31 protein-coding genes are annotated in these 43,275 nt (G+C 43.6%); 6 read left to right on the forward strand and 25 right to left on the reverse strand.

All coding sequences use genetic code 11. The features are described 5' to 3' along the window. Nucleotides 1-40: 40 nt before the first annotated feature. Both DBT_RS10940 and DBT_RS10945 read left to right on the forward strand, forming a co-directional pair. Complete coding sequence (locus tag DBT_RS10940) at nt 41-1,606, forward strand: ATP-binding protein (protein ID WP_067620534.1); 1,566 nt, start codon at nt 41-43, stop codon at nt 1,604-1,606. 77 nt (nt 1,607-1,683) lie between these two features. Further along, entirely contained in the window at nt 1,684-2,418 is a 735-nt protein-coding gene (locus DBT_RS10945) for a response regulator transcription factor (RefSeq protein WP_067620537.1), read from the forward strand. Here the strand turns inward: DBT_RS10945 and DBT_RS10950 are convergent. The 11 genes from DBT_RS10950 to DBT_RS11000 all read right to left on the reverse strand — a co-directional run bounded on the left by DBT_RS10950 (nt 2,375) and on the right by DBT_RS11000 (nt 13,452). Next, nucleotides 2,375-3,190 carry a 4Fe-4S binding protein gene (locus tag DBT_RS10950; protein WP_067620622.1) on the reverse strand — a complete coding sequence of 272 codons (816 nt, stop codon included), beginning with the start codon at nt 3,188-3,190 and terminating at the stop codon, nt 2,375-2,377. The two genes, DBT_RS10945 and DBT_RS10950, sit on opposite strands and share 44 nt — an antisense overlap. A gap of 72 nt (nt 3,191-3,262) precedes the next feature. Beyond that, nucleotides 3,263-3,817 (reverse strand): 4Fe-4S dicluster domain-containing protein, encoded by a 555-nt coding sequence (locus tag DBT_RS10955; RefSeq protein WP_067620540.1) that lies wholly within the window; start codon nt 3,815-3,817, stop codon nt 3,263-3,265. Then, nucleotides 3,814-4,143 (reverse strand): chaperone NapD, encoded by a 330-nt coding sequence (locus tag DBT_RS10960; protein ID WP_067620542.1) that lies wholly within the window; start codon nt 4,141-4,143, stop codon nt 3,814-3,816. The genes DBT_RS10955 and DBT_RS10960 overlap by 4 nt, the downstream gene beginning before the upstream one ends. 115 nt (nt 4,144-4,258) lie before the next feature. Further along, nucleotides 4,259-6,658 (reverse strand): molybdopterin oxidoreductase family protein, encoded by a 2,400-nt coding sequence (locus tag DBT_RS10965; RefSeq protein ID WP_067620545.1) that lies wholly within the window; start codon nt 6,656-6,658, stop codon nt 4,259-4,261. A gap of 25 nt (nt 6,659-6,683) precedes the next feature. Beyond that, complete coding sequence (locus DBT_RS10970) at nt 6,684-7,064, reverse strand: hypothetical protein (protein WP_067620548.1); 381 nt, start codon at nt 7,062-7,064, stop codon at nt 6,684-6,686. Between the two features lie 72 nt (nt 7,065-7,136). Continuing rightward, nucleotides 7,137-8,411 carry an alginate export family protein gene (locus tag DBT_RS10975; RefSeq protein ID WP_067620551.1) on the reverse strand — a complete coding sequence of 425 codons (1,275 nt, stop codon included), beginning with the start codon at nt 8,409-8,411 and terminating at the stop codon, nt 7,137-7,139. 31 nt (nt 8,412-8,442) lie between these two features. After that, a complete protein-coding gene (locus DBT_RS10980) occupies nt 8,443-9,075 on the reverse strand; it encodes a hypothetical protein (protein WP_067620554.1) in 633 nt (210 codons plus the stop codon). Between the two features lie 101 nt (nt 9,076-9,176). Continuing rightward, a complete protein-coding gene (locus DBT_RS10985; RefSeq protein WP_067620557.1) occupies nt 9,177-10,802 on the reverse strand; it encodes a multiheme c-type cytochrome in 1,626 nt (541 codons plus the stop codon). A gap of 106 nt (nt 10,803-10,908) precedes the next feature. Continuing rightward, complete coding sequence (gene nrfD, locus DBT_RS10990) at nt 10,909-12,078, reverse strand: NrfD/PsrC family molybdoenzyme membrane anchor subunit (RefSeq protein WP_067620560.1); 1,170 nt, start codon at nt 12,076-12,078, stop codon at nt 10,909-10,911. Beyond that, complete coding sequence (locus DBT_RS10995) at nt 12,078-12,911, reverse strand: 4Fe-4S dicluster domain-containing protein (RefSeq protein WP_244155356.1); 834 nt, start codon at nt 12,909-12,911, stop codon at nt 12,078-12,080. Before DBT_RS10995 ends, nrfD begins: the two co-directional genes overlap by 1 nt. Further along, nucleotides 12,901-13,452 (reverse strand): cytochrome c3 family protein, encoded by a 552-nt coding sequence (locus DBT_RS11000; protein ID WP_067620563.1) that lies wholly within the window; start codon nt 13,450-13,452, stop codon nt 12,901-12,903. Before DBT_RS11000 ends, DBT_RS10995 begins: the two co-directional genes overlap by 11 nt. A 238-nt stretch (nt 13,453-13,690) precedes the next feature. Between DBT_RS11000 and rplU the strand changes: the two genes are divergently transcribed. From rplU to obgE, 3 genes are all read left to right on the forward strand, one after another. Further along, nucleotides 13,691-14,002 carry a 50S ribosomal protein L21 gene (gene rplU / locus DBT_RS11005; protein WP_067620565.1) on the forward strand — a complete coding sequence of 104 codons (312 nt, stop codon included), beginning with the start codon at nt 13,691-13,693 and terminating at the stop codon, nt 14,000-14,002. A 15-nt stretch (nt 14,003-14,017) separates the two neighbouring features. Then, entirely contained in the window at nt 14,018-14,272 is a 255-nt protein-coding gene (gene rpmA, locus DBT_RS11010; protein WP_067620568.1) for a 50S ribosomal protein L27, read from the forward strand. A gap of 354 nt (nt 14,273-14,626) precedes the next feature. Next, nucleotides 14,627-15,658, forward strand: a complete 1,032-nt coding sequence (obgE, locus tag DBT_RS11015) for a GTPase ObgE (protein ID WP_067620571.1) — start codon at nt 14,627-14,629, stop codon at nt 15,656-15,658. Here the strand turns inward: obgE and DBT_RS11020 are convergent. The 3 genes from DBT_RS11020 to DBT_RS11030 form a co-directional block, all read right to left on the reverse strand. Continuing rightward, complete coding sequence (locus DBT_RS11020; protein WP_161939969.1) at nt 15,611-17,110, reverse strand: S8 family peptidase; 1,500 nt, start codon at nt 17,108-17,110, stop codon at nt 15,611-15,613. The genes obgE and DBT_RS11020 overlap by 48 nt on opposite strands. Nucleotides 17,111-17,202: 92 nt before the next feature. Continuing rightward, nucleotides 17,203-19,383 carry a hypothetical protein gene (locus tag DBT_RS11025; protein WP_141674288.1) on the reverse strand — a complete coding sequence of 727 codons (2,181 nt, stop codon included), beginning with the start codon at nt 19,381-19,383 and terminating at the stop codon, nt 17,203-17,205. 1,949 nt (nt 19,384-21,332) lie between these two features. Next, nucleotides 21,333-22,241: a hypothetical protein gene (locus DBT_RS11030; RefSeq protein WP_067620580.1), complete on the reverse strand. Its 909-nt coding sequence runs from the start codon at nt 22,239-22,241 to the stop codon at nt 21,333-21,335. A gap of 258 nt (nt 22,242-22,499) precedes the next feature. On the opposite strand from DBT_RS11030, the gene DBT_RS11040 reads away from it, so the two are divergent. Continuing rightward, complete coding sequence (locus DBT_RS11040; protein WP_083186784.1) at nt 22,500-23,309, forward strand: ABC transporter permease; 810 nt, start codon at nt 22,500-22,502, stop codon at nt 23,307-23,309. On the opposite strand, the gene DBT_RS11045 is transcribed toward DBT_RS11040, so the two are convergent. The 11 genes from DBT_RS11045 to DBT_RS11100 all read right to left on the reverse strand — a co-directional run bounded on the left by DBT_RS11045 (nt 23,306) and on the right by DBT_RS11100 (nt 42,903). Further along, nucleotides 23,306-23,590 carry a hypothetical protein gene (locus DBT_RS11045; protein WP_141674289.1) on the reverse strand — a complete coding sequence of 95 codons (285 nt, stop codon included), beginning with the start codon at nt 23,588-23,590 and terminating at the stop codon, nt 23,306-23,308. The genes DBT_RS11040 and DBT_RS11045 overlap by 4 nt on opposite strands. A gap of 1,051 nt (nt 23,591-24,641) precedes the next feature. Next, complete coding sequence (locus DBT_RS11840) at nt 24,642-28,337, reverse strand: methyltransferase domain-containing protein (protein WP_083186785.1); 3,696 nt, start codon at nt 28,335-28,337, stop codon at nt 24,642-24,644. A 130-nt stretch (nt 28,338-28,467) separates the two neighbouring features. Beyond that, complete coding sequence (locus DBT_RS11060) at nt 28,468-29,439, reverse strand: class I SAM-dependent methyltransferase (RefSeq protein WP_067620596.1); 972 nt, start codon at nt 29,437-29,439, stop codon at nt 28,468-28,470. 6 nt (nt 29,440-29,445) lie between these two features. Continuing rightward, the gene (locus tag DBT_RS11065; protein WP_067620598.1) at nt 29,446-30,402 is read right to left on the reverse strand and encodes a lysophospholipid acyltransferase family protein; all 957 of its coding nucleotides are present in this window, start codon (nt 30,400-30,402) and stop codon (nt 29,446-29,448) included. Continuing rightward, a complete protein-coding gene (locus tag DBT_RS11070) occupies nt 30,390-31,580 on the reverse strand; it encodes an ABC transporter ATP-binding protein (protein WP_067620601.1) in 1,191 nt (396 codons plus the stop codon). Before DBT_RS11070 ends, DBT_RS11065 begins: the two co-directional genes overlap by 13 nt. A 143-nt stretch (nt 31,581-31,723) precedes the next feature. Further along, entirely contained in the window at nt 31,724-33,454 is a 1,731-nt protein-coding gene (locus DBT_RS11075) for a S8 family peptidase (protein WP_067620604.1), read from the reverse strand. Continuing rightward, complete coding sequence (locus DBT_RS11080) at nt 33,451-33,873, reverse strand: hypothetical protein (RefSeq protein ID WP_067620607.1); 423 nt, start codon at nt 33,871-33,873, stop codon at nt 33,451-33,453. The genes DBT_RS11075 and DBT_RS11080 overlap by 4 nt, the downstream gene beginning before the upstream one ends. 255 nt (nt 33,874-34,128) lie before the next feature. Further along, nucleotides 34,129-35,148 carry a multicopper oxidase domain-containing protein gene (locus DBT_RS11085; RefSeq protein ID WP_067620610.1) on the reverse strand — a complete coding sequence of 340 codons (1,020 nt, stop codon included), beginning with the start codon at nt 35,146-35,148 and terminating at the stop codon, nt 34,129-34,131. A gap of 15 nt (nt 35,149-35,163) precedes the next feature. Beyond that, nucleotides 35,164-36,441, reverse strand: coding sequence for a multicopper oxidase domain-containing protein (locus DBT_RS11090; RefSeq protein ID WP_067620613.1), 1,278 nt, complete (start codon nt 36,439-36,441; stop codon nt 35,164-35,166). Nucleotides 36,442-36,465: 24 nt separating this feature from the next. After that, nucleotides 36,466-37,677, reverse strand: coding sequence for a multicopper oxidase domain-containing protein (locus tag DBT_RS11095; RefSeq protein WP_067620616.1), 1,212 nt, complete (start codon nt 37,675-37,677; stop codon nt 36,466-36,468). Between the two features lie 60 nt (nt 37,678-37,737). After that, the gene (locus DBT_RS11100) at nt 37,738-42,903 is read right to left on the reverse strand and encodes a right-handed parallel beta-helix repeat-containing protein (RefSeq protein WP_067620619.1); all 5,166 of its coding nucleotides are present in this window, start codon (nt 42,901-42,903) and stop codon (nt 37,738-37,740) included. Nucleotides 42,904-43,275: the final 372 nt, after the last annotated feature.

Genomic DNA, 43,275 nt, shown 5'->3' on the forward strand with positions numbered 1-43,275 from the left:
GGCATAATCAGGATACTGAATACGCATTTTAAGGGGCATCATGGGCAGAAAAATCAACATTAGGATCAAAATCCTAGTTGGGTTGGTAGCGATCCTAATGAGCTTTTGGGTCTCATTCCTTAGCTGGACCTATCTTCAAGACAAAAGGCTATCCATTAGGGAACTCGACCACCAGGCCCTTGGCATCTACCATTATATCGTATTATCCAGGCGCTGGATTGCCAAACAGGCTGGGATCTTCATAAAGGAGGGGGAAGACTCCTATGCTCTTTTAACCCCAACTGAATTTACTAGAGAGCTTGCAGACTATTCCCAACGGATCCTCCCCTTCTCAATAGATATTTCAATCGCGGAAACAGACAATCCCGAATTTCAACCTGGTGAATTTGAAAAAAAGGCCATGCAGGCATTTAGCTCAGGCGCTGTATCCCATACTTGGACGATTTATGAGAAAAAAAATGGGGAAAAAGAATTTTGGTTTGTGGCCCCACTTTACTTCACAAACGAATGCAATTCCTGCCATGTTAAAAGTAATGAAATAATCAAAAAGGCAGTTTTTGGTTGTATTAGTATAAAACTGCCAGCAGAAAAGATTTTGAGCAGTATTAAACAGCGCTTTTTGACCAACCTTTTCTTATTCCTGACCACACTCTTTCTTGCAGTAGTTTTTTTGTGGGCCATGTTGACGAAATTGGTCCTCACTCCTCTGGACAAGCTCAGCCAGATTGCCCAAAAGGTGCGCGAAGGAGATCTCAAGGCCCGTGTTAAAATCGGGGTTAGTCCTGAGTGGGAATCAGTTGCTGAAAGCTTTAATGACATGATTACTGCCATAGAAGAGCAAAATGTCCGTTTGGAAAAGGCAGTTGAAGACGCAGTTTCACGGCTAAAGATCACCAATGAGGAACTTAAAAAGGCCAATGCCTATAAGTCTGCATTTTTCTCGAACATTACTCATGACCTAAAAACCCCTATCACCGCCATTAAAGGGGCGTCCGAGATCCTTGCCAAAAAGCTCCAAGGTAATCCCCAATTGTTGAGTTATGTGGACATCATTGCTAGAAATGTTCAAAAACTCTCAAAAATGGTACAGGACCTTCTAATATGTGCCAAACTAGAAAGCGGTCGCTCTGACCTACATTTTGAAGAAAATAATATTTGCGAAGTTATTGAAGACAGCATCCTTATGCTAATGCCAATTGCATGGGATAAGGAGGTAAAAATACACTATTCTGTCCCAGAAAAGCCCGTGCTTGTGAAATCTGACAGGGCCATGATTGATCAACTCTTTACCAACCTCATTTCAAATGCAATTAAATTTTCTCCAAAAGGAGAGACTGTTGACGTCACATTAGAAGTGATGGAAAATAAATGTAAGATTTTTGTTGAGGATGCCGGACCTGGAATTCCTGAAGACGATTGGGAAAAGGTGTTTCAAAAATTTTATCGAGCAAAAGGGGCTACATCTCAGGAAGGAATGGGCCTTGGCTTGGCTATATCAAAATTCATTGTAGATGCCCACAAAGGGGAAATCAGAGTTTCTAGGTCCAAGAGGGGGGGAACTCTAGTGACTGTAACACTTCCAATAAAAAGCTCGGAACACTTTTAAAAGTTTTGAGTTTTGAGTTTTGAGTTGAGGGTAAGTACCTTAGAGTAAGACATTGAACTCAATAATGGGAGAAAAAAATGACTAATTGGCCTTCGGGGGCAAAGATCTTAGTAGTTGAAGATGACAAGGACATACTCACAGTTTTAAAAGACCAGCTTGAACTCGATGGTTTTGATGTAAAGACCGCTTTGAACGGAAAAGCAGCATTAGAGGTCTTTATTCAATATAATCCTGACCTTATACTCCTGGATCTCAATCTACCTGATATAGACGGCCTAAGGGTTTGCCAAAAAATTCGCACACATACGCAGGAAACTGCTGTAATCATGCTTACAGCAAGAGATAGATTATGTGACAAGGTACGGGGATTTGAGACAGGTTGCGACGATTATATTGTTAAGCCTTTTGAATATCTAGAATTACAGGCAAGAATAAAGGCAGTTCTTAGACGAAAATCTAGCACTGTGGCCAAGCGTGACGTAATGGATTTTGGAACAATAAAAATTTTTCCTCAAAGAAGGGAAGTCAAAGTACAAGGAAGCCCCATTAAACTCACAAAAAAAGAATACGATCTCCTGGAACTCTTTGCAGCACACCCCAATAAGGTACTGAAACGCGAATTTATCATATCAGAACTCTGGCCTAACAAAGAACTATATTCTTGGAGCAGGGCACTAGATGTCCATATTCTTAGACTTAGGCACAAGATTGAACCGGATCCTGAATGCCCTCGTTATATCATTACACATCCTGGAGTTGGCTATAGATTTAGGACTGACGAAAGCCAGGAAGAAGGCCTTTCGTCCACCTGAAGCCTAGAACTTTAGTTGGACATGCATCTACGCATTCTCCGCAATTCCAGCAGTAGGGAAGTGTTGTTTCGCCATCCGCAGGGGAAAGCCCTATGGGGCAGGCCCTTTTACAGAGTCCACATTTTTTACAATTTTCTCGGTTCTGATGAACCAATAACCTTCTTCTTGAACCTATTAAGGCAAGAAGCCCACCAAGAGGACACATATATCTACAAAAAAAACGCCTGGTTACGAAAAAGTGAAGTAGTAGCACTATTATGACTAATACCCCTTCAATGGCAAGTGTGTGGAGAAAGACCGCCATCATGATCTCTCGTCCAACAAGTCCTGGCGGAGACAAAAAGACAAAAAACGGGGCTCCTGCAATAAGTGCAAGCAAAATGTCTCCAATTAGTGCAAACCACAAAAGCCATTTTGGAAAAACCAGATGATCCTTAAAGAACCTAGTCTTACTAAATGGCCTTTTTATGACATCTAAGGTCTCTGATAAAAAACTTATGGGACATATCCAGCTACAAAATACCCTCCCCAACAAAGAGGCTAAAACGACAGGAAGTAACATTCCAACTACAAGAGGTGCATAAATGGATTTTGACAAAAGAATGCTTTCAAGACCTTCGAGGGGAGATACAACCCACAGATCTCCTATTCCTAGGGACTGATACCAACCTTGAATGAAATTGAAATTAAGATAGTAATTCAAAAAAGGATTGATAAGTATCAGCAGAAAGGCAAAAAAAAGGCTTATCCTCCGTAGTGTTCGCCATCTCATCAGTCTGATCCTCACTAAATCCTCATTTCCAATTACTAACTACTCACACCATATGTTCTAGGTTCTCAATCATTATAGATTTGGATAACAGTTTATGGCCTTCTTGGTCCCTTCAGTAGCACCCAGGCCTTTGTCAGTCATGGGACATGCATGAACGCACATACCACAGCCTGTGCAGTGCTCAGGAACTACCACAGGCCGAAGTTCATCGAGCCTTATGGCCTTATCTTTGAAAGGGCAAACATTGTAACAGGTGCGGCAAAGGGTCTCTCCTCTCCAGGTAATGCAAAGATAACGGTCCACTACTGCTACCCCCATCCTCACAGCTTCCTGCTTGATAGGTCTTAGTGTGCCAGTTGGACATACCTTTACACACTTCATACATAGGTAACATGGTACCCTGTCCACCTTGACAAAAGGCGTTCCTGCCCAAACTCCTGAACGAGCATCCATGGCAAAAATGGTCTTATACGGGCAGACCTCAATACACCTTCCACACCTTATACACTTGGTCGCGAATATCTCTTCAGAGACAGCTCCAGGAGGCCTCAAAAGATTAATTGTAACAGGACTCTTCCAAAGTCTTAAAAAGGATCTTCTCCCAAATGAAAGGCTTTCCCTATTCATTCCTCAATTTCATCCTCGACGTTGAGATAGACGAGATCAACTGAAATTACCCCATCAATTTTTTTTATCTCTTCTACCAGTCCTTCCATTTCATTACTGGTCTTTGTGTCCAAGGTAATAACTATGTTTTCCTCGTGCTGTACTTCCTTGCCATTATCGTCTGCTGGTACATAGACATCACACTGGGAGATGCCACTTAGCTGTTCCATAACTGTATTTCCATTGCCTGGAACAACTGTTACAACAAATCCACCAATAGGCATCTTTTCCTCCACTTCAAAACTCAAAACTTCTAAAATGCTCTCTTCCTCCAACTCAACACTCAAAACTTAAAACTCAACACTTCTATAAAGGTCTTTCTTCCTTCAACTCAACACTCAAAACTCAACACTCAAAACTTCAAAAGGAAGGGGGGACCTAAGCCCCCTCCCCCATCCGTTTTTAAACGGAATTCACTAGGAACGGCTTTAGAGGTTTAGGGCCAGAGACGCGCTTTATGCGCGCTGAACAGATCTTAAATTCAGGCTCTTTAGAGCCTGGATCAAAGGCATCTTTAGTGACACGATTTATCATCCTGTCCTCATGCTGATCATGCCAGTAGACAAACACCATTCCCTTCATCGGGCCTTCCACAACCTTGGCAGGAAGGAGATTCTTTCCCCTACGTGACTCCACAAGCACCATGTCCCCTGGCTTTATTCCAAGTCGAGAGGCATCTTCTGGATTTATCTCAACAAAGGAATAGGGATTTGCGCTCATGAGTTCAGGTATCCTTCCTGTCATACTGGAAGTATGCCAATGGTCAATAATGCGTCCTGTGGAGAGATAAAACGGATATTGGGAGTCAGGTGCCTCTGCAGGGCCTTTGTAAGGCCTTATCCACACCCAAAGCTTTCTGTCCTTATGGGCAGGCCCGTAGAATTGATATGGCTTATCATCCTTTGCGTGCTCATCTGCAAGGGGATCAAGACCTCGAACGAACTTCTTTACAGTGCCGCCCTTAAGAGCATATTCCTTGGTTGGAGCAGGCCACTGAACGCCATCTGGCATTTGCATAAGCACCTCATAAGTAGCTCCTCTAAAGTCGTTGTCTCGTCCCTTTGTCAATTTTTGAGTGTACTCATCCCAAATGGCCTTGGGCAGTTCAAAACCTTCTTCCTTTCCTATAAATGGTTCGACGCACTTCTTAATGACAGGATCATTTAACTCTTTTGAGAGCCTCAAGGCCCACTCTCTTACGATCCACACTTCTGGCTTTGCCTCCCCAGGTGGATCCAGTGCCTTGAGGGTAAGCTGGCTACGCCTTTCTGTACAGCCATAGACTCCTGTCTTTTCAAAATGGAATGCAGTCGGCAGCACAAGATTCGCCACTTCTGTAGTGCGGGTGGGGAATATATCGGTTACGACGATGAAACAGTCCTCTCTCTTCAGCCCTTTTATATATTTGTCTGCATTTGGTAGACTCTGGACAGGACTGGTACAATTTATCCAAATGGTCTTAATCTTTCCATCGTTTATTGCCTGGAACATTGCCATTGTATGATAGCCAGGCTTGGCAGGTATCCTCCCCCTTGGTACTCCCCAGAGGTCTTCTACCTCATGACGGAGCTTATCTATCTCAACTGGCCTATGGGCTGGAAGGATATGACAAAGCCCACCAGCTTCACGTACTCCACCACATGCGTTTGGTTGCCCTGTAAGGGATAGACTATCCGCACCTGGTTTACAGAGCTGTCCTGTGAGGATATGGAGATTATGAATGAGATTGTTGGCCCAAACGCCTCTTATTCGCTGATTGATCCCCATAGTCCAAAGGCTCATAGTCGCAGGAGATGTGGCAAAGATGCGGGCAACCTCTCTTATCAAATCTGGAGTAACATTACCTCCACAAATCTTTGCGGCCTTTTCTGGGCTGTAGGCCTGAAGATGCTTCTTATAGACCTCAAACCCCACTTCCTTCTTTGCTTTTCCAACTCTAAAGGTGGCATAATTAGACAGGAAATCCTTATCATATAGTCCTTCTTCAATAATCACATAGGCCATGGAGTTTAAGAGTGCGAGGTCAGTTCCTGGCTCAAATTGTATGTGAATATCTGCAATACGGGAGGTTGGAGAAATCCTTGGGTCTGCATTGATTACCTTTACCTTATCAGGGTTATCGAGCTTTCGCCTCATAATTCTACGGAATAGGACTGGATGGGCCTCTGCAGTGTTACTGCCAATTATGAAAAAGCAATGGCACTTCTCTATATCCGAATAGCTACCTATTGGCTCATCAGCGCCAAACGATGTGATGTAACCACCCACAGCACTGGCCATGCAAAGCCTTGGATTTCCCTCGACATTATTGGTCTTGAGTCCAGCACGCATGACTTTTTGGAAGAGATAGGTCTCTTCGGTGAGGGCTTGACCAGATCCGTAGTATGCAACAGAATTATTACCGTATTTTTTGACAGAATTTGCAAAGGCCTTTGCAGCAATATCAAGTGCCTCATCCCAGGAAATTTCCTTAAAGGGCTGATCCTTCCTTGCCCTGTAGAGTGGTTTTGTTAGCCTGTCGGGATGGCGAATTAATTTATAAAAGAGCATCCCTTTCATACAGAGATAGCCAAAATTTGTACGTGAATCCTTTACTCCTCTAAGGGCCACAGGCCTTCCGTTTTTCAGCCCGAGATCGACCCTACAACCAACACCACAGAGCCTGCAAGAACCACGAACCCATTTATCCACATCAAAGGCATGGCTTATGCCTTCATTTTTAAAACCAAGGTTGACACCGCAAAAGGAGGCAGCAGTTAAGGCGGCCGTCCTCTTTATGAATTGCCTTCTTGTAAGAGCCATTTAGAACACCTCCTTCCTTTATGCCCTACTTTTTGCCCTTAAATTCATGAGCACTATGGCACGACCAACAGGGCTTGTCCTTTGGACAACGATCCATGACCTCCATGTGACAAATACTGCACTGCGCCACATCTGGGACTACCTTCAGGTCATCATAGCCACCATGACACTGAAAACATCTCACCTGCCCAACGCCGTGAGCGGAGTTATACCACTCCTCATAAATCTCAGGGGTAACGTCTTTGTGACACTCATAACATGGCTGCCTTTTTTCAGACTGGCTGAGTGCAGAATGGCCATTAGGATTTGCGTTTTCTGATGCTGGAGAATTGCCATATTGGGCACATGCACCTATGGAAAAAAAAGAGACTATGCCTATAATAGTCATTTTCACTGTTTTCTTCATACCTTACCTCCACCCTAATTCGATTCGGGCCTCTCCCTCCAAAGGAGAGAAAGACCCGAGTTTCTTGGAGCCTTAGAAACTCACCATGAGTCTTGTCCAAAACACATCTTCGTCGTAACCACCTGCAAGCCCTGGAGCTCTACTTGCTGAACTATTCAATTCATTGTAGTGGGCGTACTTGATTAGACCTTTAACATTCTTATAGAGTGTCTTGACGACAAGAACATCAAACTCGTCTCCATAGGCATCATCGAAGCCACCTACGTTATCATCAGTGCTGTCAAAATAATGATAGACGAGCTTACACTTTGCCCCCATGTACTTGATGGTGACGTCTGCATAGTAGTCGAGAAGGCCATTTACCAGAGAACCGCCATTGGTCCCGATAAACACATCTGCCCATCCATTGAACTTATGAGCAGTTGAAAAGAGGGTATCAAATGGCCTGTCATCAGCGCTATTGGAATCGTCCTGCCCTTCGATGTAGCTAACACCAGCTCCCACAGAGAACATTTTGTTCAGATCCACCCCAAGATAGCCATTGAACATCTGGGCAGAGACATCGATGTCATTATCCTGCCAATCTGTCTGGTAGGCGTAATCAATGGCATACTTAACCATCATTACTTTACCAACTGCGCGAAGCCCATAGGTTGCTAGGTCTCGGGTATCATTTTCAGAATTCAGCAAGTAGCAAAAGGCAGACAACTTATGTCCTTTGATGCCAGTATAGGTTGCATGGAACATCCAAAACCCGTCTAGGTCGTTCTGGGTCAAAAGAATAGTGTTTTGGCGATTGGCATACCCTGCAAATAGAATGACATCCTGAATTGATTCATTTGTAATGGTAACTCCATCAAAGGACTGGGCATTCTGACGCCATCCAATGTTTCCGATGAGCCTGTGATCATCTAGAATTATCTCCTGACGTCCCAGTTTGATGTGTGTCTGAGGAATAAAAGCAAAATCGAGGTACGCCTGATGAACCCGGCTCCCCTCAGGATCAGCTATAACGTCTCTACTCTTCTGCGCTCCACCTTTTAAGTCATTAAAATCCTCTTCTATATTTGTAAGATTCTGCAGCTGAATAAAGGCACTGGTCCCCATAAATTGACCAGTCCTGTAGTTAAGCCTGGTCCTCACATTTAAGCCACTAGCAGGAGAATTGCCTGCTGGATCTTTCAAGTCAGAATACTCATAACTCACCCTTACGGAAGCTGAAAATTTACCGCCTTGAATGGCCTTATAAAAATCATCGATCTCAGTTTGGGCCATGACTTGCTTAGAAGACACCACAAAAAAGGCAAACAAGGCCAAAATCCCCAAAAAAATTGTACTACGTTTCATAATCCTAACCCCTCCTTCTCTTTGTTTTTTGTTATTGTTTTACAAACATCTCCAAAATAGGACTGGAATAAATGAGGTAATAACCAGAGTCAGGTTCATCACTAGAGACACCATCCCCTTTTCCTTTATCTCTCTCACTCCTCAAAAAGGATGTAGTCTGGACTTTAATAGTGGCTATGACCGATCCATTCCCATTTTGGGTTATGTAGTCTTTGTAATTGTTCTCATCTAAGAGCTCTCCATCCGCTGAAAAAAACCAATACAGAGTCTGTCCATGGGCAGTAGTGGTAGGGAACCCGTATCCAAGGGTGAATGATCCGACCAAGTCCTTGATAGCCTTCCGAGACCATACCTTATGGTATTCAGAGATTAAGATCACTAGATTGCTATCTTTTTCTGCGACAATCTGAAGATCTCCATCCTTAAACCTGAAGGTGCCTTCGGCTGTTGGGGGCAAGCTCTGTTCTTCCGCCTTTCTCAACTGTTCTTCACTAAGGGGATAACAAAGCCTGTAGCCTGCTCTTCCAAGATCCAGCTTCTGAATATCCTTTATGAGGCTGTCAGGAATCCTGCTCTCTCCTGCCCAAACAATCGATACTGAGACCAAAATTAGGCACACTGACAACGCTAGGCTTCTTATTCTAGCTTTTCCAGAATCAGTCATTATTTTGAACTCCTGTCCTATAACCTAAATTGGCCAGACCCAAGTAGGTCTGGCCACCTTTTTGTCATACCTTTTAGCACATTACTTCACTAATTAGATTTTTATTGACCATAGCGGAGCTTCTGCTCTTCCTTTATGAGCTTAAGCACCTCTGCACTTCCGCCAGTCCTGGTCCAGATGTGCTCGGGTTTGCTCAAGATCTCCTTAATCATCTTCTTATACTTTTCGCCCTTGCCAGCCTTTTCAGCCCTCTCCTGTACCAATGGGAGGAACTCTGTGTAGAAATGGCGGGCAATCTCGTACATTCCATGCCAGTGCACATAGTCTGGGCCATGCATTGCAGCTGCCATACGGGTACGACGTCCTTCATGATGCCAGATCTCAAACCAGTACCAGCCTATTGGATTCTGGAACTCTGTACCCTTCCAGATCCCGTCTTTCTTGAGTTCTTTTACGAGTTTGAGCCCAGGCTTGATGAACTTGTCATTATAGGTATAGACAAGAGAGTCAAACTGCTGATAGAACTGCTCTACCTGGCTCATGGCATGACAGGACTTACAGACCTCTTGCATGTTCTTGCGGCGTTCTTTCCAACTAATTACCTTCTGGATGCGCTTCTCAACTATTTGCTTGACGAGTTTGTCACCCTTTCTCACATAGACCTTCTGTTTGGCCTTCTGACCAGGCTGAGGAGGTATTTCACCTGGGACGTCGGTTGCTGTACCATCGACAAATATCACTCTGTTGAGCTTCACAGAGAGAGGTGCTCTAAGATTCCATGAAATTCTGTCGCCAACATTGTGGGTGTTCTGGGCAATGGAGCCATTTGCCTTTACATATTGGCCCATATGGCAGGTGGAACATGTTGGAGCGAAGTAATAATCTTTTCCGAGCACCCACTTTCCAGTCTTTAGAATGTCCATGCCATTCATGCCAGGACCACGAATAGCACTGAAGTATGCAATACCATGCTTAGACTCTTCATAGACCTCTTTTTGTGGGTGATCAGGCCCAAGGTGGCACTTACCGCATGCATAGGGCTGGCGCGCGACACTGGCCCTAAATGAATGTTTGGAGTGACATGCGTTACATGTCCCCTTTGTACCGTCAGGATTAATTCTTCCTATGCCACTGTTTGGCCATGTCATCCAGTCAATAAGGGGCGCACCTGTATCATTTTTAAGTGGAGCCCCAACTCTGTCATAAAGCTTCTTTTTCTTTACTTGGCCGTTCTTGTCCCTTACAAGCTTGACAACAGAACCATGGCACTGCCAGCAGCCATTTACCGCATCTGCCTTTGTGGTGGGAATACTGCCAATAACCTCACCAAGGACATTGTCAAGAGAGGCCATAATCTCACCAGCTGTACTATGATGAGAGTTCATCATTTCTTTCAATTCCCTCTCATGACACATGCCACAGTCTCTTGGTGTCATTAGGGTCCTGATATATGCTCCCTCATGCATAAACCCCCATTCGTCACCCTTTTCAGTTGCATGACAGGTGTAGCATCCAATAGGACCTTCCTTTGCTGCAGCATGTGGGGAATTTTCCCACTGAAACACCAACGACTTGTTTTCCTTCAGGTGACACATCACGCATTTCTTGTTAAGCTCTTGCACCTTAGGATTCTTTACATCTTTCGAAAACTCTGTAGTGGCCATGGCCGGCGCTACAGATAGGCAAAAAAAGGCCAATAAACTCAGAAAAAAACCCCTTTTTTTCATACTTCTCCTCCTATCTCTTTTTTGGTCTGGAATTCATTAAAAGATTGACCAGTTATTTTTAATCATCCTTCACCTCATGCCTCTTCCCTCCCTTCCTGTTTTTCTATTAAGAGGCCTCGGCCTCTGGCTTTGCCGGATGCCAAAGTGGAAAGATTTTTGAGAGTATGAAGAGTACCACCAGTGGAAGCGCGAGAATTATTAGACCTGCTAGGAGCCCCTCCTTCCCCAAAAACTCCAGATCAAAGGAGGCATATCCACGACCACTTTTGGAAATTAACTGGCCACCAATTACAACGTTCCAACGCATCAATATCACCTGGAATAGGATCATGACTGAAACAAGTGAGGCAAAAAACTTGAGTGTGGGCGTGCTCACATTGGTAAGGGAAAGCCATGCCAACAACACGAATGGTATCACTGAAAAGACTCCCATTTGAAGCGTCCAGAAAGTAGTATAAAGAGGACCATTAAGGAGCCCTTCTACTATGTGCCAGTGCTCTACCCGTAAATATGCATGGACCCCTACATCCAAGAGCTCCATGGTCAAGTCGAGAATAAAGAAGCCCCAAAGGAACTTTACCAATGTTTTAATACAGTTAGCATCAGGCTCTTCTCCCTTAAACTTCATAATCAAGATATAGAGTAGGGTGATCCCTGCAATTCCGGATACACTAGCTGAAAGGAGGAACACCACTGGCATAAGTGGAGTGAACCACCAGTGCACGGCCTTTACTCCACCAAAGATGAAACCAACATATCCATGGAGCGTACATGCCCATGGAATACCTATGGCTGCCAGGAATTTGATAACCTTTTTGTCTGCTTCACGAGATTGTGGAGTCACCTGAGTGACCCCAAAGGTAAGCAACCAGTATAGTTTTTTGAGAACCCCCTGAGTCCTATGATACATATCTACCAGGGTTTCTCTATAGACAAGCAAGATCTCCATGATAAGTAGCAGCCCGTATGAGCCATAGATGTAACCGAATCCTGCCATTGCCGACGTAGGACTCGGCGTGATCAACATCTTAAATGCCCTCTCTGGATGCCCAAGGTGGTTCAAAAGGGGCAGGGTACAACAGGTCCAGAAAGCAAAGGCAAAGACCAATGAGAAGCGCGATACAGGCTTAAGGGCCTTTATGTTAAATACGTGATATAGGGATGATACTATGAATGCCCCTGCAATAATCCCAGTTATATAGGGGTAAAGGACAATCATAAAGCTCCAGTGCACATGGTGCTCGTTTGGCAGTATAAATCCTGTTAATTCAGTCATCACATCACCTCCTGGCGGGCGCCAAGATAGTAAAGATTGGGGTTGGTACCCATGTCTTTCTTTAAGACCGTGAGTATGTTTGGACTGTGTAAAATCTTATAGACCTCGGAGTTCTTATCATTCAGATCCCCAAACCTCCTTGCCTTTGTAGGACAGGCGTTAACACAGGCGGGCAAAAGTCCTCGTCTGACCCTATGGTAACACCAGGTGCATTTGTCAGAGGTGTGGCGCTCTGGATGGATGTAACGAACTCCGTATGGACATGCTTGAACGCAATAGGCACATCCTACACACTGCTCATAATCTATGAGGACAAATCCGTCTGGAGTCTGGAACGTAGCCCCAACCGGACATACCTGAACGCATGGGGGATCTTTACACATATTACACAGTTTGGGCACAAAGAATGCGTCTCTAATAGGCTTTTTTATGTCAGTCCTAGGCTGAAATCCATTGATGCCCCCATCAGGGGAATCCACGAAGACCTCCCCGTCTTCAGCAATTATGTATCTTTCGATCCAGGTTCGAGCAAAAGGATCTGGCACATTGTATTCATTCTTGTCAGCAACACAGCAGGAACCACAACCAATACACCGGTTTATATCCACTATGAAGGCAAAGCGCCTCTTGAACATGTCATATTCTTGTTCTCGTATCCCTGGAATCTGCTCAGGCGGCAACATGCCTGCTCCTGAGTCAATTACCATTAAAATCGTACCTGCTATTGCACCTCCAAGTACCTTCTTTATGAAAGAACGCCTATCCTTGTTTATAAGGTTCTTGGCCTCTTCCATACTGATCTCTTTTGGAACTTTAGGGGTTTTACTGGACATTTTCACCCTCCTTGAGCATTGGGAACATCTTATTGGCCATATTGATATACTCGAGGGGTGCGTGTACGAGATGACACTGATTGCACAGATGATCTGGCTCAACTTTCTGCTTTTTGAGATGATCTGGGTAGTAGACCGTTTTAATAACCTTGGGATCCCCTGGCCTGGACCTCACCGCCCTATCGTGACATCTCAAACACAACCTGTTGATCTCACTGCCCTTGTGCACCTTAAGGTAGCCTATGACCTTTCCATCTTTTACATGGTCAGCCAAGGGGCCATGACAAAATTCACAGGAAACCGCACTGTGTTTACCCTTTGCATGGTATTCGAAATCCCACTCATGGCACTGCTTGCAGGAGGCATCAGTCTCATGCACCAATGGCCTGCTAATCTCTTCATCGATGTATGCTGCCCTATAATGGCCATAGCGCCCAAAGGTCCCAGGGGTAAAAACTATCTTTGCTATCACGACAATGGCGATCACCCCCAGCAGCACAAGGCCCATTCTCTTTAAATGAGTTTTTGATCCTGTTTGCACCTATGACCTCCTCTCTAAAAAGGCATTACTCCCCGACCGCGCCTTGAAAGGCCATGCAAATCGACTCATGGTCGTTATATCTCAAAACCAAGTAAAGTTGTTGTTAAAGATGTAACAAACCTGTTAAAAAAGGAGCAAGCCAAGATCCTTGACAATCCTTGTCTAACTAGGTATGCTTGCGAGTCCCGCTGTAATAGTCGGGGGTAGTACGCGTTTATTCAATGACGGAGGAAGGACAATGTACGCTGTAATAGAAACAGGTGGAAAACAGTATAAGGTTACCCCGGGTGAGGTATTGAATATTGAAAAGCTGGATGCAGAGGTAGGAAGCGAAGTCTTCTTTGAAAAGGTCTTAGTAGTGGAAAAAGACAACGATATCAAAATAGGTGCCCCGGTAGTAGAAGGCGCCAAGGTGTCTGCAGAGGTCATCGAGCATGGAAAAGGGAATAAGGTGATCGTCTTCAAAAAGAAGCGTCGCAAAGGCTACAAGGTAAAACGTGGGCACAGACAGCATTACACTACTGTAGCCATTAAGGCAATAGAAGCCTAAGCAAAGGAGGTCACAATGGCACATAAGAAAGCTGGTGGAAGCAGTAAAAACGGAAGAGACAGTATTGGTCAGAGGCGAGGCGTCAAGCGCTTCGGAGGACAATTCGTCCGCGCTGGAAATATCTTGGTAAGACAACTCGGCACCAAATTTCATCCTGGTAAAAACGTGGGCATGGGCAAAGACTATACCCTTTTTGCCAAGATCGACGGAGTTGTAAAATTTGAAACAAGGAGAAACAGGCAGCTCGTAAGCGTCTATCCTGCAGCATAAAAATCCCACCTAAGTCCTTAACGGCAAAGGGTGATTAGTTGCAGAGTTTACGTAAAAAGATATCTTTGACTTAAACAAAAGGCCCTCAAACATTTTGAGGGTCTTGTTTTCTTGATAATATTCACATGAAACAAAACCTCAGTTTTTCTCCAGACGTCGCTTGGCCTGCCTACACACTGTCCCATACCCTGTAAGTCATTAGTGCATCCATGCTGCGCATCTTTATGCCGGAATCTCAAGTTTTTTGAGGGAAAAACTATGAATGGGACAAACTGGGAATGCTCCCTTGGCAAAGGCTAGAGTTAGGTTTTATATTTTTCAAGGGAATTAAAGAAAAAACACTACAAAAAGACAATGAAATTTTTAGACGAAGCCAAAATATTTGTCAAAGCTGGGGACGGCGGACCTGGATGCGTCAGTTTCAGAAGGGAACGCTATGTTCCCAGAGGTGGGCCAGATGGCGGTGATGGTGGCAAGGGAGGAGATGTAGTATTCGTAGTCGACCCATCCTTAAACACTCTTTCTGAATTCAGGCGGAAAAAGCGTTTTATTGCCCAACGCGGTGAGGCTGGCAGAGGAAAGAGCCAGCATGGAAGGGCGGGAAAAGACCTTGTAGTCAGAGTCCCACCTGGCACCATTGTAAAGGATGCAGAAACTGGGAGGATTTTAAAGGATCTTACCACGCCTGGCACTCGCTGGATTGCTGCAAGAGGTGGAAAGGGCGGAAAGGGCAACGAACGATTCAAATCTGCTACACGCCAGGCCCCGAGGTTTGCCCAGCCAGGCCGCCCCGGTGAGGAGAGATGGCTCGATCTTGAACTCAAATTGATAGCAGACGTAGGCCTGGTTGGAGAGCCCAATGCGGGAAAATCCACCTTTCTTTCCAGAGTTACTTCAGCACGGCCCAAAATAGCAGATTATCCCTTTACTACAATTCGGCCCATGCTTGGAGTCGCAGATCTTACAGATGAGAGGACCCTTGTCATAGCAGACATCCCAGGGCTTATAGAGGGCGCCCACAAGGGTATAGGCATGGGGCATCAATTTCTAAAGCATATTGAACGGACCAAGGTTTTACTCATCATACTAGATCTATCCCTTGGGAAGGCTGCTGCCCTAAAGTCCTTTGAGACCCTAATGAATGAACTAAGCGGATACCATGACTCATTGAATAGAAAGCCTCTGGTGGTGGCCTTGAACAAAATTGATCTTCTTGGTGTTTCCGAAAGGAGTGAGTGCGTGGAACTCTGCAACTATTTTATACAAAAGGGAATCTCCTGCCATCCCATCTCAGGCGTAACTGGCGAAGGGGTTGCCCAGCTATTGGAAACCCTTTGGCTAAAGGCCCGTGGGCCTAATCCAGATGACCTTCCTGGCTGTATATAGAGTACCGTTTAGTACCAAGCCCACACCTATCTCATAAGGTCCCTCTGGCAATCCTGATGGAATAATGCCATCACCCAATGGGGCTTCTTTGGCCCCAACCAGGACAAAATTTTCAATGTCCTCTGTAAACAAAACAGGGCTTCCAAAGGGTTGAGTAAAAAGCACAGGCTCAGATGATGCTATACCAGGCCAAGTATAATAGGTATTAGTGCGCCTGCCGTCATAATCAATTGGGCCATTGATCCTTATGGCAATATCTCCGTAACCACCTGAGACATTGATAAGTGATAGAGAGACCTCGAGCCTATCTCCATAAGAGAGCCCTTGATCCCCAGAAAAACCCAATTTCACTCGGGGAACGTCCGGGTTACCTTGCGAGCCGTCCTTTGATGCTAGGCTACACGCATTAACCAGGCCAAATCCAGATTGCGGATCAAACCCTGGGTTATACAAATCAACTGCAGATTCAAGCACCCGGGCCATAATGTTTTCAGGAGCATCGTTTGGGTAGCTGCTCATATAAAGGGCAATCACTCCGCTAACTATTGCTGCTGCAGGGGAGGTTCCGGTCACACCAATATAGCTGTGTCCCAACCACGTGCTCATAAGATCAAGTCCTGGGGCCACCAGTGAGAGCCCTTCTCCCCGATTACTGGCTTGAATCAAATGATTGTTGGCATCAATGGCACCAACCCCGATCACAGTGCTGAATCTTGCAGGAACCGCCACTTCCATTCCGCTATTTCCTGCGGCCGCAACAACGATCTTTCCCCTAGAGCGTGCATATTCAATAGCTGCCTTTACCCATTCTACCTCACTATCTATAGTAAGGCTGAGATTTATAATAGAGGCCTCGGTTGTGGCTGCTGCAATTATGGCAGCTGCAAGGTCTGACGAGTAGAAGGATCCTTCTCCTCCTCTGTTTATTTTAAAAGGTATTATTTTGGCATTTGGAGCCACACCGCAAAAGCCCTTTGAATTCATGCAATTGCCGGCTATCAATCCTGCCATGAGGGTGCCATGCCCGTTTTCATCAGATGGGTCATGATCATTGTCGCCAAAGTCATAGCCCTTGTCATAGAGAACGTTTCCTGAAAGACCCTCATGGGTCCAGTCCACACCTGTATCTATAAGGGCTATGATAAGCCCGTCCCCAGTAGTCTTAGACCATACGTCGCTTGCGCAAAGACTCGATAACCACTGGGAGCTGCTACTAGGAGTAGTTGATTGAGTAGCCAGACTGATATGGCCGGTTAGATCTCGAAATCCAGAATCGATTTTTTTCTCAGATTCTACCACAACCCATGGGAGGGGATCTAGGCTGTGAACAACCTTGGCCTGTTGAAGTTCGCTATTCAGACCGTCTTTTGGCACAATAAAACGATAGGTTGCCCCAAAGGTAGATCCCGAAAACAGAAGAAACAACAAAACTAGAAATCTTAATACGATCATTCCAATCATAGGCATCAAAAAAGCGGCCCATAAAGGGCCGCTTCTGTTCTATTCAAGGGAGGGGCGCTCCCCTCCCAATCAATAGCTAGATGTTACTCAACAGTTACCCTGTAAGCAGCACCCCTGAAGGTGGAGAAGTCTCCGCCTACTGCATAACCGTAGTAGATATCGTAACTACCTGGGAAGTTGCTGAGATCAATGCCATTAATACCTAAGTCGAAGCACTGCTCAGCACCAAGTGTTGCACTGGCGAAAGAAGGTATATCGCCACCCTGGTACAGATCCCAGGTTACCTGGCCGAAGAGACCCTGTGATGCAACGTAAAAATCGCTTCCTATAGCAATTGCTGCATAGAGATCGGCGCTCTGTCCCTGAGCATCGTCAGGTACGTTGAGGCACGGTGCAATAGTGACGTTTGTCACATCTGCTGGCTTCACCTCATTTGCAGCAGGATCGAGGTTTGCTGCCTCAACAGCATCCATCTTTGGAGAAGTGGCTGGAGGTGCTGGTGGAGCTGCGACTGCTTCTCTTGTTACAGTAAAGGTCTTTGAAGCAGTAACAGACCCGTCAGCACTGGTGAGTGTAATAGTGAATTCTCCGGTACTTTCACCTACGGCAATAGTCAGGACCTCTCGCCCAGGATTAGTTGTGAAGTCAACAAGTTGGCCTGAAGCATAGGCTCCACCGTACAAACCAGTAATGGTTGGATTTACACTACCACTCCAAGAAATGGTTACACCTGGAGTATAAACATATCTCTTTCCACTTTGATCAAGACTCTCAATCTCTACACCCACCTCAGCATTTACAGGTATTGCAGTCTGCTCAACATTGATAGCGAGATTCGTCAATGTTTTTGCACTTGGTACATCAACACTAATATCGTTTGCTGTAACACCTGGTTTCGTATATGCAAATGATAAGGTGTCAGTACCAGTGAATTTAGCTGGATCATAGGTGATAGTTACTACATCTCCAGTCTCACCGGCCTTAAGCACGCTATTTCCGCCTGCGATAGATACACTACCATTCTGAGAAGTTACAGATATAGTGCCTGCATTTGCAACGGTTATATTATTACCATATGGGTCTGTCATGCGGAGCTGGCTTTCGTTAAAGGTAGCCACGAAATTTGTTCCAGATGGAGTTGCCTTTAATGCAGTCACCTCTTCATTATGCCCATTTACTAATTTCCCTGTGCTTGGACTTGCGGCAGTAATATCGCCGGTAGTGTCATTGCCTTGGTTGGCAACTGTTACTTCACCATATGCACCAAGACTATCTGCGATAATATAGTATTCATCGCTGGCCACACTCAGTGTACCAGTAGCTTTCTGGAACAATGCTTCTATTGTAGAAGAGGCCTGAGCCAAAGAAACCTCTATGGTCTCTACTACCTGTCCTTTTACTACATGCTTTACCACGATAGTAGTTGCCTTGCTGGTTGAAACATACTCATCAGCTCCGGCTGCACTACCAGGTGCTACATAGGAACCATCTGCTGCAGTATTTGAAGTGGTATTTCCATCAAGAGCGACATCGAATGCTTTAAATGATACACCAGCGGAAACTGGTGCAGTCCAGGCGGAGTTCACTTGTGCAATGAGATTTCTGTCAACCACCTTGATAGCTAGTGGATCCGATGCCTGAATCGTTGCATCAGTTGGAATTGATGCTACAAGTGAAGTAGTACCTAACTTAAGCACCTCACCTGGTGCATTTCCCAATACATCTGTACCTTTGGAAGCGTTATTGACTATGCTAATACTAAGTGCGGTATCACTTACCACAGAATTACTGTCCTTAAACTGAAGAGCAATAGAACTTCCAGTAGCATTTTTGGTTTTATTACCATATTTATCCAACAAATAAGCTGTGATGGTTGTTCCAGCGGCGTTTGTAGCATCGTTACTGATTACACTCTTCTCAGATGTGAGCATCAATTTTACGATTTCAGCTTTTGGATTGACAATTAGAGTATCATCGTCTGTGACATCCACAGAATCTCCTTCAAAACCAGACAATGTTGCCTTAATGTAATAGCAACCTGCTTCTGTCACAGTTGTTGGCACAGTGACATAAGCAACACCAGCACTCATTGTACCTTCAAAGGAATAAGTGTTAGAAGCAGCATTCAGCCCAGTATAAGTATCATAGCAGTTGGCCTTTGGATATAGAGTAACAGTTACAGTACCAGCGGCTGTTGTATCCACGGCGCCTGCATCATTATAGGCAACAACCTTAATCTGGCCACCAGCTGCTCCGGCAGTCATTACTCCGTCAATACCGCCTACGATGCTTGTATCAGAAACACCACTTAAGTCGGAAGCACTTCTGTTAAATGCATCCACGTCAATAGATGCTACTGAGCTAGATACTGCATTAACAGTAACAGTCTTGGTAGTGGTGTCTATAGTATTGTAAGTAACACCACCCTGCTCATTGAAAAACTTTTCCTGCAAGGTAACGGTTATAGTGTCAACTCCGCTGACAGTTGCAGGATAAGAAATGTTAACCTTACCTACGCCTTGAGTTAAGGTAACATATTTAACACTAGCGGCAAAATTTCCGGCAGCTGGGTTAGCACCACTGGTACCACCAACAACATTCACGGTCCCCAACTGACTGGTAACTACTGCCATTATAGTAGCACCGAACTGCTCGCCGTAGAGATCCACCTCTCCGTTGGCATTTAAACCCAAGACGGTCATATTAATGGTCTCACCGGCATTGACCTCTGTTTTATCCAAAATAAACATTCCCTTAACAGTTGAGGTTTTTGCCAATGCCCCACCTACCATTGCACTCAATACGAAGATAAGCGCAATAATTGGGGTAATAACTTTTCCTCTTGCCTTCATTCGAATTCCTCCCTTTTTTCAAAAGGTTTCTTGTTTGTTTTTTCTCCTCTCTTCGGGTTTTGCAACTCTAGTCACAAAACCCAGCCTTCGGCCACGTTTTATTATTCGTCCACCTTCCTCTTCCCCGAGCAGCTATCGCGATACAAAAATCACAATTTAAAAACTACACTGCTCAGGCCTGCATCACCCCCCTTCATTTAAAGATTTAAAGCCCTCCAGAGGAGCTTCGTCAGAGATCTTAACCCAACCTTTAGAGTATATTTTTTATCATTTTGTCTCAGATTCATCAACAAATAAATTATTAATATAAATCACTACTCACTCCACATACCCAGCCCTCCATCTCTAAAACCACAAGACAACTGACTATAATTATGCAATATATATGCCAACCATTACCCCCACCCACTATCAACTCACACTATCATATTTTATAGGCAAGAAACCCCAAAAAAGACAATAACGACTATTGTTGCATCACAATATCACTCTAAGCCCATAAAAAGAACACTTACCTTGACATCTAATAAATGGACAATCTAACAATATTTCTGCTATTAACTACACTCCAAAACACCTACATTAGCCTAAAAAGGATCATTCTCACAGGCAAAAACGACACAAAAAAACCTTGCATAAAGTTTTTCCCCTAAACAATTGACTACCGATGAGGGCCATTTAATCATACCTATAAAAGATTTTTCTTGAATATATCCAGTTTATTATAGAATTCATCTTGAGATAACCACAAATCAACGAGATGGACCTCAGACAAGCATCAAGTCTCGCTTTTGTTAAAAAATTAGCGAGAAACCCAGAAAACCCAAAACACCCCCGAATAATTGTTGGTCAAATTTGACCAACATGGCTAAAATTAACCAAACTAGACAATATAACAAAGTGGATCAGCTAAAATCCCCCACAAGCACATCCTTTGGACATATAGCAAACCCAATCCATATTACCCACCATAACAATCGCTCTATAAGAACTTGAAGTTCCTTAATATCTCTGCATGCACCTACTTCCGCTTGACATATTTAGGAATTGCACTAACAGAATCTCTTAAGCGGTCTTCCTATTCAATCCTCTTGCTTGCCTCTTCTCCTGCCTATATTTTAATCTGATCCTCAAGACAATACTGATAATTTCTGTTATAAAATTTTTAAATATACAGGTTAATATCCACAGAAAACATAATCATTCTCGAAATACTACGTTACTTCTTCAAATCGTTTGTCTAACGGCTTAATCGGCTTGTCGATCCATTCGATATGCTAGTTCATGTCACGTCCTTATACGAAAAAACTTTAATCAATGCAGTATCTGATTAATTAAGCATCCTCGAAAGGGCTGCCCTGCTAAGGTTTCTGTTGCAAACAAGGAAGCGATATATCTACCTCTACATTGTCCTTTCCTAATGGCACCAATCTCCTTTCGACTCTGTCTCCCAGTTCTCCTCCGGTAGCTGTCAGTTCATAAAGCCCTCCAGAATCTGGCCTTAAAACATAACCGCCAGCCCCCCATGTGGTTGTTTCATATAATTTTTCAGCCCCCTTTACCTGTATAGTCACACCCCCTAGGCCCTCTCCCGCAGTATATAGCCCATCGCCATTACAGTCCTCATAGACCACTCCAGTGATGGCAGGCCTTCGATCCTGTAAATCTGCTGCAAAGTCGCATGTAATTACATATACCTGTTTTTCCCCGAATCCTGGCAGGTTCAGTTGGGCCCCTATGAGCCCTATACCAATTTCCTTGGCTTGGGGATTGAAAATCACTGGGCCTATGTACCTTCCAGGGGTAAGCTCATCTATAAAAAGATTTTGAAAGAGGCTCTGTGCCATATCATGGCCAGGAAGGAATTTTTCCAGAACAAGAAGCCCTATATGCTCTGCTACAAAACTAGGAGAATAGCCCCTCTCCACAATGCGATCAAATGGAGTGATGCCCTCCGGAGTATTATATTCGTAATATAGCCTAGTCAGCATGTCATCACTATGACCAAGGGCCGCTTCCCTCAGTACATTATTCGGGACCACAGGAGGAATGCCTCTTTCAAAGACAGGGAACCATACTCCTGCAATCTCTCTTAGACGCTCTACGTCCATCCCCAAAAATTCTGCCATTAAAAAGGGTTTTGAGCGCGCAAGATTGATTAGATAGAGGATCTCCTGTTCTACAGGAGAAATACCCTCTTCATTGGCTTCGCAGATGGCACTTGATGCCAACACTATAAAAGACAAAAAAATTAAAAGGATTCGCTTCATTGCCCTATTCCCCTTCCAACAAATATAGAGAATGCAAATCCTATTCCATCAGTGTTTTTACGAGGTAGAAGGCAGAAGGGAGAAGCCTTTTAAAAGTGTTGAAGTTTGAGTGTTGTGACTTTTGTACAGGCAGGGCCTGCTTCTTCCTTCTACCTTCTACCTTCTACCTCTTCAAACTTGCGAGCTGCATAATCCGGGATTATAGTCACGCCATCAAAATTATGAAAACTACTTCCGCCGAAGATATTAAATTCTATAATGAATATTTTTTCTGCAGCAATCCATTGGCTTAGGACAATAGGCAAGTCCAGGACCCTTTTAAGAGTTTTCTGTATACGGGAATTAAAGGGTAAATTTGCCGGTTCCTTTGGTGGCCTTCTCTGGGTAATAGCCATGCCCCTTTCCCAGATACTGGTTTATCTATTCGTATTCAATACCGTATTCAAAGTAAAGCTCGACAGATTACAGGTCGGAACTGATAGCTTTGCCCTGTTTTTTCTATGCGGCATGTTTCCGTGGATATGCTTTCAAGAGGGGATATACAGGTGCTGCTCCATTTTATTGGAAAACTCCAACCTCATAACCAAGGTCAACTTTCCAGTAGAAATACTACCCACGTCGGCCCTTTCTACAAACTTTTTTATTAACGGAGCTGGTTTCATCATATTCCTTCTCTATGTGCTCCTTGTAAAAGGCCTTACCATCTCCGTAATATTCCTACCGCTAATCTTCATGGCCTTTTTCCTATTTTCAATAGGACTCGGCCACATTGTTGCTGGGGCAACCGTCTTTCTTCGAGATATTCAACATCTTTTGCCAGTTGTACTATTTGTTTGGTTCTACCTTACCCCTATAATCTATCCCAAAACAATGGTCCCAAATACGTTTCACTTCCTATTCCTACTGAACCCCATTTATCCGTTCGTGGAGCTCATTCGAGCTGCTGTCTTCGGAACGCCAATAAAAGGCGTTGAGGCTCTATTCAGCTTGGCCTGGACTTTTTTGTCCTTCTTTGGAGGCATCTTCTTCTTCAATAAAGTTAAATCGTCGTTTGCTGATATACTTTAGTCAAATGCATTCTCAATATCTTTGAGCGTTTTACAGATTTTTGGCATCTCTTTTAATTCGGGATAATCCTCTACCGCAACTGCGGCTTTGAGATATAAATAAAAATTCTGCCCTGGAAATTTTTTCTGAAAATCTTCTTGGACCCTTGCAAGATCAAAAGGACACTTTTCCCACAGAAAGGCAATATCAAAAGGATCTTTCCAGATTATCTGGCGCCCACTTGCGTAGAGTTTGTTCAAAAAGAGATCGTAATCGCTGAAAGAACGGATGCCATTTTCCATACGAAAAGGTTCGATAGATTTAAAAGGAAACAGAATAAAAGACACTTTAACGCCCTGTATATATATATATCCAGGTGGTCGGCTCCAGGTTGTCTTTCAAAAGTTTCAACATGAAAAGAACGTCGAATTCTTGATAGGACTGCGTTAAAGAAAAAGTCATTTTCTGAAAAAAAAATCAAAGTCCGTGCTTTCCCAGTGGTGATATCGAAACATGACAGCTGTTCCACCTCCAAGAATGAAGGCCGGGGCAACAGTTTGTATGTCACAGGCCAGGGTTAGAAGTCTTTTTGTCAGTTCCACGGGTTGCTCCATTCCCTGACAGCCGCTCTACAGCCACGAAATACATCATTATAGGTTTTCACCACATATATGCAAGCCTCTGGCCAGAGTTTATAGGCGAGCTTTACGGCTTCATAACTAGAAGAGTTGCACATAATCCGGTGTACCAGAATTTCCAGCATAATTCTTCCATTGACGGCATCCCAGGCCCAACGCCGCAGTTCAGGGGGGACTTTTACAATTTCAGTGAATTTTGGCCTAATTCTTTTGGTTGGACCCGAAACGTACATATTGGTTCTCAACTTTCCCGCAGTCAGGCAGACAGAAAGCAGCATATATGCGCTTTGGTCATCCCCTGCAAAAGTTTGAGCAGATCATCCCAGATTATGCACTACGAAAGATGGCAAAAATGAATTTTCTTTTTATATCAACTAATTACCTTATTATAGCCTATTGCTAGATATTCACCTTTTTGGTGAAGGAATATTCATGTTGTTTTTGCCCTCTTTCGCAGCCCTTCGGGATTAGCGATTTTCCCCAATCTACTTTGTTGCTCGGGGCTCGAAGTACCTAAGTACGTCTTCGCCCCTAGCGCCTCGCATCTTGGGTAAACTCGCCAATTGCATAATCTGGGATCATACTACACGACGCCACCTTCTGCCAATCCTGCTTCTCCCTTCTACCTTCTACCTTCTTCCTTCCTCTGTAATTAACCGAATGTGGTGTCGTGTAGTATCATCGAAGACTACTGTCTATAAACATAGCGAAGAACTCAGTTTAACATTGCAGTTAATAACTGTTTTATTGTGGATTTGACAACATCCTTTGTAAAATGCCTTCCAATGAAAGCCTTACCCCTTGCTGACATCTCTTCCCAGAGGTCTTTTTGCCTATAAAGGCTCAACACCTTTTCTGCAAAATCTGAGGGATCATCTGCAATCAAAAAAGGAGGTTCCTCTCCTTGCATTAAAAAGCCTTCAGCCCCTATTGAGGTGGTTACGACAGGGAGTCCATAACCCAAAGACTGACCTATTTTCCCCTTGAGACCAGCACCATACCTCAAAGGCGATACAAATACTCTACTTTTCATAAAAAAATCTGAGACGTCCGGAACATATCCTGTTACTTCAATATAATCATTGGCAAGGCCCTTGATTTCCTTAGAGGGATTACTGCCAACTATTTTTAAAGTGACTTCAGGCAATTCGCTTTTTATCTTTGGCAAAATCTCTTTAACGAACCATAGCATTGCATCTATATTAGGGGGGTGCACGAAGCCCCCAATAAACATAAGTCCACTCCTGTCTTCAAAAGGAACTTCATCAACAACCACTTCATGAATGTTGGGAATCACTAAGACCTTTTGATTGGTTTGGTGCCCCAAATTTCTAATCCCACATTCCTCTAAAATCGCCTTTTCCTCAGGGGTAACAACTATTACTGCGTCTGCTCTATTGGCTAGATAGAGCTCTATATCCTTCCATCTTTTTGCCTCTTCAAGCAATCTTTCATCACCTTCGACTGCGGCCCGTCTCTCTTCCCTTACGAAGTGGAGATCAACAGTATCGTAAACTGTAAATGCATTAGAATTCCCTTTGACAATATCTATATAATTCTGTGCGATGTGAGGTCGAAGAAGCCACACCCCATTGAGATGGGGTCCAAATTCTCTAAATTTATCAATAAAAGAACTGGCTCCATAAATGACCTCAATCCCCATGGATTGAAGCCATGATACATATGGCTCAGTTTTTGCCTGATTATCAGGCCAAAAAATGACTTTCCATCCCAAATCCACTAATATTTCTATAATTGAAAAAATTCTAAGAGAGCCAGAATCCTTATCAGGCGTGGGGACGTAGTGATCTATTACTAGAATCCTCCCCTCAATACCCCTTTCCCTAAATAGATAGCTGGAAGTATCAGGGGAGAAATGATCTTTTTCCAACACCTCCTTCCACTTTTCTAGGAACTTCAATTTATTGATTTCTTGATATCTTTTAACACCGCTTGACGTATCTCTGCCTGCAGTGACTCCTTCATGATGGATCACAACGGAATGTGGTTGGTAAAGGACCCTGTATCCACGCCTTCTAACTTCCATGGCCAGGTCGGTGTCTTCATAATAGGCTGGACTATACCTTGTATCAAACCCTCCGATTTCAAAAAAGAGCTTTTTAGGGACACATATGGCCGCCCCTGAACAATAATCTACTTCGCGCACATAATTGTATTGGGGGAGAGATGGGTCATCCCACTTACCGAAATTCATTCCTGATCCGTCATTAAAAATGATCCCTCCTGCTTCCTGCAGTCTTCCATCAGGGTAAACAAGCTTTGCTCCCACCAAACCCACATTTTTAAATCTTGGAAAGGTATCCAAAAGGGCATCTAGCCAGCCGTCACTCACAGTAGTGTCATTATTTAGAAATACTATTTTTTCACCTCTGGCCTTTTGGGCCCCAACATTACACGAGCCAACAAAACCTTGATTTTTCTCTGAACGTATATACGTTACCCCTTTCATTTCTTGCATCATCTGAGGGGTATCATCAGTGGAGGCATCGTCTACTACTATGACCTCAAAACTACTCCTATTTTTTGTTGTAGACAGAGATTTTAGGCAATTAAATGTGTAAATAGATTTATTATAAACTGGTATAACTATAGAGGCCTTTGGATTCTCAACTGAGGGAAACTCTAAGGGATACCATTTACTCTCTAGCTTCGGAGGACTAATCTTCGAAAGCTCACCCCCATTACCTCTCCTCTGTAAATAATCCCTTGTCTTCCGCCAAAACCCTACAGGTCCTTCTTTTAAGGCATAAGCAAACGCTCTGGTAGCAAATTGGTAAATCTTCCTTCTCTTTGTATCATGAGGAAGCGCAAATTCAATAAACCTCCTGTAGGGATGAAGCATCCTCCAGGCCAAAGAGCCTTCAATCCTGGAGAGCTCAAAACGGGCATGCAAAAGATTCTCTTCAGACGCCCTGAGCTGTTCAAGCAGCCTCTCTCTCTCAGCTCTAAGCTCATTCACCTCATGACCGAGATTTTGCAAATTTCCCTCTAATCTAGCCTTTTCCTCGAACAATTTCTGATTTTCTCTATGCAATTCATCCAGTTTTTCCTGGGCAGCCGACAATGAATTCTTCAAGGCAATGTATTGACTTTTAAATAATTCTTTCTCTCCATAAGGCCCCATTTTCATGGCCTCGACTACGAACTGATACGTTCTAAATTCTGGGTTGACCTTCTCAAGATAAGAAGTTACCTCCTTCGGATAACTAAACCATTGGGTCCTCAATTCAGTATTCCAGGGATCAACTATGATTCTATCTATTCGTATGGCCCATAAACCTGTGCCCTCGAGCATGTTTAAAAAATTTGAAATAGTAAAAAACCTGAGATGGCTACTATCCAATAACCCTATTTTTCTATAATCCCATTTACCATCCAAGAGCTCTAGAGCAAGGGATCCATGAGCCATATTTGGTATTGAAATAAGGAGCCTTCCATCGTCTTTTAGGCAAAACGATAATTTTTCAAGCAATGACCGGGGGTCTTTTAGATGCTCCAAAACATCTGCCATTATTATGTAATCGTAATGTTTTGGAGGGAAAACTTCTTCAAAGGCTAGAGATTCTACATCTGCAACAATGAGTTTGTCTGCATAAGGCCTTGCCAAACTCGCTGCTGCCTCATCTATCTCTACAGCAGTTGTCTCACAGCCAAGATTTTCTTTGAGAATACGGGTCATGTATCCTGTAGCACAACCTATTTCCAATACCCTGGTATTTGGCTTAACCTTTTTTAAAAGCAGGGAGTGAGTGGTATCTGAACCATTTAGATCTATATCATAATGGTATTTATGCCTTATTGGCGGCTGAGTTACAAACTGTTTTGGTTCAATCTTGTGTTCTAGATGCTCATTCAGCTGTTCCCCTGCCAGTTTTTCAGGCCATGAGAGATCCAAAGACACGCCTTTTGCGCCAATGGCTATTACAGTATGCGGCTTTAAAGGGTCTCCTTGAAAAAAGACTCTCTTTTGTTCAAAACCTTTTACCATCTCAAAAAATGCTTGGGGCGTAAACCGCCAGTAATCAGAGGGATGATCGTGAATAGGAAAGTCCATTACTGACGACAAAACCAAGACACCAGGATTAGCCACCAAACGCTCAAGTTCTTTAACGGCCCTTATGGGATCTTTTACATGCTCGAGTGTGTCAAGGCAAAGGACATATGACGCTACATGATCTCGGAGACCTAGGCTGTGGACATCCTGAATACAATCCACACCTGGCCCTATACGCATATCTATTCCAATGTATTTTAAACCATTAAAATAGGGTCTTAAATCTGCATAGCCTTCTTGGCCTTCCACCTGATATGCCCCTACCTCAATGACATAGCCATTCAAACGCAGTCTTTCATGTATCCACGCAACTAGTGCCTTAATATTGTCCCTCATCTTTTATTCCTGGTCCTAGTATTTATTGAGTTTTACTATGCTGTTATAGTACCAACCGAGAGGTCTTGTAAAAGACTATAAATTGGTATTTTTTCATAAAAATCAGACAAATCAATAAATATCCCGTTTTTCAACCTATTCTTCCCCACAAACTACCTCCACCCCACCATTTGATACCTGGAAACATCCTTTGAAATTCCTTCTCGAGTTCCAAGATGAGAGACTCTGGCAGGGGCACCTTGGACCGGATCAAATCAGGAAAACAATATCCAAGCAAACTGTTGGATAAAATGGTTTCAAAATTGTCATTATTCATCAAAAAAGCCGCAACTAAATATTGTTCATTCCAAAAACGCTTTTCTTCCTTCACCCAAGAGGATGGATAGTCGAGAGGTAGAAAAATGTCATGAATGTGAACAAGAACCCCCTTTTTCAACTTAGGTAAAACTTGGAGATATAGGTAAACCACATCGCTTCCCATTCGTACCACGTGGCTACTGTCTATAAACAAAAGATCGCCTGCATCAAGTGACAAAAAAAGGTTTGTTTCCAACTGCTCAACTGGTCTCTGAACAAAACTCACTACTCCATCCATGCGACTCAATTCGTCTTCAATATAAGGGTCTATACAAGTAAGTTCTATACCGCCATTCTTTCTACCTGCATAAGCAATAAGTCTAGAGGAATATCCCGAACCTACCTCAATAACTCTTTTAGGCCTATATTCTCTTAAAATAGTATATGCGATCATTGCATCCACAGCATCAAATAGGCCATTGCCCAGACAGAATCCATTGTCTGTCCCATTTTTCAAAATTCCTTGCCACTCATCCCAGTACTTTTCTACGAGTTTTGTAAATAATGCCTTTTGGGCCTCTGGATCAAAGTTAAAAGGTTCCCAGGGGAAAAGCTCATTCCTCAGATCCAACTTTCTGGTATCGGGTATAGAACTGTAAAAATGATTGTGCGTAACATGAAGGCCTAGATCCTCCCATAGAGTAAAAAGAGGAGCCTGAGTCCTTTTTAAAAAACTAGCTATTGGTGAAAAAGCCAATCTAGCTATCTTTTTTTTCCATTCAGGCCATGTCTCAAACTTTTTCATATACGATCAAAAGGTATTAATAGTTTTCCAACTCATGGGAGAAGTCCAGTAAAAAAACTGGGAGGGATTTTTTTCTATATACTTTTCAAACTCCATCATAATGGACTGAAATAATGGCTGGATCTGTTGCTGTTCGTGTATCTCGTTATATGGTAAAATATCAGCCACTATTTTTTTTCCTTCATCAGCCCTGTAAACTGCAATTGGGACGATTGCAGCCCCTGTACGCAAGGCGATTTTAAAAGCGGATATTGGTAGATTGATCTTTCTCGCCAAGAAATTGATAGGAATCTTATACGAGCTTCCTAAAGGAGCGTCAATCAAAATTACTATCATTTCATTTCTATTAAGAGCTGAATATAATCTACGAGGGTTAATCTTACCCACAAAGAAAAAGTCCCCTTTCATGAAATGACGCATACCTTCTACTTTTCTATGAATAAAATTCCGAAATATAGGGCATGGATGAGTCTCATAGGGCCATGCCACTCCATGAATAGGCTGAGAAAACATTTGTCCCAATTTGCAAATTACAGATGCATATGACCCATAGTGAGTAAATGCCAGAATTACCCCCTTGCCTCTTGAAACAGCCCCTTCAAGATTGGAAATCCCATTAATATCTATCCATTTTTCAAAATAATCATCTCTCCTCTGGGCAATTCTTGCTCCTTCAGCCTCTTCCAAGCTAGAATATAAAAATATGTCATTTGCCACCTTATCCAAGAACGAACTAGTTTTTTTTCTTCCATAATAAGTACTAAGATTTTCTTTAATAAGCTCCAGGCTACTTTTATAAGTTTCTGCAAACCCTCTACCACGCCAAAATGCCAACCTGATCATTTTGTTATAAGGTAGTTTGGCTATGGCATTTAAGAATAGGGTATAATCAAAAAATTTTTTTGTTGTTGGCTTCTCCAAATCAACAGAAATATATGGGTATCTAAAATTTAAAATTGCCATTTGTGTTCCATTACAGTTACACCATAGTAACCAATTTCAGTGCGCACCTTAAATGACTCGGACCTTGCCATATGATAAGGATGAAGACCGGATTCGTCAGTCAAAAGCCCCAGTACCTTAAAGGTTCCGGGCAGTAGATGAAAATTTGGCACCTCAATTGAAAATTCACTTCCATCTTCTAATGGTTGTTCCTCAATTCCATCAATATGAGTAGTGGTTCCAAACATGAGCGTCTCATCGTTTCTAATGATACCAAAGCCAACGTGTCCTTTTACCCCTCTTTTTATGGCACCAATTTTCATCTTCAAAATCACATGTTGGCCAGTCTCAACGCTCGAGCATCGCCTCCCCTTTAAATCCTCAATCCATATGTCTTTTATGAATACTATTAGATCAGCAGTGCTGGGGCATTTACCCTGCGCCACCGCCTGAGTGGCATCTCTATTTGCTCCTTCAATCTCTCTTACGTAGTCTTGATATGCTGAAAGGGTCTCTTTTATCGGCCCTTTCATGCGAATTTCTCCACGATGCAGCCAAATACCGGTCTTACAAAGTTGCTCTAAATGATATATACTATGCGAACAAAATAAAATCGTTTTATTTTGTTCACAAAATTTCATCATCCTTTCAATACATTTTTTCTGAAAATGCTGATCACCAACTGAAAGCGCTTCATCGACAATCAATATGTCAGGATCTACACTTGTTGCTATTGAAAATGCCAGCCTTACATACATACCAGAGCTATAAATTTTAACTGGCTGGTCAATAAAGTCCCCTAGTTCACTAAACTCGATTATATCTTGTTCCTTGGCCCTTATCTCTTCCTCAGTCATGCCAAATAGGGCCGCATTAAGATAGATGTTTTGTCTGCCTGTAAATTCAGGATGAAACCCTGCCCCTAATTCAAGGAGAGCAGTTACACGGCCATTTACTTTTATTGTGCCTGAGGTCGGTTCTAAAGCCCCAGCCAATATCTTCAATAGAGTACTCTTTCCAGCGCCGTTGTCTCCAAATAGACCTAGCACGTCACCCGACGCCATACTGAAGCTAATACCTTTTAAAGCAATGAATTCTTTATGGAGTTTTTTTCTAAAAAGAATCTCTTTTAATCGTTGCGAAGGGCTTTCATATACCCGAAATATTTTGGTAAGACCTCTGACATCTACTGACAACATGGCGATAGCACATTAATTCATCCTGAACGAATGCACAATATTAACTTAATATTATTGTTATGGGCTAGAAAAGAGGGGCTCAAGCACTCTTGATTGCCTGATGCCACAAAGGTCTAAAAAAATTGTGCCCAGACCTGAAGGGCCTATCGAGGCATATCTACAATCTCAAAGGTCGTCTCATTTAAGAACTTACTAAACCTTGGATCTACTAAATCTTCTCCCACTGGTACAGCATAGGAATAGAGGGTGTAATTGCCACTCTCAGACCACCTTGGAATCTCAAGATCCAATATAGTACACAGCCCCTTCCATGGTTGAATATCCCTCGCATCCTCAATGGCATAACCGGAATTTAGGTCATCTAGCACCCATAGTCCACCGTCGGGCAATAGGATGGCAATAAATATGTTAAACCCCTTTGGAAGTGTATTTAGAGTAACGAAAAGTCGTTCTCCAGGATGATATTGTCTTTTGGAGATGTCAACCAGCACAGTATTCGATTTGGCATTAGATAAAGCCTTTGTACAGGGATCAAAGTCATCTAGGTCCTGAAGAGGGCCACAGTCCTTTTGGGCAAAATAGCCATCGTGGTCAAAATCAAGGCATTTCGGCGCATTGAGACCCCAGGTATATGCACCCAGTGGATCTACTAATCCATAGCCGTAGCTATTGTCAGGTCCTTTTTCTCCAAGGTCTTTGGCTGTGATCCTAAGCGACGCCTCTATACTATAGAGATCCATTTCAGGGAAAGCATCTTTCATAAGGGCGATCAATCCAGTAACCTCGGCTGCTGCAAAGGAGGTGCCTGTAACAATGGTTGTGGCCTCATCAAAAATGCCCCCAAAGGTAATATCTGTTGTGTAGAGTCCGGCTCCAGGAGCAACAAGATCTGGGTATACCTTTAGGCCGCATGCACTTGGACCACGAGAACTAAAAATAGATAGCTCGCCTCTCTCTTCTATTGCCCCAACAGAAATGACTCCGTTATAATTTGCCGGACTTTCGGAAGTAAATAAAGATGGACCTCCATTGCCTGCTGGTGTGACGACTGCTATGCCTAACTCTTTAAGTTTAGATATGTCCTCTGAAAATTCTTGTATGCACTCGTCTGGTCTTTCTGAAATACCCCAAGACATGTTAACTATGTCTGGAGAGTCTTCAGTCTCAGGATCTCCGTCAGGATCAACAAGCCATTGAAGTGCACGGTGTATAATACTCAATAAGGTAAAACCTTGATTGTCAAAAATTTTGGCTGCAATCCATTGCGCTCCAGGTGCAATCCCAAGACCTCCATTAATGCTCTGTTCACTTCCGCCTAAAATGATACCCATTACCTGAGTACCGTGACCTATTGAGTCAGTAGGTAATAATGTAGAATCAAAAAAATCAAACCAACTATTTGCACCTCCACGCCATTTTCCTTTGAGGTATTTATGATCAATATCAACCCCTGTATCGAGAACACAGACCACAACGCCTCTGCCAGTAATTCCCATTCTCCTTAATGATTCCACGTTTAATACGCTTAAGTTCCACTGACTTCTCAAAATACTATCTGTCGGGGCCTCGTTGAGCCTAAATTTTTTATCGATCCTGACGGAGGCAACCTCTGGATGATTGGATAGTGATTCAATATCTCTTTTGTCAACTGTGGCTGAAAAGCCATTTATTATCCAAAGGGGATGAACATCTTTTAATCTAGGCCAATCTTTTTTTAAGACTAACCTCTGCCCCCTTTTGACCGCTATATAACCCTTTTTTAGCCGAACAATTACTATTACGGATTGTTCAGACAAGGCCGATGTAGGCGAATCCATCAGAAGAACAGAGCCCAAAAAACAAACAGCGATTGTCAGTATGTAAGTTCTACTCACCTTACTTTAAGGTGTTCCAATTTAAGGTCCCCCATTACTACAGTCACCTTTTGCCCCGCGGCAATAAACCGACCAGGGTTTGCAAAGAGTACAAAATACGTCCTCCCTGCTATGGGATTTTCTGTTGTCGAACGTAGCGGACCTACCTTCGGAGGATTTGGTACAAAGACCCGTCTACCAGTGGCCTCATGGATAACGTAGACTTTGGCACCTTTTTTCAAAAGATATTTGGCCTTTTTTGGATCAATGACCTTATATCTAAAATCAAGCATGTAGCCAGCAGAAGAAAGATATATTCCCTGCACCTGAATCCCCCAATCTTGGGCCAGAGACTCATAAGATGGGCCCCTTGGGTGTTTTGAAGCACAGGAGGTTAAAAAGACCAAACAGACCAAAGAAATAAATGTAATTGTTTTCATCTTAACCAACTATCTAACTCCCGGCCATGATGGCAACATTGCCATCACAAAAATCGATTAGGTGTATATGGTACACGGCTATTGGCAGTAGGCCTTCAGTCTAAAAACTGCATGCCCACTGTGTACATGCCGTGTACCGTAGGGCCTGTGACATTTTTTTATAAAACCTAAATCCTGCAATTGGCGAGTTTGCCCAATATGCCAGACGCGAGGGATTAAGGCATACTCTTTTGCCGTGCAGGATTTAGGTAAAAATTAAGGGATCTGATTCGGTTGCACCTCTAGGTAGGCCAACATACCTCCAGGGAATACATTAGCGTTTGTAAGCCTAAGTCTCTTATCATAGACAGGATACCTTTTAACAGCCTTCGGATTCCAGACTACATCTTTTGTCTTCCCCGCTGGTAAAAAGACATCGTATTTTTCCCTGGGATAGGTATAAAGATTTCCGTCTTCTGAGACTACTGAAAAGTAGGCATCAAGGATGGTAGGGGTATGGGTCTCGAGCCCTGCATTCATAAAACGAATCAACACTGTCTCATTATTGGTGATACTATGATCAAACACAGGCTTTGCATCAGGATATGGTTCCCCATTTATGAGAAAATACTTTGGCCTATAATTTATAGTGCTTGGATATGACTTAGTACCGTAGGTACCCATTGCTACTGCATTGTGCAGTGCTGGATCAATCTCACTGTAAAACAAGATTACTTCATTATCGTAAGTAATGCCTTTATATACCTCGCCAGAGGCATAATCCTTTTTCAAAGCTCCATATAGACCCATCTGCACTTGGACTGCCACATGAGTGCCACTTTGATAAATATAGCTTCCTTCTTTTACGTTATTCCAAGTATATGTCCCTGTGGCTCCAGGCCCAGTTTCATGAGTAAAAGATCGAACTCGTTTACGGCCCTTTGAATCAGTAAAAAATTCCGGGCTCAAACTCATTGGCTGGCCTGGTATGATGATTGAAGTAGAGACACTAAGGTCATTTCTAATATGTATTGTGAGACTAGTATCCCCTGGAGGGATGGTAATCACTGGCCCTGGACTGGTAGGTATTTCCCCTCCGTCTGTCCCAAGATTCTTGTCTGAATCCTCTGCATACCCCCACATAGTTACATTTGAACCATCTGGCATCTGTTTAATGTATGATTTTGCCACAAGATATACGTCCAATGCAAAAGAAGGCGACGCCCAATGTATTGCCCCTATTAAAAACACAGTAAAGGTGATAAGTGGCATGATTTTATTATATCTTTTATTCATAATAATCCTCCTTGATCATGGTATCGGTGCACCAGGAGGCTCAATAACCATCATAGTCATCATACCACCTGGAAAGATGTTGTTATTGACCATTTCCTTTTCTGTATGAGAATGCCACATATAAAAGAGGCCTCCATAGACGTTGAGTCCACCTTCACCAGGAGGAAGGTCTCCTACAGATCCAAGAAATGGGCTCCCGCTCCAAAATCCGCCATAGGTCAGGTTTAGTGGATCGGGTAGCTTTACTGGGAATGGCTTTCCATGATCTGGAGCATACTCATGGGGAGCAAGTGGATCTGAGGGTTTGTGACCATAGACATCCCAACCAAGTCCCTTTCCTGTCCATTCAAAGATCGAATCTACAGTCTCTCCTGGAATGGATTTTATTGTAAATACCGTCTGAGCAAGGTCTGCTCCTACACCTGGTGAACTTTTTAGCAGTCTACCATCTTTTGCAATTATCCTAGAGTGATTCCCATGATGATGGAATGGATGTAGATCTCTCCCTCCATTTATCACTCGCATTAATAGCTTCTCACCTGGATGCATTCTAGGCATACAGTTGTATGGCTGATGTGGTAACCATGGTACTTTTGCAGGGAACATAGTATCTGGAGCGGCGCGGCCATTAATCATCCAATAGACCGGCCTGTATGTAGTATTGTCTATCTCGTCCATTGTCCCAAACTCAATGAGACGATGAATCACTGGATCCATCTCTGACAGTAAAAAGAGATACTCTCTATCGTAGGCAGAGTCTGGATGGTTATATGCAGTTGGATTCGCTGGATCAAACCCCTGAGGTCTCACAATAATCGCACCAATAAGTCCCATCTCCAGCTGAAGTTCTGGTCTAGTCCCACTATGATAGTAGTAGGTACCAGGCTGATCAGCTGTAAATGTGTAGGTAACAGAGGTGACACCGTCAGGCGGGGCCTCGTTGGTTAGAAGGCCTGGCACCCCACCCGTTGCCTTTACTTCATGACCAGGGAATACTATGGATACGTTTCCATAGATACTGGGAAGCTGATTCGTTAGGGTTATAGTAATGTTGTCTCCTTGATTGACTATTAAAGTGGGGCCTGGATACTGCATAGGGCCATTGTCAATGGCATAGCCCCACATGAGAATGGATTGACCGTCTGGCATACTGATATGTCCCTGTTTTACGGTAAAACTAAAACTGGTCTCCTTTATGCCGCTGATGACTGCTTTACAAGGATTTGCCCCTATGGATATCAAGGACATACAAGCAATTATCAAAATGGATAGATTTTTTACCTTTTTATTCATTGATTCCTCCTAATAAAACATCCCTTACTGGATATGTATCTCAGTCATCATGCCGCCAAAATCTTCGTCATTGTTACTCAGGTAATTCAAATTAGAGGTATAGAGAAAGTATGTGCCAGGCTGCAGCCCAGCAGTATCCAGTATTACGTCCACCGATTCTCCTCCACCAAGAGTGACGGAGTTTGTCATGTAATACATGGCCCTTCCATCTGGGCCTTTGAGTAATCGGGCATCCTCTCCCACCACCTTCATAGGAATACCAAGAGAGAAGAGGGTGTAGAATCGAGTGACATTCAGGTTGCTGATCCTGAGCAGTACTTTTTGCCCTACCTTAGCAGTTATGAGGGCACTAAGCGGCTGAGATATCTTTCCACCATTTTCAGCGGGAGGAGTCAAGGGATTTGGATCCACTGTATCTGGATAGCCCCTACCATTTAACATGGGATATGTATCTTCCATCGCTGCAAAAGGTAGGGGTTGAACGTTCATACTGGCATCGTGAAACCCAGGATCAAATGATCCTATCTGGATGACATAATCAATATCGTAATAAGTAGAGCCATCACCATCATTGTATGCATAGTGATATCCAGTATGATGTATAAAACCATTTAAATTCGTGCCATCTGGTAAATCATTTTGAGCAGGTAACACATAGAGATTCCCCAGCATCCCCATCTGCATGTGCTCTGTGGCCTCAACATGGCAGTGATACATATAAGTTCCTGGTTGAACCACATGGTAATAATAGGTAAAACTTGCCATCATGTTTACAGAGAGGGAGGCGCTTGGAACTCCATCAAATACGGATGCTGCCTCTGGGAAACCGTGCCAGTGAACTGTATGGGGGTCTGACAGATCAGGCCTTAGGGCCATTCCCACATTTGAAAGGGTTAGATAAAATTCATCCCCTTCTTTTAATACTATTGTGGGAGCAGGGAAAGTGGCCCCAAGCATACCCACACTCATCCAATTTTCAGGTTTGACTCCAGTCAAATCCACAAAGCTGAAGATGTACTGGAGCCTTCCATCTGCCATCTTCACAAAGCCATCGCCTGCACCTAGATGCATACAGACAGCTCGTGGATGGGCTGGATCAGGCTGATCTATAACTGCATCTCCATCAATATCTCCAGGGCATTGCACAACAAACTCGGCATTCCCCGTTGAAACCAGGCCCATTAAAAAGATAACTGTGGCTGCGTAGCCAAATAAAAATCTCAGTTTTTTGTTCATAATTTGTCCTCCGATAAGCCCCCTCCCTCTAACAGAGGGGGCGCTCCTAACTTTGTCTGGTTATGGCCAAAGTTCATCAAAACCAATATCAACTCCTATGTTGTTGGGCCGCTCCTCAGTATCAAAGTCCGTTGACAGGGCAAAGCGGGTAATATCATTCAAATATTGATGCCATAGGGGTATGTCAGTTCCGGCACCTACCGCAGGCGAGCCTGGCTGTATGTGATAGTCTCCCAAGGTTTTTCCGCCCTTTAGAGTGGGATGCCATAGGGTTAGGGGAGCAAAACGCACATCTATAAAGTTGCCCCCCTCGTCAACTGCGACAGAGGTTGCCATTTGCACCTGATTCTCACCATAAACATATTGACTTACGCCTCCCGGACTACCATTTACGTATTCTCTTATAAAAAGAGGATCTGCGCTGATGTTGCTTGGATCAAGGCCTGTAACGTCTGTCAAAAGACACCAGAAAGGCGACAGCATTGCCGGGAATGATGCACCCATTACCCCCAAATCCCAATACACAGGAGATTGTGTGGCCATATCTGGGACAAGCCCACCGATTCCGCCATTTAGTGCAACATCCCAATGAAAGGACCTATTGTGCCAGATGATGTTATTTAAGAGAATTGGATTAGAAAAATCCCTGAACCACTGAATCATAGGATCATTTCTGTCAAATGCTGAAGCAAGATTGAGGCTATGTGCATACGAAACAATTCCTGCAGGCCTAAATTCAAAATTCAATAGTGTATTTTGGGCAGTCCTTGCAGTACCAGTGCTGTCATTATTGGCTATGGTGTTATTTATGATATTTACCTTGACGCTGTCTTGCATTGAAATAGCGCCACCAGCATTGCCGGCCACATTATTCACAATCACATTATTTACGATATTAACCTCATACCACTTATTGAAATCATTGGGATTTTGGGCGACATCTTCACCATTGGCAAATTGGATACGGATTCCACCTCCATCGCCTGCGCCAGCGAGGTTGCCCTGTATGAGGTTGTTGGCCACAAGGACCGAACCAGATCCTAGACTTAATTTCCCCTTATTGGGATTGGGAGCCAAACCAGCAATGAGGATTCCGCCACCTGATACGTCCTGTCCCTGGTTGAATGACTGATTAAACGCAATGACATTTCTATATATAATGCCACCAGCGCTGATTCCATAATGGGCAATGCCTCCTCCATGACCTGCTGAATAGTTGCCACAGATGAAATTGGCAGTAATAAGGTAATTTTTCGTACCTGCGCAGATGGTTATTCCGCCGCCAGCCCCCAAAATTCCGCCGTTTTCAGCAATATGATTATTGTGTATGTATATGGAATTATTAGTGCCATCAATGTAGAGTTCAGTTCCCTCGGCCTCTATTGCATTTTCATCATTCCCCTGTTGTGGATCAACTAAGGTATTTCTACCTATTAAATATGGATGACCAACCCTTATGCCGCCTCCATAAAATCCATAATTATTTACTATTCTGTTATTTGAAATCTCTAGGCCATGGGCATAGCCATTCACAAAGATACCTCCACCACTGTCTGAACCAGTAATGGTAAAGCCATCAATACGGGCATGTCCGTTTCCAACAGGGAAAGCGCCTCTCTTGGCAACAACAGTAATGGGGGCCCCTTCCTCTGTGCCAAGGAGTGCTGGCTCAATTCCCACAATATTTGCCTCCTGACCAGGCATGAGGTCCACCGTCCTCGTATCAACTAAATTTCTTATCTTGTCACGCCAGACCTGTAACTTTTCCGATGGAGCCTTCACAGCATTTATTATTGTCGAACCAGCTCCCCATCCCTGGAGACGCACTGGTTTCCACATGATCACAGCTTCTTCATAATTTCCAGGAGCAACGAGAATTAGGTCTCCGGGCTGTGCCAAATCAATGGCGTCCTGGATCGGAGTTGCACTTGGATCAGTAGTTGGAGAAACATGAATTACGTTTGCCTGACCAACTGTCACAGTTACTCCTAAAAGGGTGCTGAGATCATTGTCACCTCGAGTGACCACAAGCTCACCGCTCTCAGTGCCGGGGGCCACAGTCCCAGTAATCACGTCAGGAGTCCAGACAACATTTTCAAGGGGAGTGCCTCCAATGGTTACAGTGCCTGGGATAGAGCCAAAACTGAAGTCCCGAGTTGTAGTCTTTGGCTTGATCCCGTTTGGGCCATCGTAGTCAGGGTTGGGGACCTCAACAGAACCCACAGAGACTATTGTTAGTGTCTCACCTGGCCCAGTTACATAAGGTCCACCTTGAGGCCCACTTACAGAATAGATCTTGGGCATGCCATCTGGGACCTCACAATCTAGCATATCCTGATTTGGCCCTGCAAAAGCAGCCACTGGGACAACAGGTGTATCCAGGTATGTTGTGGATCCAGGCATATATTGGAATGTGTAACAGAATTGACTGTACTGCCTCTGGAAAAATGGATCAGTAATAAATTCAGGTGAATTTGGAACATTCGGATCCCAATTGGGGTTGGGGATAGGGCCTGGAGAATTCAAGCAAACAGTGAGCATATTAGGAGAATAACCGCTTGGCATAGGGAGATTTGCTGTAAAGGTTGAAGGTATCAGGGCATTGTATCTCCCCCACTCGTCTGAATAAGTCCTCGCTATCTCCCTTCCTGTCCAGTCCCTTATAGATACTGGAAGCCAAGGTGGAGCATACTTTTCCCCAAAATTTGGTGAATTTGGATCAAACTCATTGGCAAAATCATCGAGAATAAAACCGACGAACTGGCCAGCTATTGGCACCTGTGTAAACATGAAAAAGTCTGCGGCTGAATTCTGACCATCTGACAATCTTATCTGTTTTCTATCACAAAGAGGCCGCGTCTCGCCTGCAAAGGGGGCATCCAGCGTTGGAAACAGAGACATCTTTAAAGGCACTGTATGAGGATCTCCTACACACACTGGCGGTAATGCCTCTGTAGCTGGTATATATGTTTCTCCAAAATCTACGTTTTTATCCTCTTCCTTCAATAGTTCGTAACCTGGTGGAGGAACTGCCTCAACGATATATATGCCTTGCTGAAGGCCATCAAAAGCATATCCACCGTCAAAGACCCCTAGCCTTATCTGATTGAAATTCCTTAGCCCATCAAAACAATCCGTAGAAACACCATGAGCAGAAAAGGGCTCCCCCTGGCAACCAGTGGGCACACTATCGTCCCAACTGTCAGTGGTTGTATATTTTATGGCATCTCCTAGATCAAACTTACCGTCTCCGTTTCTATCTATATCTTCAGGCCCCTTTGCACCGCCGTTGGCCCACCCGAACGGGTAGTTGTCAACATCTGCCAAAGTCACCTTGCCATCTTTATTTATGTCATCAATAACACCGTCCCCGTCTAAATCTTCATATAGATTTACCTGAACTCTAGGAATGCCTGGCTCCCATGGCTCAGCAATAGCATATCTCGGATCATTCTCAGCCCGCGTTACTGCATATATGACCATTCCAGAAATGCCGCCATTTTCGCCTGGAGCATATTCTGCCTTTCCCCATTGAATGACATTGGTCTGCCCCATATAAAGCTGAAATGCCTGGGTTAAAACCGGACCTGTCTCTGTTCGGGCAAGATTGTTTCCTGTATTAGGGTTAATCAAAGGGGTGCCATCTGGAGCAGATTGTGGCTGAGGATTGAGCTTGTCACCTGAGGGCATTTGCCATCCATTGTCCTGAGGTATCTCGCCCCCTGCATCCACAATCGCTGTAACACCTGTTGCCTTAAATCTTCCAAAGTCTACTTCTGCAACAAGCCAGCTGAAGAATGGAAAGACCTCCTCAAAGGGAGCTTCCCCAAATATGTCGGTTGTCATGGCTTGGTAGATACTCCCATCCCTAAAACGTATATTTATATTCTGTTGAGGGATTCCTACGTCATCTAAAGTGGGATCTTTACAGCTTGGAGTAATGCAGTCTCTGAATCCATTCTGATTGTGATCATAAAAGACTACGTTTTCGAGACTGCCAAACCAACGAAATAGCCTTACGGTGTTATAAGTTGGATCTCCATCTCCATCAATATCTACAGGACCGCCACCTGGAGGTACTGTAACCTGGGTTAGGCCAAATATAGCATCAAGATTCTCATCCCATATTACCAGTTGATATGTCCCAGGTGGGATATTCTTAATCTCAAAGTTACTGTTTTCGTCGCAGGCCCCAACATAAAGGGCTTCACCTCTACCAACAGTAAGATCATTTAACGCCACCCAACACTGGGGGACAGGCGGTCCGTCATAAAAAGTATAAATAGGTGGCCTCGAATTATGGGTAAATACTACGTGACCAGCTATTGTTCCATTAGCCCCCGCACCTGTAGATGCAGGCAACTTATTAACTTCCTTAACAAAACCAATAAATACATGAGGGCCAGGGGGACCAAATTCCATAAAATACTCGGGTTCATTTGCCTTAACCCACGCATCAATGGTCTTTGTACCTTCGATTGTAGACGTCTGATGCCATCCCTGACCTAACGGCGGCACCACAATTATTCCGTATTTACCAGGGGCAATATTCTTTATATTGGCATATCCATCTGGCCCAGTTTTAATGATTCCAGTCCCCATTTTTTTTACTGAACCATCAGGATTGTAAGTGGTGCCCAGTGGATTGCCAAAGACATCCTGCATGACCATCCCCCCTGAGATGCCAAATTTACCTCCTGCTTCAAACAACTGAACTACGAAACCCTCAAGTCCTACCTCACCTGGAATATCTGGTATGTTGTTTACAGGCTTTGAATCGTCAAAGACAAAGACTGTTATTTGAGCAGTCGGTATCGGCAACTTATTCACCTTGATTGTAACCTGCTGCTGACCTGGCCTGACTGGGGCTCCATTCATGCTGTAACCAGAATCGGGTAATACTGAAACAAAGTAATATTTATTTGGATCTGGGAGAGTGATATTTGCAGCTTGAGCCTCATCTCCAGTAGATACCACAGGGGCATTACTTGAATGGAAATGAACAGACAGAGTGTTGCCATCTGGTTTACCTGGAATCACGTGATAGGTAGTATCTTCCTGAAGAAGCCATCTAAAATTAGTTACAGGACTACCGTTTGCATCCGTAACCTTCAATGTAAAGGCATGTCCATAAGAATGGATCCCCATTACTAACAGGGTTAAGACAATAAAAAACCCCCCCGCCCTAACCAGGCGTGAATAGCGAAAAACATTGAAAAAATTCATATACCACTCCATCAATATGTTGGATCATTTCATGAATTCATCCGTTGCACAGATGAGTCTTCATGATTGATGTTTTTTTAAAATGGGAAATTTCCACCCAAGAACCTAGGTAGTAAGAACCTCCATATACACCACCCCCCCCTTTAAAAACGACTAAAAATATTAGTTGGTTAGTTGAATAAAATTTTTTATTTTATTTTTTTAAAAAACAAACCCTACGACCAGAACAAATTTGACTTTATAAATTTAGTATAGGTGCGCCTTAAAAGAAGTCAATGTTATTTATTTTTTTAGAGAGGAAAAAAGCACAAAAAACTTCTCGTTTTTTGTGAAGTTGTCAAAAAATCTTCTGCAATTCTTCTAAGTCAACAA

It is taken from the genome of Dissulfuribacter thermophilus (genome assembly GCF_001687335.1).
Taxonomy (GTDB): Bacteria; Desulfobacterota; Dissulfuribacteria; order Dissulfuribacterales; family Dissulfuribacteraceae; genus Dissulfuribacter; species Dissulfuribacter thermophilus.

What these genes read in the sequence shown, in the direction of transcription:
- DBT_RS10980 (WP_067620554.1), bottom strand. Translation starts at nt 9,075, where the DNA reads ATGACTGATTCTGGAAAAGCTAGAATAAGAAGCCTAGCGTTGTCAGTG.
- DBT_RS11100 (WP_067620619.1), bottom strand. Translation starts at nt 42,903, where the DNA reads ATGAATTTTTTCAATGTTTTTCGCTATTCACGCCTGGTTAGGGCGGGG.
- DBT_RS10985 (WP_067620557.1), bottom strand. Translation starts at nt 10,802, where the DNA reads ATGAAAAAAAGGGGTTTTTTTCTGAGTTTATTGGCCTTTTTTTGCCTA.
- DBT_RS11020 (WP_161939969.1), bottom strand. Translation starts at nt 17,110, where the DNA reads ATGATCGTATTAAGATTTCTAGTTTTGTTGTTTCTTCTGTTTTCGGGA.
- rplU (WP_067620565.1), top strand. Translation starts at nt 13,691, where the DNA reads ATGTACGCTGTAATAGAAACAGGTGGAAAACAGTATAAGGTTACCCCG.
- DBT_RS11070 (WP_067620601.1), bottom strand. Translation starts at nt 31,580, where the DNA reads ATGTTGTCAGTAGATGTCAGAGGTCTTACCAAAATATTTCGGGTATAT.
- DBT_RS10995 (WP_244155356.1), bottom strand. Translation starts at nt 12,911, where the DNA reads ATGTCCAGTAAAACCCCTAAAGTTCCAAAAGAGATCAGTATGGAAGAG.
- DBT_RS11095 (WP_067620616.1), bottom strand. Translation starts at nt 37,677, where the DNA reads ATGAACAAAAAACTGAGATTTTTATTTGGCTACGCAGCCACAGTTATC.
- rpmA (WP_067620568.1), top strand. Translation starts at nt 14,018, where the DNA reads ATGGCACATAAGAAAGCTGGTGGAAGCAGTAAAAACGGAAGAGACAGT.
- DBT_RS11085 (WP_067620610.1), bottom strand. Translation starts at nt 35,148, where the DNA reads ATGAATAAAAGATATAATAAAATCATGCCACTTATCACCTTTACTGTG.
- DBT_RS10970 (WP_067620548.1), bottom strand. Translation starts at nt 7,064, where the DNA reads ATGAAGAAAACAGTGAAAATGACTATTATAGGCATAGTCTCTTTTTTT.
- DBT_RS11025 (WP_141674288.1), bottom strand. Translation starts at nt 19,383, where the DNA reads ATGACTGCCGGAGCAGCTGGTGGCCAGATTAAGGTTGTTGCCTATAAT.
- DBT_RS11065 (WP_067620598.1), bottom strand. Translation starts at nt 30,402, where the DNA reads ATGGCAATTTTAAATTTTAGATACCCATATATTTCTGTTGATTTGGAG.
- DBT_RS11040 (WP_083186784.1), top strand. Translation starts at nt 22,500, where the DNA reads ATGAATATTTTTTCTGCAGCAATCCATTGGCTTAGGACAATAGGCAAG.
- DBT_RS11090 (WP_067620613.1), bottom strand. Translation starts at nt 36,441, where the DNA reads ATGAATAAAAAGGTAAAAAATCTATCCATTTTGATAATTGCTTGTATG.
- obgE (WP_067620571.1), top strand. Translation starts at nt 14,627, where the DNA reads ATGAAATTTTTAGACGAAGCCAAAATATTTGTCAAAGCTGGGGACGGC.
- DBT_RS10975 (WP_067620551.1), bottom strand. Translation starts at nt 8,411, where the DNA reads ATGAAACGTAGTACAATTTTTTTGGGGATTTTGGCCTTGTTTGCCTTT.
- DBT_RS10940 (WP_067620534.1), top strand. Translation starts at nt 41, where the DNA reads ATGGGCAGAAAAATCAACATTAGGATCAAAATCCTAGTTGGGTTGGTA.
- DBT_RS11840 (WP_083186785.1), bottom strand. Translation starts at nt 28,337, where the DNA reads ATGAGGGACAATATTAAGGCACTAGTTGCGTGGATACATGAAAGACTG.
- DBT_RS11080 (WP_067620607.1), bottom strand. Translation starts at nt 33,873, where the DNA reads ATGAAAACAATTACATTTATTTCTTTGGTCTGTTTGGTCTTTTTAACC.
- DBT_RS10965 (WP_067620545.1), bottom strand. Translation starts at nt 6,658, where the DNA reads ATGGCTCTTACAAGAAGGCAATTCATAAAGAGGACGGCCGCCTTAACT.
- DBT_RS11045 (WP_141674289.1), bottom strand. Translation starts at nt 23,590, where the DNA reads ATGGAAAATGGCATCCGTTCTTTCAGCGATTACGATCTCTTTTTGAAC.
- DBT_RS11060 (WP_067620596.1), bottom strand. Translation starts at nt 29,439, where the DNA reads ATGAAAAAGTTTGAGACATGGCCTGAATGGAAAAAAAAGATAGCTAGA.
- DBT_RS10945 (WP_067620537.1), top strand. Translation starts at nt 1,684, where the DNA reads ATGACTAATTGGCCTTCGGGGGCAAAGATCTTAGTAGTTGAAGATGAC.
- DBT_RS10950 (WP_067620622.1), bottom strand. Translation starts at nt 3,190, where the DNA reads ATGAGATGGCGAACACTACGGAGGATAAGCCTTTTTTTTGCCTTTCTG.
- nrfD (WP_067620560.1), bottom strand. Translation starts at nt 12,078, where the DNA reads ATGACTGAATTAACAGGATTTATACTGCCAAACGAGCACCATGTGCAC.
- DBT_RS10955 (WP_067620540.1), bottom strand. Translation starts at nt 3,817, where the DNA reads ATGAATAGGGAAAGCCTTTCATTTGGGAGAAGATCCTTTTTAAGACTT.
- DBT_RS11030 (WP_067620580.1), bottom strand. Translation starts at nt 22,241, where the DNA reads ATGAAGCGAATCCTTTTAATTTTTTTGTCTTTTATAGTGTTGGCATCA.